Here is a 57,671-nt window from a genome sequence, read left to right as displayed (position 1 = left end):
TCTTTATTAACAAATTCACTCATAACTATTCCTCCATTTCCTCAAAGAAACCTCACTTCAAAAAGTGAGGTTTCTTCTCATACGATATGTCCATCTAACCAAGAAATCAAATCTTGAAATACTTCATCTCTATTTACTTCATGGAACATTTCATGTCTTCCATTTTCATATAAACGCAGCGTTACATCTGTCACGCCGCATTTTTTATAATTTTCATATACTTCTTTTACACCTTTCCCCATATCCCCAACAGGATCACGATCTCCTGAAAAAATATGTATCGGAAGGTTTTTCGGTGTTTTCTTAAACTCTTCTAGTTTATTTACTTCTAATACACCAGAAAATAATTCTCGATAAAAACTCGTCGTACAAATGAATCCACATAACGGATCCGCAATATATTTATCAACTTGATTATTATCTGAAGATAACCAATCAAATTTTGTACGATTTGGTTTAAAGTGTGAATTGAAGTTTCCGAAAGATAAAAAGTTTAGCATCGGACTTTTCGTTTTTGCCCCGCGTAATTTCATCTCAATTGTCGCTACTTTATGACCGATATTTCCTAATAGCCCTGGATTTCCACCCGTCCCTGAAATAAGGAATCCATCATATAATTCACCTTTCAGTTGTACAGCACGCCTAGATAAAAAAGAACCCATACTATGTCCAAGTAAAAACAACGGGCATGTCTGCTCTTTTCTTATCGTTTCTGATACAAAAATAACATCAGATACAGCCTCATTCCAACCTACATTTGGTTCAAAATGACCATAATCTTCTTCTCTTTTCACTGTTTTCCCATGACCTTTATGATCATGCGCATAAACACCATAGCCTGCTTCTAATAACGCAGCAATAAAGTCTGTATAAACACCTGCATGTTCTGTCATACCATGTGCAATTTGAATAATCCCTCGCGGATCTCTTTCTGGTAGCCACTTACGTAAATAAATTTCCGATCCATCCAATGCCGTAACGAAACTTTCCTGTACGTTCATTTCGTCAGCCCCCAACTCTATTATGTATATCAAAAAATGAATATCCATTCATTATTCTTATTATGTATTATATGCAATTGCCTTCATTATGACAAATGACTCACTTTTCCAACTAGCTCTTAAACTAATATATTGACGAATAGAAAATAAAATCATATAGTTACTTACATAAAGTAATCATTATATTTTTGGGAGGTTTCTATTATGATGCCATCATTATTTTTAGCACACGGATCACCGATGCTTGCTATTCAAGATACAGACTATACAAGGTTTTTAAAAACACTTGGAGAAACATATAAACCGAAAGCGATTGTTATTTTCACTGCTCACTGGGAAAGTGAAACATTAACGATTTCTTCATCAGATAACGAATATGAAACAATTTATGATTTTGGAGGTTTTCCTCCTGAGTTATACGAAATCAAATATCGTGCAAAAGGCTCTTCTAACATTGCATCTATGTTAGAAACAAAATTTAAAAACAAAGGTATTTTAGTCCATCATAATATGACGAGAGGTTTAGATCATGGCTCATGGACACTATTGCACCGTATGTATCCAGAAGCAAACATTCCTGTCGTCCAAATATCAGTCAATCCATTCCTTCCTGCAAAAGAGCAATTTAAGATTGGAGAAGCACTTAAAGGACTTGGACAAGAAGATATTTTAATAATCGGTAGCGGTGTTACTGTTCATAACTTACGAGCTTTGAAATGGAATCAAACGACACCCGAACAATGGGCAATTGAATTTGATGATTGGATTATTAAACATATGCAGACTACTGATAAAGATGCATTATTTAATTGGGAGAACAATGCCCCTCATGCACAATTAGCAGTACCAAGAGCAGAGCATTTTGTTCCTTTATTTATCGCTATGGGAAGTGGTGAAAATAGCGGTGAAGTCATTCACCGCAGTTACGAGCTTGGTACATTAAGCTATCTTTGTCTTCAATTTTAAAGAAAAAGGATGAAGCAATCGTTGCTTCATCCTTTTTCTTTTTCATTCACTTAGTTAACTAACTTCCAAATGTCGTTTCTCTGATACTTCTTCGTTCTTATTGTGAAAATAAACCCAAATGCACGCAATAAATAATAATGATGAAGTAGAGAGGAAAACATATTGGAAGCCCGCATGTGCTGCAATTTGTCCACCAAGTACTGGTCCAATCATATTTCCTAAAAACTGAAACGATTGATTATATCCAAATATTCGTCCCGTTACATGGGTTGGTGTATGTTGTTTTAGTAGAGTTTGTACAGAAGGTAATAGTCCTGCTTGTGCGATACCTAATAAAAATCGAAGAATTAATAGTTGCCAAGCTGAGGTTACAAATGCTTGCGGAATAAAAATAATTCCAGCAGCAAACAACGCCACAACTAACGTTTTTTGAGGACCGATTTGATCTGATAATCGTCCGAGTCTTGGTGCTGCCAAAATAACTGCTAATCCTGTCGCTGACATCACTGCACCCGCAATTGTTTCAATATGTGCAGTATGAGGACCTACTAAATTTTTCACGTACAATGTAACAATTGGCTGAACAGACATATTAGCAAGTTGAATAATAAATGTCGTTACAAATAAACTAATAATTAAATGCTTCGCTGGAACCATCGTCCATACTTTTTTCGGTTGTACTTTTTTTGCTTGAGCGGAGTGATTCTCTTCATGTAGGAAGAAAAAAACGATGAGGAAAGAAAGGAATAAAAAAGCTCCTGTAACAAGAAAAACATGGCGCATTCCAATTAACTCAGACAAATAGCCACCAAGTAATGGACCAAGTAAAGAACCGCTCACGCCACCAGTTGAAATTGTAGAAATTGCCCAACCTGAATGCTCTTTCGGAGTTTCTGCCGCAATGAATGTCATCGCTGTTGAAAGGAAACCAGATACTGCTCCCATTAAAAATCTTAGTGCGACTAGTTGATACACATCCGTTACAAATCCCATAAGCGTCATAATAATCGCCATACCAAGGCTCGCACGAATCAGCATCAATTTCCGTCCATGTATATCACCAAGTTTTCCCCATATTGGTGATACGATCGCACCCATTAAAAATGTTATACCAAATGCAAGTCCCGACCACTGTGCAATACTTGAAGTGCCAGTTACTCCTAATTCCTCAATATAAAAAGATAAAAAAGGAATTACTAAACTCATACCGGCTGCAGTGGTAAAACAACCTAGCCAACAAATCATTAAATTTCGTTTCCAGCTGGCCATTTTCACACCTTCTTTCTTTAGATACCCATTCTACACCCTTTCTTGTAAAAAGTTTAGTAATTTGCTTTATATGTAAGATTTATTACAAAACCCGCTATTTTCTAGTGAAAATCACTACATCTCTACATCTTTTTCATAAAAAAACCAACTCCCCTATATGGAGTTGGTTACTTATTCTCTATCGGTATTAAACGAGCATCACAATTTCTTTCATAAAACTCAACCGGACCTGCTTGTCCAATAATTGCGTATTCATATCCATCTTGCTTCATACTATGTAAACAACGATGTAACAATTCCTTCCCTACACCTTTCACACGATTTTGCTTCGCTGTGCCCATTGGACCAAACAACCCTTTCTTCCCTCTCACTACATCATAACAAGCAAAACCTACTATCATTTCTTCTTTTTCCGCTATATAAATAGGTAAATTTTCTTTATATGTACGAAATCCATATTCTATTGAACGTAACCAACGTTCACCAAATTCCTCATTAACAAAACTTGCTAATTTTTCAAAATCAGAAAGGTTAGCCTTTCTGACAGTACAAGTTAAATCATTATAAGTAGGAACAAAACATTTTAGATCAACCGCTAAATCTCTTGGCTCAGCTAGAATACGTAATATATCTTTTTGTATTTGTAGATTTTCGATAAAAGTATCCGCGCGAAATAGTGCATATATAACATGTCCTTCATTCATTATTACTTGTTGAAAACGCTCCATACGTTTCTTCGCTATTTGTAAAATTTCTAGCACCTTATAAGATACCTTATATTGTCCTATTTTTTTATACTCTTGATCTGGTAAATCGTATTGTTTTCGTATCGGAAGTTTTTCTAAAAAATCCATACCCAAGTTACGAAACAAATACATATACAACTCGCTGCAAACTCCAGTGCCTTCTTTACACGTGCCAACAAACAAGTGAACTGGTTGAATAATATTATTTTCCGCCTCTTCTACTGCAATCTGCAATATGTTATGAACACGTTTTGTAAATTGAAATTCCTCCATATGTACCTTCATCCCCTACTACTTTACTATTAAACCGTAACCGTAAATAAGTGAAACAATTACTCCAACTACCAATATACCTGGCAGTAAATTTGCCACTTTAATTTTAATAATACCAAGTAAGTTCAATCCAATAGCGGCTATCATAATACCACCTGTAGCTGTCATTTCCACTATAAATTGATTCATTAATTCTTTCGGGACCAAACTATTAATTTGTGTTGCAAAAACCGCAATACCTCCTTCGTATAAAATAACTGGAATCGCCGAAAATACTACGCCAATTCCTAAAGTTGTCGTTAATATAATAGAAATAAATCCATCGATAATCGCCTTTGTAAATAAAATATCATGATTGCCGCGAATGCCACTGTCTAGTGCACCAAGTATGCCCATCGCACCAATTGCAAAAATTAAAGTAGCTGTTACAAAACCTTCTGATATGCTCCCTTTCCCTTTCGATCCAACTTTATTTTCTAGCCAATCTCCTAACTGTTTTAACTTTCCCTCTAATTGTAGCCATTCCCCGATGACGGTACCAATTACTAAACTTAGTATGACAACAAGAAAGTTTTCACTTTTCAATGCCATTTGAAGTCCAAGCACAGTAACCGCTAAACCGATTGCATGCATAATTGTTCCCTTCATACTTTCTGGAATCCTACTAAATAATTTACCTAGTAAAGTACCAAATATAATACAAATCCCATTTACAACTGCACCTAATATAACCATTTCTCATTCTTCACCCTTCGAATTCTTTATTTCTATATTTTGGTTTATTCATTGATTTACAGGTTATCTATATGTTAACTTAATATTGAGAATATTAACAAATGTTTTTCACAACATAAACCGCAATTTTTTGTAGTTATACATAATGTAAAACTTTAATTAACGTGAGTTTTATTGCCCACAAATTGCGGTATAAATTCAAAAGGGACGGTATTTATGAAAACTTTACTAAAACGATTTCTGTTAATAGCCTTTTGCATTACACCAATTGTTTTATTAATTAACTACTCTTTTACTTCAAAAGCGAAAGACAAATCCGATTCGCAAAACAAATCTAGTAAAACCGTTTCAACAAGTGAAAAGAAAATAGAAGACCCGGAAATTACACTCACCTTCTCTGGTGATACTATGTTCGATTGGCAATTACGTCCTGTAATCGAAAAAAACGGGGCTGATTATCCATTCCAACATGTAAAAGAAGAAATAACAAAAGCTGATATTTCGTTCGTTAATTTAGAGTCAGCATTTACAACGAGAGAAAAGAAAGCTCCTGGACAACTGTTTTGGATTAAAAGCGATCCATCCACGCTTCAAGCCATAAAAAACACTGGATATGACATCGTAAATATTGGGAATAACCATACACTTGATTATGGGCAAGATGGATTATTAGACACGATTTCTCACGTAGAAAAATTAAAGTTCCCTTACATTGGAGCTGGAAAAAATGCAAAAGATGCATATACAGCACGAGAAATGACTGTAAAAGGAAAAAAGTTTAAATTTCTTTCCTTCGTTCGATTTATGCCTGATACGAATTGGGTAGCTGGTGACAATAAACCAGGTGTTGCGAACGGATATGATTTAAATCTCGTAACAAAAACAATTAAAGAGCAAAAGCAAGATGCAGACTATTTAATTGTCTATATGCATTGGGGCGTTGAAAAATCAAATCGTCCGGTAGAATACCAAAAACAATATGTACCTAAAATGGTTGAAGCAGGAGCTGACGCGATTGTCGGCAGTCATCCGCATTGGTTACAAGGATTTGAGTATTATAATAAAGTTCCTATCGCTTATTCATTAGGTAACTTTTTATTCCCAAGTTATGTGAGTGGGAAAAGCGCCGAAACTGGCGTATTAACTTTAACTTTTAAAGGAAAGGATGTCCAAATGTCATTCAATCCTTACATCATTCGTAACAACCAAGTTTCCCCTGTGAATGAGGAGGAAAAGAGAAAAGCTCTACAATATTTACAAACAATTTCAACTGATGTAGAAATTGATGATACAGGGAACATAAAAAACAAACGAAACTAAACAACGCAAGATCTATTTCTCTGTAATATACTTTACAGAATAGGTGATGAACATGCTGAAAGATTTATTAGAAAATGTAAGTTTGTTAGAAAACATTTATAAAATATCTATAGCCGTTCTACTTTTATGTTCATTTTTCTCTGTTAGACTTCTAAAAAAAATAAAACGCGAACGAAAACTTACTACCTTTGAATTTACTATGTATGTAATTATTCGCATTGCGATACTCTTTTGGTTAACTAGCTTTATCCTTCTTGAATATGGAAAGTATATTGTTTAATTATAAAAAGATAGATACAAGCAGCATTTCCACTGTTTGCATCTATCTTTTTTATTTCTAGTAAAACCGTATGCCCCCCTTTCCTTCTATTAAATAAGTAAATCAAACAAAACAGGGTTTTTATTAAGCTCCATAAATTGAATATTATTTTCTTTAAAACGAGTAATTAATTGCTCATAATCTTCTTTATGTTTCAACTCTACGCCGACTAACGCTGGACCATTTTCTTTATTATGTTTCTTAATGTATTCAAAGCGCGTAATATCATCTTCTGGTCCTAATCCTTTATCAAGAAATTCTCTTAGCGCACCTGAACGCTGCGGGAATTCAATGATGAAATAATGCTTTAATCCTTCGTAAATGAGAGAACGTTCTTTCATTTCTTGCATTCTATCAATATCGTTATTTCCACCACTTAGCGTACATACCACTGTTTTACCCTTTATTTCATCTCTATATAAATCAAGCGCTGCAATAGATAGTGCACCAGCCGGTTCAGCTACAATTGCATTTTTCTTATACAGTTCTAAAATCGTCGTACAAACCTTTCCCTCTGGTACTAAAACAATGTCATCAATTACATCTTTACACGTTTCAAATGTTAACTTTCCTACTTTTTTAACAGCTGCCCCATCAACAAAACTATCTATTTTCTCTAATGCGACATTATCATTTTGAAGAAAAGCCTCTTTCATAGATGCAGCTCCCATCGGCTCTACACCAATGACCTTTGTAGCAGGACTAACACCTTTTACATATGTACCAACACCTGATGCTAATCCACCACCGCCGATTGCTGTAAAGATATAATCAACTGTTTTCTCCATATCATGCATAATTTCAACTGCTACTGTTCCTTGACCAGCAACTACATACGGATCATCAAACGGATGAACGAAAGTCATTCTATTTTCTTCACAATAGCGCTGTGCTTCTTGGAAAGAGCTATCAAATGTATCACCAACTAATACAATTTCTGCAAAATCACCACCGAAAAATTGTACTTGTGATACTTTTTGTTTCGGTGTCGTTGTTGGCATGAAGATTTTTGACGGAATCTTCAACAAATTACACGTATAAGCAACTCCTTGCGCATGATTACCAGCACTTGCACAAACAACACCGTTTTGTAATTGTTCTTTCGATAAACTTTGAATTAAATTGTACGCACCACGAATTTTGAAAGAGCGAATCAATTGTAAGTCTTCTCGTTTTACATAAACGTCACAATCATATTTCTCAGATAAAACTGTATCACGTTGTAACGGTGTTTTAATAACGATATCTTTCATGCAATTATGAGCCATTAAGATATCTTCAATTTTCACTCTCTCCTCTACCTTCTGCACCATTATATATCATCCTTATCTCTTTTAAATTGGCTCAATCAAAATTCGGGATTTTTAGAACTGCACCTGTATTCGCCGATGTTACCATCTGTGCATAACGTCCAAGCCAGCCAGTTTTCACTTTCGCTTCTGGTCGTTTCCATTCTTTTTTACGCTTATCTAATTCTTCGTCACTAACCCTTACTTCTAACAACCTTTCCTCAACATCGATACAAACGATATCCCCTTGTTTAAGAAGTGCAATCGTCCCGCCCGCAGCTGCTTCTGGTGAAATATGTCCTACTGAAATACCACGTGAAGCTCCAGAGAAGCGTCCATCTGTTAATAGCGCAACATCTGCACCTAATCCCATACCGGCAATCGCTGACGTTGGTGCTAACATTTCCGGCATACCAGGGCCGCCTCTTGGTCCTTCATAACGAATAACAACTACATCGCCTTTCTTAACTTTCCCAAGCATAATGCCCGCAAGCGCCTCATCTTGTGAATTAAAAATAACGCAAGGTCCTTCAAATCGTTTTACTTCGGTCGCTCCGCTTTTGATCACTGCCCCATCTTTCGCAAGGTTTCCTTTTAATATACGTAATCCCCCTTCTTCACTATGAGGGTTTTCGAGAGAATGAATAACTTCCTTATCTTTAATCTCTGCATGAGCAATATTTTCTCTTAACGTCTGCCCAGTAGCCGTTATTCGGTCTAGATGAAGTACCCCTTCTTTTCGGCTCATCTCTTTCAAAATTGCACTAATCCCGCCTGCACGATCAATATCTTCCATATGCCAATTGGAAGCAGGGCTTACTTTACATAAATGTGGTACACGTCTTGAAACGGCATCAATACGGTTCATATCGTAATCTAATCCAGCCTCTTGCGCGAGCGCCAATGTGTGCAACACTGTATTTGTTGAACCGCCCATCGCCATATCAAGCGCGAACGCATCATCAATTGCTTCTTCCGTTACAATGTCTCTTGGCTTAATATCTTTTTCAATTAAAATCTTTAATTTCTCTGCTGCTTGTTTAATTAATTCTTCGCGTCTTGGATCGATGGCTAAAATACTCCCGTTACCCGGAAGAGCTAAACCTAACACTTCACATAAACAGTTCATAGAGTTCGCTGTAAACATACCGGAACAAGAACCACAAGATGGACAACCATGATCTTCAATATCCTTTAATTCTTCTTCTGAAATTTTACCAGATTGATAAGCTCCTACTCCTTCGAAAACAGAACTTAAATCGACAACCTCTCCTTTAGATGTTTTTCCAGCCGCCATCGGACCACCTGAAACAAATACAGTTGGAATGTTAATACGAAGTGCAGCCATCATCATACCGGGCGTTATTTTGTCACAGTTTGGAATACAAATCATGCCATCAAACCAATGTGCATTTACAACCGTTTCCACCGAATCTGCAATAATTTCACGACTCGGAAGCGAGTAACGCATACCGATATGCCCCATCGCAATACCGTCATCCACTCCAATTGTATTAAATTCAAATGGAACCATACCTGCTGCACGCACTGCTTCTTTAACAAGTTTCCCAAACTCATTTAAATGCTTATGACCTGGAATAATTTCAATAAAAGAATTACAGATAGCTATAAACGGTTTATCAAAATCTTCATCTTTCAAACCAGTTGCTTTTAATAAACTACGGTGCGGTGCTTTATCAAAACCTTTTTTAATCATGTCACTTCTCATCTTGTCAAATCCCCTCTTACATATTTTTCACTTACAAACTCTCACTCTATTTCTTTACTAATTCTTTCGGTGCATGAATCCAGCTCATCATTTCACGAAGCTCTGCTCCTACTTTTTCTAACTGATGATTTTGCTCTGCTTTTTTCATCGCATTATATGTTGGACGCCCAGCTTGGTTTTCTAAAATCCATTTCTTCGCGAATTCACCTTGTTGAATTTCTGTAAGCACTCGTTTCATCTCTTTTTTCGTTTCATCTGTAACAATTCTCGATCCTGTTACATAATCTCCGAACTCAGCCGTATCTGAAATAGAATGGCGCATGTTCGTTAAACCACCTTCGTACATTAAATTAACAATTAACTTTAATTCATGTAAACATTCAAAGTATGCAATTTCAGGTCGATATCCGCCTTCTGTTAATGTTTCAAAACCAGCTTTCACAAGTGCCGTTACACCGCCGCAAAGCACAGCTTGCTCACCGAATAAATCCGTCTCTGTTTCTTCTTGGAATGTCGTTTCAATTACACCTGCACGTGTACAACCTACTCCTTTTGCATACGCAAGTGCTACACTTAATGCTGTGCCTGTTGCATCTTGATGCACTGCGACTAATGCTGGAACACCATTTCCTTCTTGGAATACACGGCGAACGAGATGACCTGGACTTTTTGGTGCGACCATTGCTACATCTACGTAACTTGGCGGATTAATTTGTCCGAAGTGAATATTAAATCCATGTGAGAAAAGTAACATTTGCCCTTCACGGAGATTCTCTTCTACTTCTGCTTTATACACATGTGCCTGCTGTTCATCTGGCAATAACATTTGTACAACTTGCGCGGTTCGAACCGCTTCTGAAACAGACATTACTTCAAATCCATCTACTTTTGCTACTTCAAAAGACTTACCAGGTCGAACACCAACTACAACTTCTACACCAGAATCATGTAAATTTTGCGCCTGCGCATGACCTTGAGATCCATAACCAATTACCGCAATTGTTTTCCCTTGTAATAACTCTAAATTTGCATCTTTCTCATAATACGTTTTCATATTCCATACACTCCCTATAATTTATTTACTTGCAGTACATCAATTAATTTTTTCAACTGACCAACAAGTAATGTCGCTTCATTATCAGTACAAACTGCTGTTAGTTTCATTTCAGAAACACCACTAGTATCTCTCTCGTTTAAATGTAAAGAAGAAATATAATAACCACGCCGAGCAAAAATTCCACTTATACGTAATAAGACGCTTGGCTCGTTATGAATAACTAGTGAAAAAGTATGACTCATTCTTCCCACCTCTTCATAATCATTTCGTTATTCCCTTTGTTTGGCGGAACCATCGGAAATACGTTTTCACCTTCTTCTACACAAAAATCAACTACGACAGGACCTTCATGAGCAAATGCTTCTAATATCACTTGTTTCGCCTCTATTGAATTTGTCGCCCTTAACCCCTTCACTCCGTATGCTTCTGCCACTTTCACAAAATCTGGTGATCCAATTTTCGATTCTGACAAACGATTTTCATAAAACATTTCTTGCCATTGCCTTACCATCCCTAAAAATTTGTTATTTATAATAAACACTTTGACAGGGATGGTATTTTCAGCAATTGTTTGTAGTTCTTGAATGTTCATTTGAAAAGAAGCATCACCTGCAATACAAATGACAAGCTCTTCTTCTTTCGCAAGCTGAGCACCAATTGCCGCCGGGAAACCAAATCCCATCGTTCCAAGTCCACCAGATGTTAGAAAAGTCCTTGGGTTTTTCGCTTTATAAAAATGCGCAGCCCACATTTGATGCTGCCCTACTTCTGTCGTAACAATCGCTTCACCACTCGTTAATTCACTTACTAGGCTAATCACATGCTGTGGTTTTAACTCCCTTTCTTTTTGGTTGTAGGAAAGAGGGTATTCATCTTTCCACTTCTCAATTTTCGTAAGCCATTCTTTTGTTTGTGTATCAATTGGCATATGTAACAGCTTATGTAACGCTTTTTTCACATCACCAACAACTGGATATTCCACAGTTACATTTTTATGAAACTCTGAAGAATCTATATCAATATGTACCTTTTTCGAATGCGGAGAAAAGAGTTCTAATTTTCCTGTTACACGATCATCGAAGCGAACACCTAAAGCAAGTAGTAGATCACATTCTGTTACAGCCATATTTGCAGCATACGTTCCATGCATACCAAGCATTCCTAAAAACAACGAATCTCCCGGCGGATATGCACCCAGTCCCATTAAAGTGGAAACGACAGGAATACGATGCTCCCTCGCAAATTTGATGAGTTCATCAGATCCACCCGAATGAATGACACCTCCTCCAATATAAAGAAGTGGGCGTTTAGCTTTTGAAATTTCTTTAGCTACTTCTCTAAGCTTTATACTGTCTGGCATAGGCTCTATTTTGTATCCTGGAATCTCAATTACTTCATTATAAAAACTTGTTACATTTTCATTTTGAACATCTTTTGGAATATCAATTAATACTGGTCCTGGCCGCCCGCTTTCGGCGATGTAAAAAGCTTCTTGTACAATGCGTGACAAATGATTCACATCACGAACTTGATAATTATGCTTCGTAACAGGTACTGTAATCCCGACAACATCTGCTTCTTGAAATCCGTCTTTTCCGATGAGAGGTTTTGCAACTTGCCCTGTAATGACAACTAAAGGAATCGAATCCATATAAGCATCTGCTAAACCCGTAACTAAATTTGTCGCCCCTGGGCCAGAGGTAGCAAAGACTACCCCGACCTTTCCAGAAGCTCTCGCATATCCTTCTGCCGCATGAATGGCAGCTTGTTCATGACGAGTTAAAACGTGCTTCAATCCGCTTCCGTATAACGCATCGTATACTGGCAAAATCGCTCCGCCTGGATAACCGAAAACAGTCGTTACGCCTAATTTTTTCAAACATTGAATAACGTGTCCGGCACCTGTCACTTCTTCACACTGTAATTTCTCACGTGTTGTATACTGCTCCATTTCAATTAACTCCTCTCCCTACCTACATTAAGCTTTCCGCCAGTCCTGGAACACGTACTCCTCTTTCTCTCGTTAACTTTTTAAATTCCTCTGTTAATTGTTTCGTTACACTTCCTGGTTTCCCATCTCCAATTTCTCTTGAATCAACTTTTACAACTGGAATTAATTCTGCTGCCGTTCCTGTTAAAAACACTTCATCTGCTACATATACGTCATGGCGAGTAAAGGGTCTTTCCTCACACGGAATATGAAGTCGCTCACATAGCTCAATAACACTATTTCTCGTAATACCTTCTAACGCTCCTAAATACGAAGGAGGTGTTAACACCTTTCCATCTTTCACAACGAAAACATTATCTCCAGATCCTTCACAAACATATCCTTGTTGATTTAACATAAGGGCCTCTAGCACTCCAGCTTGTGCCGCTTCAATTTTTACAAGTACGTTATTTAAGTAATTCATTGACTTAATACGTGGGTCTAATGCATCTGGCGTGTTACGTCTTGATGCAACAGATACAACACTTAATCCATTATCGTAAAATTCCTGTGGGAATAACTTTAATTGTTCTGCAATGATAATAACGCTCGGTTTTACACAACTTCTCGGATCGAGGCCTAAGTCACCTTTTCCTCTTGAAACAATTAACCGAATGTAAGCATCTGCATACTCATTTTTTTGCAATGTTTGTAAAACTGCTTCTTCCATTTCTTCAACCGTCAGCGGGATTGTAAGTAAAATAGATTTTGCCGATTCATATAATCGTTTTACATGTTCTTTTAAACAAAATACATTTCCACCGTAACTACGAATCCCTTCAAATACACCATCTCCGTATAAAAAACCGTGATCATATACTGAAACAACTGCCTTTTCCTTTTCTACAAATTCCCCATTCATATAAATGTACTGGTTTCCCATCTCACATCGCTCCTCTTTTTTTCTCTCTATTTTTTGCAATCTATTTCTATATCGATTGCTGAGATGAGCATTTTTAACAGAATATTCAGTATATAATACTTAAAAATATACTCGTCTCAACAATCGATTACTTACATACTTGTAGCAATCCATTGCTGAGACGAGGGAATCGCGGTACCACTCAGCTTCCTTACACTTCTCACGAGATATAAGCTCTGCAAGTCCAATTAGACTTTTGTTTTTCTATCGGAAACAACTCCGCTACTTTTTACTAGTTTCAAAAGTAGTGCTCCGAGGTGATCTTCAATGATGAAATTGTTACCACCCTCACAGCTTCTAGGCGGCTCTCTGAAACAATTTTTATCACTTACTCTCCTCTTCTACGCATTCTCTTATTCGATTTTTTAAAATAAAAACTCTCGCCTCAGCAATCAACTACTACAATTTAGTAGCTTTGATTGCTGAGGCGAGAGTTTCGCGGTACCACTCAGCTTCCTTATACTTCTCGCGAAATATAAGCTTTGCAGGTCCAATTAGACCCCCGTCCTTTTACCGGAGACGATGCCGTCGCCCTCTACTCAGTTTCCCTTTCGCAAGCGATGCTCCGAGGTGATCTTCAATGATTCGATTGTTACTACTCTCACAGCCTAGGAGCAGCTCTCTGAAACGATCATAACCATCTACTTTCCTCTTCTTTGCATATGCAACATATAAAGTTAGAAAATTCTTAATTCGCTTTTATTTGTTAAACGTATTATAGGACGTTGTTCTTTTCATTGTCAACATGTTTTTTCAAAAAAAAATAAAATTCAATCAATTTAAGAGAAGTCTATTTATTTTTTCTCAAAACAAAATCGGAATGAATTTCTTACACATACTCATATATTACTTAAGTATGTTCGCATTACTACATAAAGAAAAATAACTTAATAACATATAAAATTTTATGGGGAGATGAAAAAACTATGTTAAAAGGAAAAGTGGCATTAGTTACAGGAGCGAGCCGAGGAATTGGACGTGCTATTGCAAAACGTTTAGCAAACGACGGTGCATTAGTTGCTATCCATTACGGAAATCGAAAAGAAGATGCTGAAGAAACTGTTTATGAAATTCAATCAAATGGCGGATCTGCTTTTTCTATCTGTGCAAATCTTGAATCTTTACATGGTGTAGAAACCCTTTATAGTTCTTTAGATAGCGAATTACAAAAAAGAACTGGTAGTACTAAATTTGATATTTTAATAAACAACGCTGGAATTGGTCCTGGTGCTTTTATTGAAGAAACGACTGAACAATTTTTTGATAGAATGGTTTCAGTTAATGCAAAAGCACCATTCTTTATCATCCAACAAGCTCTATCTCGTTTACGTGACAATAGCCGAATTATTAATATTTCATCCGCTGCCACTCGCATTTCCTTACCTGATTTCGTTGCCTATAGTATGACGAAAGGTGCTATTAATACAATGACTTTCACGCTAGCAAAACAGCTCGGAGCACGAGGAATAACAGTGAATGCAATACTTCCTGGATTTATTAAAACAGATATGAATGCGGAACTCTTGAGCGATCCAATGATGAAACAGTACGCTACTACCATCTCCGCTTTTAATCGCTTAGGTGAAGTAGAAGATATTGCCGATACCGCGGCATTTCTCGCTTCTCCAGACAGCCGTTGGGTTACTGGACAATTAATTGATGTTAGCGGAGGATCTTGTTTGTAATTTCTTAATCTACTTACGCAAAAAAAGCCAGCGTTTTTGCTGGCCTTTTTTACTGTGTAAAACGATATCCTACTCCCCAAATTGTTTCGATGTATGATTTATCGAATGGATCGAGTTCAATTTTTTGACGAATATTTTTCACATGTACAGCAACCGTTGCTGCATCACCAATTACATCCATGCCCCATACAGTTTCAAAGAGACGATCTTTACTAAATACTTGATTTGGATGTTCTGCCATACAAGTTAATAAATCAAATTCTTTTCCTGTTAACATGACCTCATTTCCATTTACAAATACACGTCGGGCCGATTTATCAATAAGCAATCCTCGAATACGAATTTCATCTTTTATTTGTTCTCGTTTTCCTGTTAAACGATCATAACGAGCTAGATGAGCATTTACACGTGCCACCATTTCACTCGGGCTAAACGGTTTTATAATATAATCATCTGCTCCAAAACCTAACCCTTTGATTTTATCGATTTCCTCTTGTTTTGCGGATACCATAAGTATTGGTATGTCCTTTTTCAATCGAACTTGTTTACAAATTTCATATCCATCTATTCCCGGTAACATTATGTCTAAAATTAATAAGTCATAATCCTCCAGAAGAACTCTTCGTAAACCTGTTTCGCCAGAGTAATCAATATCTACTGTATACCCGGCGACCTCTAAGTAATCCTTTTCTAACTCTGCTATAATTGCTTCATCTTCAATAATTAAAATTCTTTTCAAGATGCTCTCCTTTTTCTAATTGATTTTTTGTAATGTAAATGCCAGCGTCGTTCCTTTATCTTTTTTGCTTTCTACCCAAATATCACCACCATGTTGTGTGATAATCTGATGTGCAATTGACAAACCAAGTCCGCTTCCACCCGTTTTAGAATTTCTAGAATGATCTGTACGATAAAACCTTTCAAATATATGAGGCAACGCCTTCTCTTCTATTCCTATCCCATTATCTTTTATGTAAATCGTTACATAATCAATAGATTCAGTCATGCGAATTCCTATATAGCCCTCTTCTTTATCCATATACTTCACACTATTCCAAATGATATTTGTAATAACACGACGTAATTTTTCACGATCACCTTTTACCAAAATAGAAGCATCTTTTTGAGCATCCCATCTCACTGCAATTCCCTTATCTTGTAATTCAAGCTGTAGTTCTTCTATACAATCAGATAAGTATTGATTAATTTCAACCTCTTCAAATTGAAACGGTTCCTCTTTTAAATCAAGTTTTGAAAAGAGAAAAAGCTCGTCAATTAATTGATCCATATCAAACACTTTATGATAAATAATCGTTAAATATTTATCTAATTGTTCTGGAGTTCGAGCGATACCTTCTTTAATTCCTTGTACATAACCTTTAATAGCCGTAATTGGCGTCCGTAAATCATGAGAAATATTTGAAAGCAACTCTTTACGATTTTTTTCATATTGCATTTGCAACTCGACCGATTCCTTCAACCTGCCACGCATCTCTTCAAACGATAAACTTAATTCACCTATTTCATCTTTCGCAAGTGGCTTTACTTGAAATTCTAAATCACCCTTTTGAATTCTTTCCGTTGCCTGCTTTAATGAATGCAATGGTTTAATAATACTCCGTGATATAAAATATGTTAATATTCCATTCGTAATAATTAACCCCAGTATTAAAGAGCATACGAAATACGGGAAAAATTCTCTAATCATTTCTTCTAAAGGGTTTACATACTCAAATACAAAAATACTAACCTTATCCTTCTCTGCATCGTAGTAATCAAATTGCTTATAGTAAAAAGAATTACCCTCTATTTTCACATCCATTCCTTTTCTTTGTCCTTCCGTTTCAAATGCGGGTAGGTATTTATCAAACGAAGAGATTTTAAAATATGGGGATGAATATGTAAGCTCATCATTTTTTCGAATTAGTAATCCTGCTTGATTATCGTTTAATTCTTCATCAGTTTCCTTTAAAAAATTTATATCCTCCAATTTATCTGGAGCATACGATGAAAGAATTTTCAACCTACTAAAAATATCATCTTCATCTTCTTTTGTACGAATATCACCCTCCTGCTCTTTATCAATGAGAGAATGACTATTTTGATTAAGACCAATGATTGCTTTTGCAATACGAATATCACCAAATAAAGTAACACTAATTAACATAACTGCTATACCGCAAAAAACGATTGGAATAATTACCATCGCAACATACGACAACAGCAATCTAATACGGATTGACATTACAGAACTCCTATGAATATTATAATTTTAGCTTGTTACAGAATTCACCGGAAACGAAACTTGACTCATCCAAATACCAGCTAATAATACGAGTATAGCTAGAACAATTTCTAAGAGCAATAAACGGCGATTAACTGTTCCAATATCGTTACCCCATGTTTTCGTTTGTCTCCATGCTACAATTGTAATTATACATACAGTAAGAATCTTTATATTTAAAAGGTTCGCCCATATTGAATTAAAATTAAAAAGCACCCAATTCCTTGTCTGTAAAAACACAATTAATTCCCCAGAAAGAAATGCTAGAATAAATGAAATACCAGCAATAATACTAAAATGTTTACGGAAACGCTTTTGATCAAATGTAATTTTGTATAATGTTGTCCACGCTATAACAAGAACTAAATAAATAAGTGCTCCTAGCCACACTGCAATACTCATAACGTGGACCATTCTAATTATAACTGCTGCCCAATTTGGATTAGTAATCCATACATGACCTGTGAAAGAAAAACTCGCAACAAGAAATCCCCAAACTAGCGCATACCATTCGTTCCCCATATGTTGCAAAGACATAAGAACTAATAATAGCAGTTGAATCATAATAATAACTGAAAATGGCGAATGAATAAGTAAACTTCCTTTCGGAATAATTGACTTATATACTATTAATTCGGCTATTAATCCTACTACAAGTATAGAGAAGAAAATCTTTTTCATATTCTTCATTCTTTGCAATATGGAAGGTAATCTATAACATTTTACAAACATATCGAGCCATTTTACCCCAGCTCCAATTAAAATCAATCCTTCTACAATATAGCGGAGGGTTACCATCATAACTTCTGAAAGTACTGAGCTTCTCACACTCGCATTCCCCTTTACCACAGTATTTGTTTGTACTTCTTCTCCAATTGAAAAGGTATAGCCTCCTTCACTCGGATGTCCGTCTGCAGATACCATAGACCACCTTACTGTGTATGTACCATTGTTTAATTTTGGTATTTCCACTTTTATTTTTGTTGGTTCATCTAATATGCCAACCTTTGATACTTGCACTCTCTTTGCACTTTGATCTAGCAGTTCAATATTGACTACATTTCCTTTAACTGGTTCACTAAATTCAAGAATAATCTGTTCCGGTTGTACTGTAAGAACCTCCCCCTCTTTAGGGGTGGTTCCTACAACACTTGTATGAGCAAATACACTACTATAAGAAAATAAAAATATACTTACACTTGTTAAAATAAATACTATCATTCTATAAAGCATGAAAACCTCCGTATTATTATTCTGGATGATTACCTGAGTGATCTCCGGTAGAAAATGGAGTAGTTACCCCCTCATAATTCATCATCGTATGCATCCCTTTTTCCGCATGAACGAGATGATGACAATGAACCATCCATAGTCCACTATTATTTGCCTCTAAAGCAATTTCATATTCTTCTCCTGGAAAAACATTAACTGTATCTAAATAAATCGGACTTCCCTCCATTGGTTTACCATTTTTAGAAATAACCTGGAATGTATGTCCATGCAAATGCATTGGATGAATTTCTTCCCCTTTATTTTTAAAGCGAATCTTAACTTTATCTCCTTTCTCTACTTTAATGGGTGGAATATCAGGTGATGTCTTTCCATTAATCGTATACACCCATTTTTCTTGTCCATTTACATCTTTCACGCCTTCTGCCAAATCCATATCATAGACCTTTGTAAACTTTGAATCTATCGTAAACTTTCCAACTTCTTTTTCTCCATATTTCGTAAAGTCAAACCATGGATAACTCTTTATATCAATAGGTTTTTCCGGCAAAAAACCGTTCCCAATAGTCGTCGTTAACATTCGATTCATTTTCTTAGATGGATCCACATTAATAAGTTTTACACTCGTTGTTTCTGGCATTTTAAAAACAAGGTCATAACGTTGTGCAGCTCCCATCGGAAGAATTGCTTTATCTAGCTCGTCCCCACCTTTTATATCACGACCATCTAATGCAATAATTTGAAATGGCGCCCCAACTAATGTCATTAAATGCGTATTATTCCCAGCATTAATTAAGCGAAGGCGTACTGTTTCACCTGGTTTTGCATCCAATCGTAGTCCCTCACTTGTATCGTTTAATGTAAATACATCGTAATCATCTCCATCAGATAAATCTTTGAGTTGATCATTACTTGGCATCATTAACGGTCCTTCTAAAGTTTGCGCCTTTTCATTTCGAATATGATTGCTAGGATAGCTATCCCAATCTTTATCTTGTTCGCCATTATGCTTACCGGTTTTTATGGCTCCTGTTTTCCATTCATGGATTGCCACTGTATAATCCTTTTCATATTTTACAACTGCTTTATTCGGTTCAATAACAATGGTTCCAAATAGTCCCCGCTCCGTTTGTTTCGCACTCTTTTGATGTGAATGATACCAATATGTCCCCACCTGATCAGCATTAAATGCGTATGTATATGTTTCACCTGGTTTTATAGCATTTTGCGTAACACCTGGAACACCGTCTACCGCCGCTGGAACATCTAATCCATGCCAATGGATTGTAACCGGTTCTGGCAATTCATTTTTCAAATTTACAACAATACGTTCACCTTGTTTAACTCGAATTTGAGTACCCGGTGATGTTCCATCAAAGGTCCATGCATCTACCTTTTTCCCATTTCCTAAATCTACACTTGCTACTTTCGCCGTAATATTAAAAGTTTTTGTAACCCTTTTTTTGGCATCTGAATTAGCAATAGATGTAATTGATTCTGAAGTAGATGTTGCATCTGTTAACTTCTTTTTTTCATTTGTACCTGGGTAATTATTTATTAAAAAATATCCAAAAATAACTAACCCTAATAGTAAACATGCCGCAATCAATATATTTCTTAAATCGCTTTGTATAAATTCTTTTTTCATATTAGTCTCTCTTTCATTTTTTGTTGTAATCTATTAATTTTCATACGTGGATTCATTGCCTATCACCTCACATATTCACTTCGATTTACATCATAACACTCAGAAAAAAAGAAACTTTGAAGGAATTTTAAAGACTTTATAAAGAAATATATTTAAATTTTTTTTACTTCTAAATCTTTTTTATTGCGCAACAAAACAATTTGTATAATACTATATAAAACATATATATTTAGGAGGATTACAGCAATGTCCGAAAAAACATACGAACTCGCAACCTTTGCAGGCGGTTGCTTTTGGTGCATGGTAAAGCCATTTGATGAACTTCCTGGTATTCATAAAGTACTTTCTGGTTATGCAGGTGGTCATGTAGAAAACCCAACATATGAACAAGTAAAAGCTGGTACATCTGGTCATTTAGAAGTTGTACAAATTACATTCGATCCTTCTATTTTTCCATATGAAAAATTACTAGATTTATATTGGCCACAAATCGATCCAACTGATGATGGCGGACAATTCTTTGACCGCGGTCCCTCTTATCGCACTGCTATTTTTTATCATAACGAAACGCAAAAAGAGCTTGCTGAACAATCAAAACAAGCTCTTGCAGAAAGCGGTATGTTTAAAGAGCCAATCGTAACTGAAATTCGCCTGGCTGCACCTTTTTATGAGGCTGAAGAATACCATCAACATTTCTATAAAAAGAACCCAGAGAAATATGCTACTGAGCAAAAAGAATCTGGCCGTGAAGACTTTATAAAAGAAAATTGGCAAGAAAAATAATAAAAATGCATCGTACCTTTTAAGTACGATGCATTTTTATCTTTGAAAAAAGTACCATGCAATAATGAGAACAACCGCTGTCAATGTCCAAAGTATGATTTCATTTTTCACTCTACTCTTTTTCTTATTCATTTCCTCTCCTTCTAATAGCTATCAATATATTCAAGATGTCCTCTGTTTAATGGTCCACCTTATATACGTGAATACATCCGTACAAATTCTTATAACAAGACCACCAATAATTCCGATTGCAATTAAAATTACTAACATCTGTCCAAAACTAAAAGTAGTTGTGTATGTTATGTAGAGAACAACGCATACAAGTAAAACATCCGGTAAAGAAAGCAAAAACTTTTTAAGCATTTCTTCAGCTCTCCTATGCTTTATTTATCTCTTCTACTGTAGCTTTGAAATAAAGCTTGTTTAAAACTTCTATTTAGACACTCATTTTACGGAAAAAGAATAAGAACCCCTTTTGAAAAGAGATTCTTATGTATATGTTCTATTCCATAATTACTCCTAAAATAGAATATAATATTACTAATGATTTGTTGTACATTAACTATTTGCCAGGCAATCGTATGTTACGCCACCTACCTACATCGCATTGACCGTATGTATTATCACCTACTGCTACCACGGTGCCATCTAATTTAAGACCGACCGTATGCACACAACCTGCCGCTATCGCTACAATATCGCGCCAATCACTTACATTACATTGACCATACTCATTCCAGCCGACTGCCACCACGGTACCGTCTGATTTCAGGCCGATTGTATGATTCGTACCAGCTGCTATTGCCATAATATCTTTCCAGCTGCCTACATCGCATTGACCAAGTTTATTATTACCCACTGCCATCACTTTTCCATCCGATTTCAAACCAACAGTATGAAGATAACCTGCCGCCAACTCCACCATACCACGCCATCCACTTACATCGCATTGGCCATATCGATTATTCCCCACAGTGGTCACTGTGCCGTCCATTTTAAGACCGACTGTATGCCAGTCACCCGCCGTGACCGCCACAATATCTCTCCAGCTGCTTACATTGCATTCTCCTTCTTTATTTCGCCCCACCACTATTACATTACCATCCGGTTTAAGGCCAAGGATACGACGCCACCCTGCCGCAACCGCTACAACATCATGCCAATCGTTTACATCACATTGTTCATGCTTATTCCAACCCACAGCTACCACCGTACTGTCACATGCAAGACCGATTGTATGTGCATTCCCCGTGTTCGTCGCCATATGAACATTTCCCGCTACGACTGCTTCCATATCACACCAGCCGCTTACATCGCATTCTCCTTCTTTATTTCGCCCTACTGCTACTACCGTGCCATCCGATTTAAGAGCAACTGTATGACCACGACCTGCCGCTATCGTAGCTTTTGGCCACCGTTTCACTTTTAATATCTCTTCTTTCGGTGAAATGTAATTCATGTTTTACCTCCTTCAAAATAAGCAACTGTTTCGAAATATATATCTTTTATCAAACTTTATTTCATTATCAAGACCTAAATCGTAAAAAGTCATAAATAATAAAGAGTGATACATATTAGTCATGGATAATATGTATCACTTTTCACTACTTTTCCCGTAATCTCGCCCTTTAATGGAATAATAGATTACTTATAACTGGTTTGTTGAAATATTATAACCAAAAATATTTTTGTTGACTCTGACACTGGTGTCATACTTTAGAATTAAGTTTGAACATCTGAAAGGAGGCATTTTCATTGAAGAAAAATGACCAAAGTGAGAAAGAACAAAATATCAGTCAAGTATCAGATACAGATGTATCAGTGACAGAGAACCCGAACCGTTCACCTGTTACAGTTATCGGCTTGGGTCCGATGGGCCAGGCGCTGGCTGGTGCATTCCTAATGAACGGCCACCCTACGACATTATGGAACCGCACCGCCGAAAAAGCCGATTACCTTATTTCTCAGGGGGCGACCCTTTCAAATTCAGTCACCGGCGCGGTCTCTGCAAGCCCCCTAGTGATCATTTGTGTTCTGGACTATAATGTCGTCCATGAAGTCCTTGGTCCCGTAGGAGATTCCCTAAAGGGACGGACACTGGTGAACCTCACTGCCGACTCACCCAAACGTGCCCGTGAAATGGCCACATGGGCTGCCCAGCACGGAGTCGATTACCTCGATGGGGCGATTATGACCCCTACTCCGACCATCGGGACGCCTGCGGCTTCCGTCCTGTATAGTGGACCAGAATCCATCTTTAAGGTCCATCAACCGACCTTGGCAAGCTTGGGTGGCACTACTTCCTATCTTGGGGCGGATCCTGGCCGGGCGGCGGCATATGATGTAGCCCTGCTCGATCTCTTTTGGACATCCATGAGCGGTTATGCTCACGCTCTCGCCCTTGCCACTGCCGAAAATATTCCAGCAAAGGAGTTCGCCGTCTATGCCCAGGGCATCATAGACATCTTGCCCGACATCATGGCTTATTTGGCAAGTGAAGTAGACTCGGGTCACTACCCTGGTGACAAGTCCAATATCATCTCAGCCTCGGCAGGAATGGAACACATCATCCATGCTGCTCAACACCACGGCCTCGACGTCAGCGTTCTGAGTGCTGCAATGGCCGTAACCCAGCAGGCCATCAACGAGGGCTATGGAACCGACGGATTCTCGCGCTTAACCGAACTGCTAAAAAAACCGTTCGCATAACATCATAGTCGTATGTAGAGATCCCGGATCCCGCCATGATCGCGGACTGGGATCTTCAATTATTCCGTTGTTTCAACTAAGGGAATTTCCATTTCTCATTCTTCTTTTATCCGTCATTTGCATGATTTGTTTTTCCAACCGATGCTTTACAACGTCCAATACACTAATTTGCCTGTTGATTTGATCCAGCTTTACTTGATAAGTTTCCAGCATTTCTTCACAAAATTCATAGTCTTCCGGACCATTAACCTCACATTTCAATATTTCCTCAATTTGTTCCGTTACCAGACCCAAACCTAAATAAAGTTGAATAATTCGAATACGTTTGATGGCAGATTCATCGAACTCGCGATAACCATTCTCAAGGCGTACAGCGGTAATTAGATTTTTTTTCTCATAATGCCTTATGGATCGGATACTTGCACCTGTCTTTTTAGACAGCTCACTGATTTTCAATAGAAACGCCTCCCTATTAAATATTCGAAAACCTTATCTTATAATATGACATTAGTGTTACGGAAAATAATAACATATAGGTTTTTGTTTCATTGAAGTTGTGATATAAGTGATTCAGTTTTTCAAATAATCGTTCTAAAACTGATTGGGAGATATGGTCATAAGGTTTATTTTTTGATTTCCGTTTATCTATTGAACTAATTATCCTTTAATAATCATAGTACAGTTAAATTTTTAATCTACTTCTTCAAAAAATAAAAACCTCCAGTTTAAGTACTAGAGGTCTTCCATTTTATTTCTTTAATCGCTCAATAAAATCCTGTAATTTATCAAGTGATTTCATATTCTGATTACAAGCTACACCATCTTTGCAAATATAGTTTCCCTTTTTCACGAAAGTTCCTTGTACATCACCTTTAATTTCAACTAAAAACATCCCAACTTCTTCATGTCCATGACATAATGAACAAATGCTTTTTTTATTTAAGCTTTGGAACGTTCCTTGCAGACCAACAAACTTATTTTTATCATTTTTCGCTATTATAAATTTCCTGCTTGACCCTTTATCAATCCAGCTTAAATAAGATAATTCTTTCATGTCCAGTTCTTCCATATCAGGAAGTTTTAATTTTTTTGCTTTAGGAAATAATTTTTTTAATGTTTGCGCTGTAACTTCCTGAAACGGAATGACATACGGATTTATTTTCGTTAAAAATGATTCTGCATCTTCTCTATTTTGAACTGTTAATACCGTATCAATTAACTCTTTCTGTTCATCCGTTAAATCCTCAAATACATGTATTATTTTTTCAATCGCTAATGATTTTAATGCTTGAATGACACCTCTATCATTTGCCGTTGCGTGCCCATTTGCTAAAATATAAGCTTGTGATTTTATAAAATTATATTGATCACTTCTAATAAAAGCTTTCATCTTTATCACTCCATACAAATTGTTGATCTAGTTTTATTGTATACAAAGATTCAGCTTTTTGATATGTAAAAGATAACTTAGAAACGAATATTACATACATCGATTATGTTCTACCGCTTCATTTCCTGACAAAAGAAGCCATCATCTGTTTTCCATTCTGCATATAATACATCTTCAAATTTAGTAATCCCTTTTTGCTTTATTTGCTTATATAGCCATCCTTCATCAAAACCAGCTTCCCTTAAATTATCTTTCACTACTTTTCCATCACTAATTAATGAAATTGGTAAGTATACAGGCTTATGTTTTAAACTTAAATCATTTATAGTTGGTGATTCATATTTGCTCTTTTTCAGAACGCTTATGTTTCCGTTAGGTTCCAATATCATATATTCAACTTCTCGAATTGAAAAAATATCTTTTTGTTGCCTAAGCATTTGTTGTAATTGGTTAATATCCAAATGATTCGATTTTAATTGCTCTCTGTCAATATGCCCATTACGAATGATAATAGAAGGGTATCCTTCAAAAAACTTTCTTGTCCTTCTAAATTTTTGTGTTATTACTTCTATTGCGTAAATTAAAAGTACCCATACAAAAACAGCGTATAAAATAGACCATACTCTCACCTCAGGATCATATACAGTGTTTCCAACTAGTTCTCCGATTACAATGGCAGAAATAAAATCAAAAGGTGTTAGCTGCGATATTTGTGTTTTCCCTAATATTTTAGTAGCAATCAATAAAACAAAAAAACCAACAAAAAGTTCTATCGTTATTTGCCCAAGATGATTCATAATCGTTCACCTTTCTGTAATATGTAATATAACGTTTTTATTTCTATTCACACTTCTATACGATACAATTGTGATTCATTTTTTCTATTATCATGCCCATTCACACCCCATATATCCAATACGGGTAAAGCAAAAAGAGTCTAGTTCAAAATAATATTTGAACTAGACTCTTTTATCTTCATTTAGAGTACACAATTTTTTTAATCGTTTCTCCGGAAAGAAAATACTCCTCTGCAAGTTGATGAATGGAAATCCCGCTTCTAAACGCATCTTTAATCGCTTTGTTTCTTTCATCTAGTTGTTTTCTTCCTCCAGATCGTGTACCCCATTTATAATGTTTTGTTTCTTGTTTTGGAATGTAAATTGTTTCACCTTGTATATACTTTTGAATTTCAGTAATTAAACTCTCTGGTAAAACCGTCGCAGCTTTAACGTATTTCATTTCTGCTCGCCCCTTATTTTTTGTGTTTCATTTCAATAAGGTGCAAAGCCAAATATAAAAAATGATACGAGCTCATTTAGGCGATTGTATATTACTTGTCTACCTCACGCAAAGTATCGCCATTTCCATACTTAGCTTTGCATGAGACGTTGCAGTGTCCGGCAATTGAATTGTAATCGCCATATAAACACCTCCTAATATACCTTTTGCATTTTATTATATGATAAATTCCTTCCCCTTGCATCCACATCCTTTTTAAAGCATGAAATTACTTAGTTTGATATAATACTTTTTAGTCCAATCCAAAAATATAGTGAGGTTACTTTATGAAAAAGAAAATAATCATTACAATCGTTACATTATTCATTATTACTGTAGCATTATTTGGAACATACAAATTGATGAACGCAAGAGGCTTTCAATTTTTTGGAGATTTAACAAACCGAGTAGAAATAAATGAAAAAGTGGTTGCTTTAACTTTTGATGATGGTCCTACGAACAATGTAAAACAAATATTACCGCTACTAGATACATACAATGCAAAAGCTACTTTCTTTTTAATCGGAAATGAACTAGAGAAAAACCTATCGTTAGGAGAAGCTATTGTACAATCTGGACACCAAGTTGGAAACCATACATATTCTCATAACAGAATGGTTTTAAAAACACCTTCTTATATTAAAGAAGAAATAGAAAAAACAAATGCATTAATCCGCCAAACGGGATTTACAGACGAAATTGATTTTAGACCACCTAACGGGAAAAAGCTAATTGGTCTGCCCTATTATTTAAATAAAAACAATATCGAAACAATTACATGGGACCTTGAACCTGATACTTTTTATAAATCTGCTGCTGATAAAATTGAATATGTTAATAAAAATGTAAAACCAGGTTCTATCATTTTACTGCACTCTATGTATGGTGAGTCTAATGAAAATTTACAGACCATTGAAGGTATTTTAGACTCTTTATCTAAGAAGGGATATCAGTTCGTAACAGTAAACGAACTACAAAAAAGAACAAAATAAAAAGGTAGCGTATCATAAAACGATACGCTACCTTTTTATTTAAATAATGCCAAGTACATTTAAGAATACGATAATAATCGCAATTGGTGCGATAAAGCGAAGTAAGAATAACCATAATACGAATAATTTATATCCCTTATTTTTACTTACACCCAGCTCTTTCATTAATACATCTTTCTTCATTTTTAAAGGAACAAAGATAGAAACTAATAAAACACCAAGTGGCATTAGTACGTTACTAACTGCGTAATCCGCTAAATCAAAGACAGTCTTTCCGAAAATCTTCAGATCACTTAATATACCAAATGACAATGCTGATGGTACTCCAACAACGAAGATTAATAACCCTACGATTAAAGCCATTTTTTCACGTTTCCCTTTACCTTTTGCAGTTAAAGATGCAACACTAATTTCTAACATCGAAATTGCTGATGTAATAGTAGCAAAGAAGAATAGTAATAAGAAAACGATGAAGAATAATTTTCCGAATGCCATTTTACTGAAAATAGCTGGCAGTACGATAAATAATAGCCCCGGTCCTTGAGATGGCTCCATTCCAAATGCGAACACTACTGGGAAAATTGCAAGCCCTGCAAGTAATGTAATTACAAGCGTTAAAGCTACGATAGAAAATGCTGAACGCGGTAAACTTTCTTCCTTCGGTAAGTATGAACTATATGTTACCATTACTGCTACACCGACCGATAATGAGAAGAACGATTGACCCATCGCATATAAAATAACTTCTGATGTTACATGTGAGAAATCAGGTTGTAAGAAGAAACGAACTCCTTCTCCCGCGCCGTCTAATGTAAGAGCACGAACAATTAATACAAAGAATAAAACGAATAGCGCTGGCATGAAATATTTATTTACTTTTTCAACACCATTTTGTACACCTTTACTTACGATGAAAATAGTAATAAGGATGAATAATAGCTGTGATCCAACTGCTAAATATGGATTGGAAATGATTTCACCAAACGTAGCTTCGTATGCTCCATTTCCTTCCCAAAGTCTACCTGTAATTGCATTCCATAAGTATAATAAAATCCAGCCTCCTACAACACTGTAGAAAGAAAGTAGTATGAAACAAGTTACAATCCCTAATTTCCCTAACCATGGCCATAGTGTTTTTGGTGCGATTTCTCTATATGCATCAACGGCCTCTTTTTGTGTACTTCTTCCGATAACGAATTCAGCTAATAATAGCGGTAAACCAATTAATAATGTGAAACCGATGAAAATAAGGAAGAACGCCCCGCCTCCTCCGATGCCGGCCATATACGGGAATTTCCAAATCGCCCCTAGACCAATTGCTGAACCTGCTGCAGCTAATACGAAACCTAATTTTGATGTCCATTGCTGTGAATTCATCTGTTAATCTCCCCTCTTTATCTTTTTCTGTTTTACAATTCAGTATTTATATTGTTCTATCCACACTATTTTCTAATACGTTCACTTCCTTCCTACTAATAAAAAAACGCCCCTACGTAAATACGTAGGGACGACAAAAATATCGCGGTACCACCCTAGTTATGAAGATACAACAAAAGTAAGACCTAAATAAAAAACGTCCCTACGCAAATACGTAGGGACGATAAAATATCGCGGTACCACCCTAGTTATGAAGCCACAACAAAGTAAGACCTAAATAAAAAACGTCCCTACGTAAATACGTAGGGACGATAAATATCGCGGTACCACCCTAGTTGTGAAACAATCTTCACCACTTTATTTGATAACGGTATAAACTACCGTCTTTCATTTCCTCAAAATATGAGATTTATGAAAGATGCTCCAGGACGAACTTCATGAATAATCTATATACTGATTCACACCAACCATCAGCTCTCTGAAATAGGGAGATATTCACTACTATACCCTTTCATTGCCCAAATATTATTTTCCGAATTGATTACTATCATTTTTATCACACATTAAAAATAGTGTCAACTTATATTTTGAATTTTTATGTATTACTTTCTTTTTTAAATTCGAAATATGACTTTTAAATGAATAGTATTAGAACATTTATGGTTTATACTGTATTAACTTCGCTAACGGGTTTATAGTAGTATACGATGAATGCAAGACAGCACGAGTAGGAGGATAGAATTTTGTCTACTTCAAAAGTTTTAAAAGGTACTGCTTTATTAAGCGGTGCAACAATGATTTCACGTATATTAGGTTTTATATACTTCTTCCCTTTTCAATTACTAGTCGGAACACAAGGGGTCGCTTTATATGGATATGCATACTCTTGGTACGGTATTTTATTAAGCTTCTCAACAGCTGGTATTCCTATTGCCGTTTCCAAATTTGTTGCAAAACATAATGCGCTTGGTGATTATAGTACAAGCAAAAAACTATACAACTCTAGCGTAAAATTAATGTTGTTTATGGGCTTTTTAGGATTTTTAATTTTATTTATTGGGGCACCGTACATATCACAATTTATTATTCGCTCGAAAACGCCAGATCCACAATTTATAGCCGACGTAACACTTACGATGCGAGCATTAAGTTTCGCACTTATTATCGTACCAGCTATGAGTGTTACACGCGGTTATTTCCAAGGTTTTCAACATATGAAACCAAGTGCTGTTTCTCAAGTCGTAGAACAAATTGCGCGCGTTGTTTTCATTTTAGTTGGTAGCTTTATCGTCTCAAAACTATTAGGAGGTTCCGTAGCCTCTTCTGTTGCAGTTGCTACGTTTGGCGCTGTTATCGGGGCACTTGCCAGCGTTTCGATTTTAATGTTGTACTGGAAAAAATATAATAGATTAAAGCCTCCCGAAGGAGAATTAAAGTCAAGAGCATCGAATATCCCATTAAAAAATATTTATATGGAATTACTTCGATATGCGATTCCAATTGTATTTGTCGGCATTGCAATTCCGCTCTATACGTTAGTAGATCAATATACTGTAGCTGATGTCCTTAGAGCGATGGGAGAGCCTTTAGAAACAGCGAATGCAGTGTTCGCTTATATAACGAACTATGCCCAAAAGTTAATTATGATTCCAGCTTCACTTGCTACTGGATTCTCATTAACAATCATTCCGGCTATAACGAAATCTTATACAAGTGGGAAACTAGAAGAATTACAAGAACAAATTGCAAAGATATTTCAAGTCTTATTATTCTTCACTATCCCAGCTGCATTCGGTCTTGCTAGTATCGCTTACGATGCATTCCGTATGGTTTATGTGAATCCTGAAATTGCACTTGGTGGATCACAATATTTAATTTCATTTGCACCTTCTGCTATATTAAGTGCGATTTTCACAGTTTCAGCAGCTATTTTACAAGGAATCGATTATCAAAGAAAAACGATGATTGCTTTCTCAGTCGGTATTCTCGTTAAAGTTTTAGTAAATACACCGCTCTTACATTTATTTGGTGGACACGGTGCTGTACTCGGAACAATTCTTGGATACCTCGTTTCCAATGTTATTATGTTGTACTGCATCATTAAGTTTGCGAAATTTAAAATTGGTGAAACAGCAAAAACAGTACTTCTTATTACGATTTACTCCGCAGCAATGTCTGCTGTTGTAATAGCATTAAAAGCAATTTTAAAATGGTTAATTCCTGGACAATCTTATATCGAATCACTGCTTATTGTATGTATTTGTGGCGTCGCAGGAGGACTTGTTTACCTTTTATTCGTATTAACAAGCGGACTTGCTTCACATATTCTCGGTGATAGGATTCAACGATTACCCGTACTAGGTAAATTAGTCAAATAAAAAGAAGGGATGTAACGAATTGTTACATCCCTTCTTTTCTACTTCGCATATTGAATATGTTTTTGTTGTTCAGCAATATGTAATTCTGGAGCATGTTGTTCTACTAAATGTAATAGCTCTTCGATTAACACTCCTAACTCCTGTACACTATACTCCGGTTTCCCTATTAACGTATTAGCCATACGCTCATATAAATTTTCAGGCTTAATACTCATTCGTTCCACATTATTCAGCATCCATTTAAATGCAGGATGATGCACATACATTCGGTTTAGACCAAATAAGACCCCAAATATATTTCTTTGCACTTCACAAATAACATCATAAAGCATAAGCCAATCTTTTCGTTTTAAAAGAGCCTCGCGATTATGCCAGCGATTGCTTAACCAAAGATTTTCTAAAATCATCCGTTTCGCTAGGTGTTCTGGATATGATACCACTTTATCTTTTAATTCATGTACTTTCTCTTCTCCATACAAACTAACACCATCATGAACGGATGAGACAATACATTGTTTTTCATAACTTATATCATATTGATCCACCACATCTAAAATCACTTTCTCTACTGTTTCAGTTAAAAAGTTACTAATCTCTAATTTAATGCCCTCTTTTGTCAAATATGTTTCCGACCATTCTTCTTCCTCGTAAGGATGATATGACAATATTGTTCCACCAATATGATTAATAGGCCCTTTACGATCCTCATCCTCTGGTGGCGCTGACCATAAAATATGTAATTCTATATCTGAATGTTCATCTTCTAACTTTCTAGCTACTGAACCCGCTAAAATAATAGCTTCAATCTTCGGATTTCTCCTATAAATCTCCGACATTTCTATTGCTTTCTCTTTTAATCCCACTTCATTTCCCCCTAAAATTGCAGTACACTCTTACTCTTACTTTTTCATTTATCTATTTCGATATTACGCATTATTTTTCCTTTTCAATGTTCCACTAAATCATATTTCTACCCAATAACGCTGAACAATTTCCCCAGTATGAGAAGAAACTACTTCATTTTCTAATACACCGCCAACCTTTTGAATCGTTTTAGCCGAAGCAATATTAGCTTTATCACAAGTTATTAACACTTTCTGCAACCCTAACTTTTGTGCTTCACCTAATGCAAGTTGTAGTTGTTTTGTAGCGTAACCTTGGCGACGTTTATTCGGATGAACACTATATCCAATATGACCACTTTCCCGCAATAATTCTTCGTTTAATCGTTGTCTAATATTCACAAAACCTATAAGTTCCCCTTTTTCAATACTTAAAAATTGACTAGATGGTACTCGATTACCTTGTACGTTTTCTCCCAGTTCCTGTTTACTCACTTTTTCAAACCATTCATCAAGCGAATCAAAATTTTGTAAAGAACTACTGCCATGTGGTTGCTCATCCGCATGTAAAAATGCCTCTCGATACTCCATAATTTTTCCGCTATATTCATTTGTTGGTTTTAATAGTTCCATTGTGCTTCTCCTCTCATAATAACCTATAACAAACCCCTTAATAGCGCTATTTCACCATTAAGGGGTTTCTATCATTTTTATTCAAATAAACCCATACTCAAATACCGTTCTCCCGTATCAGGTGCAATACATAAAACTTTTTTACCAGCGCCTAATCGTTTTGCTATCATAATCGCTGCGTAAACAGAAGCTCCAGAAGATGGCCCAACTAATAACCCCTCTTGTCTAGCTAAGTTTCTCATCGTCGTTAAAGCCTCTTCGTCTGCAATTTGAATAATCTCGTTATACACTTCTGTATTTAAGTTTTCCGGGATAAATCCTGGACTTGTTCCTACTAATTTATGAGGACCTGGAACTCCGCCTGATAAAACGGGAGATCCTTTCGGTTCTACTACTGCAATATATAAGTTTGGTAGTTTCTCTTTTAGCGTTTCCCCAGTCCCTGTAATAGTTCCACCAGTTCCAGCTGTTGCTACGAATGCATCAAGCTCGCCATCCATTTGTTCATAAATTTCAAGGGCCGTCGTATAACGATGAATATTTGGGTTTGCTGGATTTTCAAATTGTTGCGGAATAAAACTATTTGGAATTTGCTTTTGCAGTTCTAACGCCTTCGCAATTGCTCCTGGCATTCTTTGTTCTGCCGGTGTTAAAACTACTTCCGCTCCGTATGCTTTCAATAAATTTATACGCTCTTTTGACATATTGTCTGGCATAATTAAAATCGCTTTATACCCTTTCGCAGCTGCATTCATCGCTAAGCCTATTCCTGTATTACCACTTGTTGGCTCAATAATTGTATCTCCTGGTTTGATAAGACCATTCTCTTCTGCAACGTGCAGTAAATTATAGGCAGCACGGTCTTTCACACTACGTGACGGATTAAACATTTCTAGTTTTACATACACATCTGCTGCGTCTTCTGGAATAAATTTAGATAATCGGACGACAGGTGTATCTCCTATTAATTCAGTAACATTTTTACATAATTTCATAGTGCATCCCCTATTCTATCGTTTTCTTATCACTTGGTAAAAACCATGAAGTAAGTCCAATTAATGGTAGACAACTACATAGTAACATAATGAATTGTAGACTATATATGTCAGCCAATTTCCCAAGAACTACAGAACCTAAAGCGCCGAGTCCAAACGCAAGCCCTACAATTAATCCAGATACCATCCCTACTTTTCCAGGAACAAGCTCTTGCGCATAAACAACAATTACACTAAAACTACTTGAACTAATAAAACCGATACATAAAAATAGCGGTACGACCCACACGAGCGAAACGTGAGGTAATAAAAGGGCAAGTGGCGCCGAACCTAGCATTGAAAATACAATAATTGTTTTCTTTCCAAATCGATCTGCTAACGGTCCACCGAAGAAAGTTCCTAATACACCGGCAATCATAAATGCGAATACGAAATACTGTGCATTTTTTATAGATAAACCGTAATGCTCAATTAAGTAAAATTGATAAAAATTCCCGATACCAGCACCGTACCAAGAACGTACAAAAGTAAGAAAAACAAGAAGTATAATAACAAATTTAATATGTGTACTTACAATCGCACTTTCCGCCTCAAGCGCAGCCCTCTTTTTTCTCCTCACAGCGCCAGTTGCTAATTCATTCCTATACCAATTTGATACGAAAATTAATAATACAATTCCTACCGCTGCAAAGGCTGTAAAACCTAAAGAGCCAATTTGGCCGAGCGGAACGAAAATTAACGCTGTAAAAATAGGAGCTAGGGAGTTACCTGTATTTCCTCCAACTTGATAAATTGCTTGCGCTAAACCTCGTTTTGCCCCTGCCGCCATATAAGCAACTCGGGCACCTTCTGGATGAAAAACTGCGGACCCTAATCCGATAAATAAAACAGAAATAATAACAATAATAAAGTTCGGTGCAAAAGCCAGTCCAATCATCCCAAGCATACTCGAAAACATACCGAGCGGTAATAAAAATGGTGACGGCTTCTTATCAGAATACATACCAAAAACCGGCTGCATAATCGATGACGTCATATTTAACGCAAACGCAATCCACCCTACTTGCATATAGGATAAATTCATCGTTTTTTCCAAAATAGGAAACAGTGCCGGCACAACTGCTTGCATCGAGTCATTTAAAAAGTGACCGAAACTAATCGCAAATAGTATTCGATATATCGTTGGTGTTTCTATTGTATTTTTTTTCGAGACTGCCTGCATATATGAATCTCTCCTTCCTGTACAAAATATATATTTATTACAGCAGGTGTAATAAAGTAAAACTTTAACCTCAATAAATTCTGACTTTTGAAACATTTCTATTCTATACTGGTTTCATTTCTTTTTCCAGAAATATCACTTCTTACATAATATATTTTTTCTATACGTTTTATCGGATTTATTTATAGAAATTTTCTATATTTTCTTTTATACTAAGGCAGAGATGAAGGAAAGGATGACAACTATGAAGAAAAAAACAAAAGGAATCGTTGCGCTCTCAATCACATTATCTATGTTTTTAACAGCATGTGGTCAAAAACAAGAGGCAACAATTACAGGGGAAAAGAAAAAAGAATCTTCAAAACAAGTATTAAATATTGTAGAAGCTGGGGAAATTTCTACACTTGATTCGTCTATCGCAACCGATGGGTTTTCTTACGCTGCTTTAAACAACGTAATGGAAGGATTATATATGCCTGGTCCTGACAATAAACCTGTTCCTGCGGCAGCTGAATCATACAAACTGAGCGAAGACGGAAAAACATATACATTTACATTACACGATTCAAAATGGTCAAATGGTGATCCAGTAACTGCTCATGATTTTGAATATGCATGGAAACGTGCCGTAAATCCAGAAACTGCTTCTGAATACGCACATATTATGTTCGATATTAAAAACGCAGAAAAAATAAATAAAAAAGAATTACCAATTGATTCATTTGGTGTAAAGGCGATTGATAATAAAACGCTTGAAGTACAGTTAGAACACCCTGTTCCATACTTTTTAGGTTTAATGGGATTTGCAACATTTTATCCTCAAAACAAAAAGGTTGTAGAAGCGCAAGGGAAAAATTACGGACTTGAAGCTGCAAATGTAGTGTATAACGGGCCGTTCCAATTAAGTGAATGGAAACATGATACAAGTTATAAAATGACAAAAAATCCGAACTACTGGGATAATAAAAATGTGAAGCTAAATGAAATCAATGTAAATATCGTAAAAGATACTTCAACAGCCGTTAATTTATTTGAAAGTAAACAAGTGGACCGAATTACGATTAATTCAGAGTTTGTTGATAAATATCAAAAAGATCCGAGCTTAAAGAAAATGGAACGTCCTTCTATGACATTTTTCCGGTTTAGCCAAAAGAATCCTTTATTAGCAAACAAAAACGCTCGAAAAGCTATTTCGCTTGCTTTTGATAAACAAGGAATCGCTACAACGATTTTAAATAATGGTTCTATACCTGCGAATGCATTCGTTCCGAAAGGATTCGTAAAAGGACCTGATAATAAAGATTTTCGCAGTACAAGTAATGTAAAAGTAGAAACAAATGTGAAAGAAGCTAAAACACTATGGGAAACTGCGAAAAAAGAAACAAATTTACAAAACGCTTCTCTTTCAATCATAACAACTGATGAATCTAACGATAAAAAAATTAGTGAGTTTTTAAAAGGTGAACTGGAAAAAAACTTACCTGGATTAAAAATCACATTACAGCCTCTTCCAGTAAAAGCGTTTTTAGATCGTGAAGGAAATGGTGACTACGAAATCTCACTTTCTACATGGGGGCCAGATTATCCTGATCCTACAACATTCTTAAATATGTTTGTCACTGACGGACCGTTTAATAAGATGAGTTATTCAAACAAACAATACGACGAATTAATTGAGAAAACGAGCTCTACTTTAGCAACTGATTTACCAGCACGTTGGAAAGCGTTCCAAGATGCAGAAAAAATATTACTCGAAGATGATGCAGCTATCGCTCCAATCTTCCAATCAGGACTTGTATATTTAGAACGTCCAACAGTAAAAGGTGTTGTTATTCGTCCATTTGCAGGAATTTATTCTTATAAGTGGGCTTCTATTACAGAATAAGAAAAAGGCGATCCTAACATATATTAGGATCGCCTTTTTTATTAAATTGCAAAACGCTTATACTTTTCGTAATCACTCGTTTTACATTCTACTTCTAGTTTCGTACCTTCGTTTTCATAACTCGTAGATAAAACGTGCGCATGATTATTGAAATAAGAAACTACCTGTCCTTGATCATACGGAATTAACATTTCACACTTCGTATACTCTTTATAGATGTGTGAACGAATCATTTCGACAAGCTCTTCTATCCCAACATGTTTCTTCGCTGATAAATAAACGCGGTCTTCTTGTACTTTCGGAATTTCAACATCTACCATATCTGATTTATTATAAGCATAAATGGTTGGAATATTTTCTACTCCAATTTTCTTTAACGTTTCATTTGTAATATCAATTAATTGTTCATAATTTGGATTCGCGTAATCTACAACGTGAATAAGTAGGTCTGCTTCCGCTACTTCTTCTAACGTTGAACGGAACGCTTTCACAAGGTGATGTGGTAGTTTGCTTACAAATCCAACTGTATCCGTTAATAAAAATGATTTGTTATCTGGCAGATCAATATTTCGTACAGATGTTTCTAACGTCGCGAATAACATATCTTTTTCAAATACTTGTTTTTCTTCTGTACCATTGTAAATCTCAAGCATAGCATTCATCGTCGTTGACTTTCCTGCGTTCGTATATCCTACTAACGCTACAACAGGAACTTCATTTTTCTTACGCTGCTTTCGCTGCGTTTGACGCTGGGCAACAAGTGCTTCTAGGTCTTTATTTAAAACTGAAATCTGTTCTTCAATTTTACGACGATCTAACTCTAATTTCTTTTCACCGACACCTTTATTTTTCGTACCAACTCCGCCGCTCTGTCTTCCTAATGATTCACGAAGCCCGATTAAACGAGGCATCATATACTGAAGATGCGCTACCTCTACTTGCAACTGCGCTTCTTTCGTTTTCGCACGTTGCGCAAAAATATCTAAAATTAATATGGTACGGTCAATTACTTTACAATCTAAATCCGCTTCTAAATTTCGAATTTGCGAAGGGGATAATTCGTCATTAAAGATTACCATATTCGCATTTACTTCATTTACATAGGCTGCTACTTCTTCAATCTTTCCTTTTCCAATATAATGTGATGGATTTACTCGTTGTAAATTTTGCGTCACTTGCCCAATTACCTCTACATCACAAGCTTCTGCAAGATTTGTTAACTCTTCCATCGAATATGCAAAATCATCTTCATTACCTAAATTTACTCCAACTAAAACTGCTCTTTGTAATAATTCTTCCATATATTTATTCCTCCATTTCGATTACGTAAAATAAAAAACACAGGTTACTGCCTGTGTTTTCGTAAACGGATAAGGGTTCACCAAAGAAATAGAAGAAAGTTATACTTTCGTCCTATCTCATAGTCAAAAAGTCCCAAAATCATATACGCATCCACAATAAGTGCTCACCTATACGATCCCATTCTATTTATAAAGGCAAAACAAAAAGAGGGCGTATTCGTCCCTCCCTCTTTTTCACATATAAGCTTAATAAAGGGTTCCTTTAAAATAGGCAGACCAATCCCGTTCACTCTGTACACAGACAGAGCCTTTGAGCGCTATTCAATTATTGGCACAAAGTATTGAGACGTAATCTGATTAAGATCAAAGGAAGCCCCTCCGTTCATTTTAAGTTACATAAAGTGTAGCATAAGTAATTCGCTTTCACAAGATTAAACCACCTATAGAAACAGAAAGAAAATCCTTATATATTTACTTTAATCGTCATTTTTTGCGCGTTCTCCTTACACTAAAAATCACAAGAACTACTATCAGTAACAGACCTACGGAAAGATTAACAACTTGCCACCAGCTTAAACCGTTCAACATGCCACCTTTTAAATCGACTTTCTTCGTCGGAACAGATTCTTTTGCAATTTGACTTAAAGCTACTTTGTCCGCCCCTGCCTCATCTAATCTCTTTGTTCCACTACAACTATGTGTGTGTAATTGTTTTTCAGATCCTCTTTGAGAAGAATATACTAAGTACTCTCCTCCCTCTACAAAGTGAAACACACAATCCCCACCATTTGTATACACAATAATTTGCGAAGAAGTTGTCCCTTTCCAAATTCCCTTCACTTCAAATAATACTTCAATCCCAACCCCTTCTTTCCTTCCAACCTCAATTACCTTCCCCTCAAATACTACATCGTTTTTTTGAAATGCATCTTCTGCTGATACGTTCATACAATCACAAGCATAAGATTTCTCTGGAAAAATAATAAGAATAAAACTATAAATAATGACAACAGGCAATATATACAAAATTCTTTTCAAAGAGCCCAACCCTCTTCATAATCAATTTTAAAAACTTATCGTATGTTATTTTTACACCACTCGCCAAATTCCTTCATAGTAAGTTAAGCTTTATCGTTTCAATACAATAAAAGTCTTTATTGACATATTTATAACCTGGTATTAGTATCAAGTTATAAAAATAAGTTAGGAGATGTCCCTATGCATTCTAAATCTCGAATTACTGCAATCGGTACTTATGTTCCAGATCAAATATTATCTAATAATGATTTAGAAAAGATGATTGATACGAATGATGAATGGATTGTACAAAGAACAGGAATGAAGGAAAGAAGAATTACTTGCGAAGACGAATACTCCTCACACTTAGCCATTAAAGCAATTGAAAATTTATGTACAACTTTTAAAAAGAACTTAGAAGATATAGACTGTATCATCGTCGCTACAACAACCGCTGACTATGTTTTTCCGAGTGTCGCGTGTCAAATACAACAACACTTCAGCATACCTCATACAATAGCATTTGATTTAAATGCAACTTGCGCTGGTTTCACATATGGTCTGCACGTGGGTAATAGCTTAATCACTTCTGGATCACACGAAAAAGTACTTGTCGTAGCGACAGAGACATTATCTAAAGTTACTGATTACACCGATAGAACGACTTGTATTTTATTTGGCGATGGTGCTGGCGCTATTTTACTAGAAAGAGATGAAAACAAACCGAGTTTTATTGCTGCTCATATGGGAACGAATGGGCACGGTGGCATTCATCTATACAGAACAAACTTATCTACTACTATGAATGGCACACAACTGCAAACAAATGAAAAAATCGTGCAAAATGGGAGAGAAGTATATAAATGGGCAACTCGTACAGTGCCAGCAGGTATAAAAGAACTATTACATACTGCAAATATGCAAATAGATGATATAGACTGGTTCATACCACACAGTGTTAACTTACGAATGATTGAATCTATTTGTGAGAAAACCGAAATTTCAATTGAAAAAACTTTAACGAGTGTAAAATACATGGGGAATACATCTTCAGCTTCCATTCCACTCGCTCTAGATTTAGCTAGAAAAGAAGGGAAATTAAATAATGGAGAGACACTTTTACTATACGGATTTGGTGGTGGTCTTACGCATTTAGGGCTTATTGTGGAGTGGGATTTAAACTAAAATCTTTCTGTTATACAACTCACTACAAAAAAGCAGCATTCAAAGATTGGTTATCCCACTTTGAACGCTGCTTCTTCTTAATTTTATTTACCTGTCCGAGCCCATATCACAACAGGAATAAGCATGATAGCTAAAACCCCTCCAGCTAATGACAATGCCGCATAACTTGAATTTGCCACTACTATACCTGACATCGCTCCGCCTGAAGCTCCAGCTAGCGCAATAAACACATCTATTTTCCCTTGTGTTTTTGCACGTGTGGAAGGTATAGTGGCATCAACAATTTGAGCCGTACCACTTATTAAACCGAGGTTCCATCCTAATCCAAGTAAAGACAAAGCAACAATTAATAGTATTAAAGAATCACTCGGCGCTACCGCAGCTATGACACCTGCAGCTAGTAAAATTAATCCGCCAGCTATACTCATCGTAGTTCTTCCAATTTTATCAATTAGCATTCCCGTAACGAGAGAGGGAAGATACATTGCACCTACATGAAAACCAATCACAAGCCCTACTTCACTTAATCCATGACCGTGATGCCCCATATGAACTGGTGTCATCGTCATAATTGCAACCATCACAATTTGAGTAAGTATCATTACGATAGCTCCAACAGTAATACCTCTTTTGTTTTCTATCGCTTCTTCTGTTACTGCTTGCCCTTTATATGTATGCTCTTGTTTATATGTTTCTATCATATTTGCAATAAGTAACGGATCTGGACGAAGCATAACAAATAGAACAAGACCCGCAAGTATAAATGCAGCTGCCGATAATATGAACGGACCAGCAAGTTCAGGAATTCCAATTGAATGAGCAAACCTCCCCATTACACCTACTAAATTCGGACCTGCGACTGCACCAAAAGTCGTCATTACCATCGTAATACTAATAGCGGTTGCTCTTTGCTTCTTATTCGCTAAATCCGTTCCAGCATAACGCGCTTGTAAATTCGTAGCTGTGCCCGCACCATATATAAGTAATGAAACGAGTAAAAGAATAATACTATTTGTTAAAGCTGCCCCCACAACTCCAATAGCCCCTAACCCGCCTACTATAAAACCTCCTGCAAGCCCTATGCGGCGACCATACTTTTGCGATAACTTTCCAACAAAGAAAGCCGCTACTGCAGATCCCATTGTAAACATAGCTGCCGGTAATCCTGCATACGCATCTGTCCCAAGCATTTGCTGCGCAAGAAGTGCACCTACTGTAATCCCAGCAGCTAACCCTGCTCCGCCGAACATTTGTGAAATACTTACGATTAGTAATGTTCGTTTATATAATTTTTGTTGTTCTTCTTCTGTATATATATGATTACTTATTGAAGCATCTGCTGTATCTATCATTTTCTCACCCTTTCTATAAAACTAATACCTCTTGTTAATGTACTATAGAACAACAAAATCCCCAAATTTAAAATACTAAAATTTATTTATACATGTAAAGAACCCCCACGGTTTATATTTTCCCATTACCGAGGGGTTCCAAAAATTACAGGGTAACTCTACTTTATATTTCATATGTAAACTCTGTACTATTTTACAACTGCATCTTCATTAGCTGCAAAACCCTTTGTCTTTCCCTCTTTTATTTCATAATAATAAGAAGGTAATTCTATATTATGTTCTAAAAAGTAATCCTCAATTAATGAAATAATCACTTTCAACGTTTTCAAACGAGCGTATAATTTATCGTTACTCGCAATAATTTGCCATTTCGCATTTAGCCTATTTGTTTTTTCAAACATTTCTTCCATCGCTTCAACATACTCGTCCCATTTTTCACGATTACGCCAATCTTCATCTGTAATTTTCCATCTTTTTAAAGGATTGTTCTCTCTATCTTTAAACCTCTTTAATTGCTCATCTTTACTAATATGATAGAAAAACTTTCCGACTATATAATGATCATCTGTTAATAGTTTTTCAAAATCATTAATCTCATCATACGCTCTCGTCCACTCTTCCTTTGTAGCAAAACCTTCAACACGCTCAACTAACACACGGCCGTACCATGAGCGATCAAAAATAGTAATTTGCCCATACTGAGGTAGTTTCCGCCAGAAACGTTGCAAATAATGGTACCGTTTTTCATGAGGTGCTGGTGCTCCAATTGGATTTACTTGAAACCCACGCGGATCAAGGTGTTCCGTCACTCGCTTAATTGCTCCCCCTTTTCCAGCCGCATCCCAGCCTTCCATAACGAGCATAACTGCGATTTTTTCTTCTTTTACTATTTGCTGCAATGCTAATAAGCGCCTTTGATATTTTTCAAGTTTCTTATTGTACTTAGATTTCGATTCAATTCTTTTCGTTACATCTACTTTAGCAAGATGTCCATTTTCCATAAAACACCCCCCCTTGTTGTATGATAATGTTATTTTAACATATTTTTGGAAATTTTTTTCGCATTAGAAAAAACTGTGTAGAAAAATCTCTACACAGCTTTCATAAAGAATACAGTAGTTAATATTCGCATTTAAAATGTAAATTACATTCATGAGGTTCATAAATATCGCCTTACATTATATGGTATATACTCACATAAAGAGAGGATAATAACAAATAAAGTGAAACTATAATCAGTGGGGGTTTTGTCCATCCCCTACTGATTATTAGTTAAACCAATCGGACGTTTACGGGCAGTTGATCTCCCACCTAAACTTCTTTGCTCCAGCCGAATTTTGAGGTGGGATTTTTACTGCCCGTTAATGTCGGATAAATCCGTTACAGAATGGGGGCTCTTTAAAAATGAAAAGAAAAATATTTTCTCTCTTTGCACTAACCTGTTTAGCACTACCAATACAAGCTAGTGCATACACATTCCAATCACTACCAATTGAATCAAAGTCAAAACAGTGGTATATCGAAATTGATAAATCCCATAACGCAAACAAGCAAGCAGCGCAGCCAAAACAAGGTGTATACGATACATATCGCTTACTCGTAAAAAACATCGGCAATGATGTGTCAAACGTAGCTGTAGAAATATTTGATAACACCCCTACCTCTAAAGCTACTTTTAATCCTACTTTGCTAAATAGCAACGTTTCAAAAAATCAGACGAGCTTTGACTACATCGTATTCCCTTTAGATTTTAACAGCCACAATTTCAAAGTCGTCATCACTTGGGAAGAAAATAATTTCTCTTACAACGGGCATCCGGTAAATGAAGGGAAACAAATGAAACAAACATTTGTGTTTAATGAAGAATAAGCCCTAATTTGATTAGGGCTTACTCTTCATTTACAAAACCAGATTGAATTGCTTCTGTCACTTCTTTTGTGATATCCAGTTTTGTTGCATCGGTGCTAATTTTCTTATGCCAAATATGTACGGAAGGCTTTTCGTTACAAAGATGTTTTATCAATTTAGCCAAGAAGACTCCTTCCTCAAGGAGCGTGAAGTACGTAGTCCAGCGAGTAGATGGGAGATGAATTGGCTTCGAACAAGAGATAACAGGAAGTCATCTTAATTGTTCGACATATGTAAAGTGTTACCGGACAATTTGTCATAATCACTTCACTATCAACCGAATGTACGTTTGGTATATAATAGACATATATCGAAATGGAGGTGAAACGAAGGATGATCAATAAAGCGTATAAATTTCGTATCTATCCAAATAAAGCACAAGCGATCCTGATCAATAAAACAATTGGTTGTTCTCGTTTTGTATTCAATCACTTCCTATCTCTATGGGATAATGCTTACAAAGAAACAGGAAAAGGTTTGAAATATGGTACATGCTCTGCCAAACTTCCTGCCATGAAGAAAGAGTTTGTTTGGCTAAAAGAAGTGGATAGTATTGCTATTCACTCGTCTGTTCGCGACCTTGCGGATGCTTACACACGCTTTTTTTAAAAACAAAACAAGTGCCCCGCGTTTCAAATCTAAAAAGAACAACGTACAATCTTATACCACAAAACAAACAAATGAAAACATTGCTGTTGTGGGAAACAAAATAAAATTGCCGAAACTAGGTCTTGTTCGATTTGCCAAAAGTCGTGAAGTAAAGGGACGTATTTTAAATGCTACGGTTAGACGGAACCCTTCTGGCAGATACTTTGTGTCATTGTTAGTTGAAACAGAAGTGCAAGAACTTCCGAAAACACATTCTTATATTGGAATGGATGTAGGATTAAAAGATTTCGCCATTTTGTCAGATGGAATAACCTATAAAAACCCTAAATTTTTTCGCTCATTGGAAGAGAAGTTGGCAAAAGCACAGCGTGTTCTTTCTAGAAGAATGAAAGGATCTTCTCGCTGGAATAAACAACGAGTAAGGATAGCTAGAATTCATGAATACATAGCTAATGCTAGAAAAGATTACTTGGACAAAATTTCAACTGAAATCATCAAAAACCACGATGTGATCGGTATAGAAGATTTGCAGGTATCGAATATGTTAAAAAATCATAAGTTAGCAAAAGCGATTAGTGAAGTATCTTGGTCACAATTTAGAACGTTGCTAGAATACAAGGCAAAATGGTATGGAAAACAAGTCATTCCGGTATCCAAAACATTTGCTTCAAGCCAATTATGTTCTTGTTGTAGGTATCAAAATAAAGACGTTAAGAATCTAAATCTTCGTGAATGGGATTGTCCTGAGTGCAATAGTCATCACGACAGAGATATTAACGCAAGTATCAATCTTAAAAATGAAGCTTTAAGGCTTCTAACCGTAGGAACTACGGTGATAGCCTAATGAATTAGAAGCCACTAGGCTTCTGTACTTAGGAATCTCCCACTTCAAACAGTCCGTAAGGACGTTAAGTGGTGAGTAGTTCAATAATACTAGTTGGTTATTTGCAAGCTTATTTTCTCTATGGGTAGCAATATAGACTGTGAAATTTTTTGCTTCAAAGTTCTTTTCCTGCGAATTGTATTGGCTGTCCAATTCCTTTTCTACTATATCGTTCAATGTTTCTATAATCATATAAGTTATTCTCCTTTCCCTTATATCATCAATCAAATCGTCGAATACTTGGTACACATAATGCTACTCCAATTGTTACAAGCACTAATATAGCTAGTGTTATAATCGTTATTTCGCCACCTATGACAGTAGCTAACCATCCTACAACCACATAACCTAGTGGCAATAAAGCAAATGAACCTAGCATATCAAGGCTTGCCACCCTTCCAAATGCTTCTTCTGGCACAAGCTCTTGTAAACTTGTTTCCCAAATGAGTCCAAATATCATCATACCGAACCCTTCAATTGCCATTAATCCAATTAATGCAGGTGCCCAAGAAATAAACGGCATTATTAAAAGCGCACAACCACTTATTAAAACACCACCATAGGCAAGTAATCCCCGCTTATGCCACCATTCTCTCCCGCCAAATATTAACGCGGCAGTTACAGCTCCAACACCAGAAGATGCCATTCCTAACCCATACACGTATGCTTCAAAATGATGATGAACATTAAATAACCATGGAATTAATACAACGATAATTCCTGCATAACAAATATTGATGAAAGAAAAAACTAAAATTGTAATCCATAGCCACGGATGACTTTTTAAAATGAAAACACCTTCCATAAACTCCTGTTTATAATCGATTTGTCTCTTTTCAATGGGTTTTACTTTTTTAAACTTTATTTCTCTTAAAAATATTAAACATAAAAATGATAGCAAATACGTTACTGCATCCAGTCCAAATCCTATTCCAGCAGATGCAACTGAAACAATCAATCCTCCAAGAGCCGGTCCAATTAGTCGTATACCTTGATTACTCATTTGCGTTAATGCATTAGCTGCATTTCGAATTTCCGGTACAAATACTTTCGCCCTTACAGCCGCATATGCTGGCTGAAATATCCCTTCCATAAGCCCATATAACGCTACGAGTACGTATAGAAGTGGAATTGTTAAAACGTCCACAAATATAAGTGTTGCAAGTAATAGCATTAATATGCAACGAATTATATCTGTAAATAACATTAATTTCACCCGATCAATTCGATCTACTACTAATCCAGCAAACGGTAAAGCAAGAATATTAGGAAGCATGTACATTGCCATAGTCATTCCCATTACAACTGTTGAACCAGTCAATGAATACACAACGATTGGCAAAATAACCATCGTTATCGAACTACCTAAAGTCGAAAGTAATTGCCCAATCCACAAAAATTTAAAATGTGGTGACACTTTAACTGGCAATAACAATTTACCGACATAACTTACATTTTTCTCTGTTCGTATTTCTCCTTGCATACCTCTCTCCTCTTTTCAAATTAAGTTAACACTGAATATAAAACAGAAAATTCAATCTTCCATACTATTAATTATATATGAAACTGTTAAATTATTGGTAAAAACAAAATAGAAACTCCTAATAAATCTACCAATATTTCATGTTAAATATAAATAAAAAAGGTGTTTTCATAAATGAAAACACCTTTTTCGTCTATAATTTTAAGTTATTCTTTAATGTCCAATATTTTTCTTGAGCATTTTCAAATGAAAATTCTACCCAACCGTTTGGATCTTCACGATATACATTTACTTTCTTACCATTTTCTAATTTTCCAACTTCATTTTGTGTAACATTTGGTACACTCTTAATTGTATAGCCAAATGGATATGGCACTTGATAGTAAGAGCCTACTAATTGAACAGTAGCTGTTGCATCTTTTGCATAATCTTTATATGGAATATCTTTTCCTAATGCCTCTACATTTAATGTATTAGGATTTTTCGGTAATCGTTTTACATTTTCATAATCTTTCTTGTTAAACGGTTTAATTCGCTCCATAATATTAGCGATTTTGCCAGCCCATTCTTTATCTGTTGCATACTTTTCATTCATAGCAGGTAATGTGTAACCATTAAAATGATCAGCACCTTTTTCTAAGTAGTTCTTTCTTACATAATCAGCATTGTAAGAAATACTTTCCTTGTATGACGGTAAATATTTTGCATATGCAAATGGGTCACGATCGTATGCTCTTAAGCCAAATAAATTATGTTTACGATATGCAATTTCTGATTTACCGTAGGCAGATTCTAAGATTGCATGTGCAGCTAAATATAGTGCGCTCACACCATACTCATTTTGTGCTTGAATAAAATCTTTACCAGTTCCAATAAGTGGACTATCCGAATGAGATTTTTTAATAAAATTATCAATCTCTTGTGCCGTTACGTTAGATGGCAATGTCACATCTAGATTAATATATGAAGGCTGTTCAGCAGGAACATCCTTTTTAATTTGCATCGCTCTATATAATAATTGGGCATAGCTTTCACGAGTTAACACACCTGATGGATCAAATCCTCCAAGTCCATTTCCCACTGATACACCATTAGATTGCAATGCACTAATTGATTCTTTTGCCCACCAATATGTTGCATCTATATCATTAAATGAATGTGGTGCTTTTACTTCTAATTTAAATGCTCTTTGCAAAATAACAGACATCTCAGCACGAGTTAATGATTCTTTCGGTCTAAACGTCCCTTTATCATCACCTACGAAAATCCCCATATCTGTTAATGCTAAAATTTCTTTTGGGAACATCGTCGTTCCTGCACTAATATCAGAGTATGGATTTTTATAATCGCTTTTTGCTTCTGGTTTTAATGCGCGATACATTAATGCTGCTACTTGCTCACGAGTTACAACATCTCCAAATCCAAATTTACCATTATCGTAACCTACAATAACCCCTTTTGACGTTAAATCAGTAATCGCTTCAAGTGCCCAATGATCTTTCGGAACGTCTGGAAATTCTTTTGTAGATGCAAACGAAGTTGCTGGAGCCATCACTACTTGAAGTGCGACTGTCACTGCTAACACATTAGAAATAACTTTTTTCATAAATTGTTTAACACGTTTTCTATATGCTTGTCCCGTGTTAACTTGCCTCCCTTTATTGTATAATTTTCCCTATTAAATTAACAAACTCTTAATTAGTCAACAATAAAAGTATACGTGATAAAAATAAACTAATCTACCATTATTTTATTCATAATCAGCATAATACGATATATCTTTTTATTTCGATACAAAATTATATAAACTCATATAAAAAGTCCATCATCCCTATATAGATGATGGACCTAACGATTAATGTTTTTTATTTAGCTAAACGATATTTTGAAACATCGAAACCTTTCCACTCATAATAATCCAAAATCCCAGCATAAACTGCCTCAGCAGCAATTTGTCTTCCTGATTCATTAGCTAATTTACCATTATCTATATTATTATCAATAAAGGCAAGCTCTGTTAAAACTGCTGGTACTGTATTATTATTTACTACATAAAGTGAATGATCGTCTTTTATATTTCTATCTCTTGTATGTAGTGCTTCTACTACTCGTTTTTGAATTTTCTTCGCTAATACTTCGCTATCCTTTTCAATCTGTGTCTCTTCTCCATGCTTGGATTTTTTATAATAATATGTTTCCGTTCCATGACCATCATGCTTTTCAGAAGAATTTGCATGAATGCTTACAAATATATCTCCATTGTTCTCTTGTCCAAATTTCACTCGGTTCGCAAGAGATTCATTTTTGTTACTTCCTGGATTTCCGTTCTCTTCACGTGTTAACAAAGCTTTTAAAGGTGTATTTTTTTCTAACAACTTCTGTAATCTTAAAGAAGTATCAAATACAATTCTACTTTCCTCTACACCTTGTCCCGGATTACCTGGATCAAATCCTCCATGACCAGGATCAATAATAACTACCTTTTCTTCTAAAGGATTACCTACTTTAAGTGAGTCAGCTTTTGCAATAAACTGTGCTGCTTCTGCTTTCGTTACAGTTTTATTAGGTAACCATTCTGTTTTATTTACACCTTGTGAAATATTTAATTCTACTAAAATGTTGGCCTTATCTTTCCCCCAACTATCATTCAAATCTGCAAATTTTGTTTGTAACGGTTGCTTTACTTTTGCATCTAATTTGTATGCTTCAACAAGCATAGATGCCATTGAAACTCGGTCAATTTTCCCAGTTGGATCGAATACGCCTGGGCCTTTCCCTTTAACAACGCCAGCTTTTTCTACAGCTGCGATGAATGGAGTATACCATTCTTTTTGAGAATCACCGAAAGATGGTTTAGCATTTTGATCAATTGGTAAGTTTAAAATTTTAGCCATCATTGTAGCTGCTTCTGCACGAGTGATTTCTTTTTCAGGTTCGAACATTCCTTTATCGTTACCTGTAACTGCACCTTTATCTACTAAATAGTAAATAGAATCTTCTCCCCAATGTTTAGCTGGGACATCTGGAAATTTTTTTGTTTGTGCGAAACTACTAGATGAATAAGATAATATACTAGCTGCAATTAATCCTGCTGCGATTATTCTATTTTTCATAGAATATATTCCCCTCTCAAGTACAATGTATTTATGTAACAGACTAATTATAGTTCTGAAAATTAGTAATAGTCAATTGTAATTTGTATAATTTTGTATTATTATTGTATTTTTTGTCATATATAACTATAGTTAAAAACTATAAGGTTTTAAAAGGGAGAGATTCGTATGAGCAACAATTGGAAAGATATAGAACACCGTATTTACACGATGTGTATGATTCAGCGGAATAACGAAGTATTGCTAATACAGCGCCCCGATCATCTAGGCTTCCCTGGCTACATCGCTCCTGGCGGAAAAGTAGATTTCCCAGAAAGTATCGTTCAAGCTGCTAAACGAGAAGTAAAAGAAGAAACTGGATTACTTGTTTCAAATTTAACTTTTAAGGGATTAGATGAATACGTAAATCCGAAAGAAAATGTTCGATATATGGTATTTAATTATTGGACAGACTCATTTGAAGGCGAACTTCTTATGAATCCTCCAGAGGGCGAATTATTATGGGTACCAATCGATACAGCATTAAATCTTCCTATGCAAAATTGGTTTAAAGAGAGATTCCCATTATTTTTTGAAAAAGGTACGTTTGAAATTCAACGTGTTTGGGACCGCGACTTAGATAAACAAGTTGCTATGACAATTACGCATACGTAAAAAAGCTTGGCATCTCTCCAAGCTTTTCTTACTTCTCCTCTTTTTTCTTAATCTTATAATCAATTTCTAAAAACTTAACTCCAAATATCCACATTCTATGATTAGCTTCTAATATGTGATCCGTGTTCTCTTTAATAATAAAAGTCTCTGCTAACGGTAAACGTATTGTAAAGAAACGAGTATGTAAATAAATCCCCTCATCTCCCTTCCCATTTCTTCTCAGCTTACTAGTAATGATTAAATCATTACTCTTATTACATACTTTCAAAACTCCCGTCATATTCGAATATGGCAAAGGTAATGCAATATTCATATACGTCTCGTCCTCATATGTATGTTTTGAGTAAAGAGCTACAAAAATAGATTCTTCTGCTTCATTTTTTCTTAGCCAAGCCCTTACATTCTCTCTCCCATCCTTCTCATCTATTACCCCAATGATAGAGGCATGCATCATTTCCCACTTGCCGCCCATTCCTAAATGTATTTGCCCTATACGTTTACTCATTTTCTCATAGCAAAATGCTACCGGACGGAACCAGCGAGTCCATTTAATATGTGATTGTAACTCATACTCTTTTGTATTTTCATAAAAGCGAATAACACTTAAAGGAATCTTCGTCACGTCAAATGCCTCACTATGAAAATCATTCATATTATCAACTAAACCTTTGTATTCTTTACTATCTATTAAATTTCTGTTATGCAAAAATGCTTCACCAACTGTCGCATTTCCTCTTAACCCGCTCATTGGCTTCCCGTAATATTTATAATTTGGAGCACTATTTTCAATCATCCAGCCGACAAATGCTGGTAACGCTACTCCAATTCCATTAACAACACCGTGAATCCAAACCATTTGAGCAATTGTAATCGTCATTACATGTTTCAAATTCCCATACGAATATATAAGTGAAAACATAATTGTTACCATGAGTGTGCTAGACGATATGATCAGGAGAATCTTTGCACTAATAGCATTAAATTTCGTGCGCCAAACATAAATACCATACACATAAATCGCACATAAATATAGGAACACAGCAAAAAATTCAAATACCCTTGAGTATGTAATCCCGATCGCAACTGACATAGGTGAAATGACGATGACAAACATAATGGCATCATATACTTTACTTCTCTTTTCTCTTTTTCTCCCAATTAAACCAGCTGATAACGGCAATAGAAATGCCGAATAATGAAAGTGTGCAGCTGTGAGTAAAACAATGTCAGAACTAAAGTGCATAATGGAGAGTTTTGATACAGAAGCAAAAAACCAAAAACCACCTAAAAACAAATATATAAACGCACTATCGATAGCTGTCTCTTCTAACGGTTTCCATCCTCTTTCTAGTAATCTACTCACACCAAATAATGCAACAATCCCTGTATATACAAACCAAAGTAACGCAAAAAAATAGTGGTTTGTTACGAAAGCTAACATTGCACTAATTGCTGCAATTGGATATAAAAACGATACTAGTTTATAAAAGGATACATATGATCCATTTCTTGTTTTCTTATCAATGATGCAAAATGACATTGGTATAAATAACAAAATAGATAATAAAATAATTGCTTCAACTGGGTTTACACTTGACCACTCACATATTAGAAAAATAATATAACAAGCAAGTCCAACCATTATATTTTTCATATTATTTATTTCCTTTCCACAAATGTCCCCTTATATGAAAATAATGAACCAATTAACGGATTGCATACTTGTACATGAATTCGAAAGCATTGTAGTGTTTCATCATAACTTTCTACAATGTTGGCCTCTCCATATAAGAATCTAGGCAACGGGACTTTTCTTCCAAACATGTAAAACCATTGTTTCTTGGAAGAAATATGCATTGCCCCCACTTCATCAATATGAAAATTTAGAGTAGAAACAAGTATGTGTGGTTCACCAAAATAATCTACAATTTCATTATTCTCTTCATCACACTGCATAACAGCGTTAAAATATCTTTTCTTATTTTGAAAATAAAAAGTACGATTCCATCGTACAAATTCATTTCCATTTTCATCTCGTTCAGCGGTATTATGTATTGTAAATGGTACTTCCTTCCCCCGCTCAGAGAAAAACATTCTAAACTTCGATGCAATTTTTAATATCAATTTTACGAAAAAAGAACCTCCGTAAATTTCATCCATATTTCCTTCTCCAGTAAAGCTATTTTCTTCCGTAATTTCATAGCGTTTCTGTAATTTCGGATGAAGTTTTGTATAAGATTCCCCTAATAGTCTTTCATACATATTAGCCATACATTATTCCTTTCTTTTCCCCTTGCAATTTTTTGCACTTGGCAAATTCGCACTATTTATATAACCGACAATTGATAACCCCATTAGTAGAACGTTTAATGTAATTGGATTAAACGGCTCTGTAAAGCTTGCGACATTCGTAAATCCTGCCGCTATCGTTAAAGCTATTAACATAAAAATATGTACGATAAATACTTTTCGTTTTTGAAATGGCAACAGCCATAGGACACCAAAAATAATTTCTAGTAATCCAATTATTTTAACTAGAAAAATACTATGCGCAGTTGAACCAATTATCACAGACAACATTTTTACTTCTTCTGAATGAGTAAACACTAGTTTCGGCACTATCCCTTGATACATCCATACAAAAGCAATAAAAAAACATACGAGCCAATATGTCATTGTTCTTCTAATTAGTAACCTTGGATGGAGTCCCTTTTCTAACCATAACTTTAAAGCATCAAAACTCCAAGCAGTCGCCCAGCCTAATAACGGCCGAAACATATAGAAATCTATTACATTCCCTATACGACCAAACCTCGTATTATAATCATATTGCGTCTCAAAATGAATGTGTTCTTTACGCGGTGTATACTTCCAATAACCACGCCCTGTTTGAATAAGAGATAATCTATTATCCGTCCAAAATTTTAAAGAAGAAATACGTTCTCCCGTTTCTTTTCTTATTTCACCTATCGATTCTCCTTCACCAGCTATTTCAAGTCCAAATCCGATTTTTGTTTTATATAAAAACTTCTGTGGTTCTCCTTCTTTTTTCTCTAAATACGAAATTTCAGTAAAGCGGGCATCCCATTCTGTATGTATACGTGGTTCTTGCGTGTATTCCCATAATTTCTCCATTGTTGTGTTCATTTCTACCGAAACATAAATAGGCTTTTTCCCCTTCATTCTTCCACCTCCAATGCACTATAATTTTAATGTACATGCAATGAATTTATTTTGCTACATTTTTCACAAGCTTCCTTTTAGAAAAGAAAGAATTTTTAAAATTTATATAAAACACTTGATTCCTCGAAAAATTTAAATTATTATAAAACAAATGTTACCCACAACTTCATAAATCAAACACTCTCGCCTAAAACGTGAGATAGAGGTTGCGATACTTATGAGTATTCTAATGGAGACACAGAGATGTCTATGAAATTAGATGAAAGGAAGTATTGCCGAAATCGATAATTTTCTCTGCATTTATCGATTGGGGCTGTTTTCGAATAGAAACAGAACTGTCATATGTACAGACGTGTACGTATGAAGAGCTATCTACAAAAAAGAGATATCATTTTTATGATATTCCTTTTTTGGCGGTTTTTTTATTAGCTCCGTTTTCTGTTTCCCTTTTCCTGTAACAGCACCATCCTCACTTATTTGAGATGGTGTTTTTTGCTTTTCTCTGGTAACTACAGGAATATTGGGATTAATATATGTCCTGATCTATTCTTAAAAATGGATGAAAGAAGGAATTCGTAATGGAAACGATTGTACAAAAATTTGGTGGCACTTCTGTTGGAAGTGTTGAGCGTATTCAACATGTAGCAAATTTAATTATTGAAGAATATGAACGAGGACATAGTATCGTCTCTGTCGTTTCAGCAATGGGAAAAAGTACAGATGAACTTGTCGCACTTGCTAACGCTATTACAGAAAATCCAAGTAAACGCGAAATGGATATGCTTCTATCAACAGGAGAGCAAGTGACTATTTCATTATTAACGATGGCACTACAAGCAAAAGGTTATAACGCAATTTCATTAACAGGATGGCAAGCTGGTATTACGACAGAATCTGTACATAGTAGTGCACGGATTACTGACATTCATACAGATCGAATTCAATCTTATCTTACTGAAGGTACGATCGTTATTGTAGCTGGCTTCCAAGGAGTTAGTGAAAACCATGAAATTACAACGCTTGGCCGCGGTGGTTCTGATACAACTGCTGTTGCATTAGCTGCTGCACTGAAAGCAAAAAAATGTGATATTTACACAGATGTGACCGGCGTCTATACGACAGACCCACGAGTTGTAAAAGATGCTTATAAATTAGATGAAATCTCTTATGACGAAATGTTAGAACTTGCAAACCTCGGTGCTGGTGTATTACACCCTCGTGCTGTTGAGTTTGCTAAAAATCATAATGTCATTTTAGAAGTTCGCTCAAGTATGGAACAAGAAAACGGAACAATTGTAAAAGGAGAATGTAACATGGAACAACAATCAATCGTTAAAGGTATTGCATTTGAAGATAATATTACACGCGTCACAATGAAAGGATTAGAACAAGGTGCACTTTCAACAGTTTTCGCTACATTAGCAGCGGCACATATTAATGTAGATATCATCATTCAAAGTATTACAAATGAAGGAACTGTTCACCTCTCCTTCTCAATCCATTCTAATGATTTAAAAGAAACATTAGAGGTATTAGAACAAAATCAAGAAACACTTCACTATGAATCTGTAGAATATGAAAATCATTTAGCAAAAGTATCAATTGTAGGATCTGGTATGGTCTCTAATCCAGGTGTTGCTGCGAATATGTTCACTACTTTAAAAGAAGAAGATATTCATATTAAAATGGTAAGTACATCAGAAATTAAAGTGTCTGTCGTTATTGACCGCCTTCATTTAGTAACAGGTGTTGAGGCGCTGCACCAATCATTTATGGCGAAAATTGAGCCTTTAGTGCAGATGAGTTAACTTCCACTAGTAAAACTTAAAGCAAATTATATGAATCTATTTCCTTCCTATATAAATAGAAATAGGGTGGAAATATTTTTTGGGGAAGTCGAAGTTATTCTGTCGAATAGCAATTACTGTATCAAATCCCGGAAACCACTTGAACATAATAGAGCATTCACGAAATAAAGTTCATGCGTACCTCAGTAGTAGAAGGTTTACGAAGTGTTGTTCCCTATCAAAATGTTTATTCTATACCCGAAAACAGCTTGTCACACTTTTCTACACTGTGACAAGCTGTTTTTTGTTTAGAAGGAATTTCAGTATAATTACGAGAAGAATTAAATAATAAACTTATACAAATAAGGAGATAAAGACTATGGCAAACAACAGATTACTAAGAATGGACAATGTCAGCATCGTTGTAGAATCCCTTGATAACGCAATCTCTTTCTTCGAGGAGATTGGCTTAAATCTCGAAGGGCGAGCCACTGTCGAAGGTGAATGGACTGGTCGCGTAACCGGTCTCGGTTCTCAGTGCGTGGAGATTGCTATGATGGTGACCCCAGATGGCCATAGCCGAATTGAACTTTCTCGATTTCTCACACCACCTACTATTGCAGATCACCGGACAGCTCCTGTAAATGCCCTCGGTTATTTACGCGTCATGTTCACCGTTGAGGATATTGACGAAATGGTATCCAGACTGACTAAGTATGGTGCTCAGCTTGTTGGCGAAGTAGTTCAGTACGAGGACTCGTATCGACTCTGCTATATTCGTGGAACTGAAGGAATTTTAATCGGTTTAGCGGAAGAACTCGTTAATAAATAAGTAATGTTTTACTGAAGTAAAAATATTTGAAAGAACTTTACGCTTAATAAAACTTTGATTTTGAACCCCGTCCTAACTTTAGAACGGGGTTATGCTTGTTTGGACTTTTTAACATACTATTAATATCTTAAAATTATTATAAAACAATTCAATTACTCGTTATACTCTTTCCTAGGAAATATAACTGACTCTTCTCACTTCTTATCCTATATATCTTTTCTTTTGAAAAATGATCTGAACTCATTCAAAATAACTTTCTTCACGTCAGAGTAAAAAACCATCATGAATAGTGCAATTCCTAATAAAATCTCTTGCATTCCTTCATAATCAACGAAAGCACTCACAATTAGCAAACCAAACCCAATATAAAAACCAAACTCGTTCTCTTTCTCAAAATCCGTATCTTCATCAATATGTATTTTCTCTTTTAAATTTCGGTTCCCTTTTATTAATTCATCGAGCGTAACATTATACATTTCACTCAATAAAATCAAATTTTCAATATCAGGGCAACTTTTATCATTTTCCCACTTATACACTGCTTGCCTCGTTATACCAACCTTTTTAGCAACATCTTCCTGCGAAAACCCTTTTGACTCTCGTAATCTTTTAAGTTGTTGTCCTAAGCTCATGACGTCCCTCCTTTAACAAATTATTACATAATAGGAGATAAAAAAGAAAGAAACTATTGGTAACATCCACTGTAAACCATTCGTTTACACAATAAAAAAAAGAGAGAATAACTCCTTGAGTTACTCTCTCTCTTCTATTAAAACAGATGAATGTTTTCTTTCTTACAAGCTTCACGTAAATCGTCAGGCCATACAGAAGATTGAACTTCACCGATATGTGCTTTACGTAAGAAGTACATGCACATTCTTGATTGTCCAATACCACCGCCAATTGTTAATGGTAGTACGTCCTCTAAAATACCTTTATGGAAATCATACTCACGCTTGAAGTCTTCACCAGTTTTCGTTAACTGCTCATCAAGTGATTTACTATCAACACGAATTCCCATTGATGATAATTCAAATGAAGATTGTAGTACTGGGTGCCAGAATAAGATGTCACCGTTTAATTTCCAATCATCATAATCAGCTGCACGTCCGTCATGCTTTTCACCTGAACGAAGCGCATCACCAATTCCAATAATGAAGACTGCACCGTGCTCTTTTGCAATTGCGTGTTCACGATCTTTCGGTGTTAATTCTGGATATTTATCTTCTAGTTCTTGGGAAGTGATGAAAACAATTTCTTCTGGTAAATACTTTCCTAGGAACGGATATTTTTCAAATAAGTGGTCTTCTAAATCTTTGAATATTCCATAAATTGTTTGTACTGTTTTTTGTAAGTAGTCTACCGTACGCCATTCTTTTTGAACGATTTTTTCCCAATCCCATTGGTCAACGTAAAT

At 35.7% G+C, this 57,671-nt stretch carries 54 protein-coding genes, 1 pseudogene, 1 riboswitch and 3 other annotated features (2 of these 59 only partly in view); of the genes and pseudogenes, 15 read left to right on the top strand and 40 right to left on the bottom strand.

The genetic code is table 11. The annotated features are described in order from the left end of the window. Together FS742_RS01785 and FS742_RS01780 are read right to left on the bottom strand one after the other, a co-directional pair. Positions 1 to 23 carry the beginning of a pentapeptide repeat-containing protein gene (locus FS742_RS01785; RefSeq protein WP_144610954.1) on the bottom strand. It extends 583 nt beyond the left edge of the window, so 23 of the gene's 606 nt are visible here — the first part of the coding sequence; its start codon is at positions 21 to 23; its stop codon lies beyond the left edge, outside the window. Between the two features lie 54 nt (positions 24 to 77). Continuing rightward, positions 78 to 1,001 (bottom strand): alpha/beta hydrolase, encoded by a 924-nt coding sequence (locus FS742_RS01780; RefSeq protein ID WP_001102602.1) that lies wholly within the window; start codon positions 999 to 1,001, stop codon positions 78 to 80. 204 nt (positions 1,002 to 1,205) lie between these two features. On the opposite strand from FS742_RS01780, the gene FS742_RS01775 reads away from it, so the two are divergent. Continuing rightward, positions 1,206 to 1,967 (top strand): DODA-type extradiol aromatic ring-opening family dioxygenase, encoded by a 762-nt coding sequence (locus tag FS742_RS01775; protein WP_144610953.1) that lies wholly within the window; start codon positions 1,206 to 1,208, stop codon positions 1,965 to 1,967. A 54-nt stretch (positions 1,968 to 2,021) separates the two neighbouring features. Here the strand turns inward: FS742_RS01775 and FS742_RS01770 are convergent, their stop codons facing one another. The 3 genes from FS742_RS01770 to FS742_RS01760 form a co-directional block, all read right to left on the bottom strand. Then, positions 2,022 to 3,236: a multidrug efflux MFS transporter gene (locus FS742_RS01770; RefSeq protein WP_144610952.1), complete on the bottom strand. Its 1,215-nt coding sequence runs from the start codon at positions 3,234 to 3,236 to the stop codon at positions 2,022 to 2,024. Positions 3,237 to 3,403: 167 nt separating this feature from the next. After that, complete coding sequence (locus FS742_RS01765; protein WP_144610951.1) at positions 3,404 to 4,255, bottom strand: GNAT family N-acetyltransferase; 852 nt, start codon at positions 4,253 to 4,255, stop codon at positions 3,404 to 3,406. An 18-nt stretch (positions 4,256 to 4,273) separates the two neighbouring features. After that, the gene (locus tag FS742_RS01760; RefSeq protein ID WP_144610950.1) at positions 4,274 to 4,990 is read right to left on the bottom strand and encodes a DUF554 domain-containing protein; all 717 of its coding nucleotides are present in this window, start codon (positions 4,988 to 4,990) and stop codon (positions 4,274 to 4,276) included. A gap of 216 nt (positions 4,991 to 5,206) precedes the next feature. Between FS742_RS01760 and FS742_RS01755 the strand changes: the two genes are divergently transcribed. Continuing rightward, on the top strand, positions 5,207 to 6,310 hold the full coding sequence (locus FS742_RS01755; RefSeq protein WP_144610949.1) for a CapA family protein: 1,104 nt from the start codon (positions 5,207 to 5,209) through the stop codon (positions 6,308 to 6,310). A gap of 52 nt (positions 6,311 to 6,362) precedes the next feature. Then, positions 6,363 to 6,590 carry a hypothetical protein gene (locus FS742_RS01750; RefSeq protein WP_000910223.1) on the top strand — a complete coding sequence of 76 codons (228 nt, stop codon included), beginning with the start codon at positions 6,363 to 6,365 and terminating at the stop codon, positions 6,588 to 6,590. A gap of 89 nt (positions 6,591 to 6,679) precedes the next feature. Here FS742_RS01750 and ilvA read toward each other — a convergent pair whose 3' ends face one another. The 6 genes from ilvA to ilvE are packed head-to-tail and all read right to left on the bottom strand — an operon-like array spanning position 6,680 to position 13,577. Further along, on the bottom strand, positions 6,680 to 7,942 hold the full coding sequence (ilvA, locus tag FS742_RS01745) for a threonine ammonia-lyase IlvA (protein ID WP_144610948.1): 1,263 nt from the start codon (positions 7,940 to 7,942) through the stop codon (positions 6,680 to 6,682). Positions 7,943 to 7,973: 31 nt separating this feature from the next. Then, complete coding sequence (ilvD, locus tag FS742_RS01740; RefSeq protein ID WP_144610947.1) at positions 7,974 to 9,647, bottom strand: dihydroxy-acid dehydratase; 1,674 nt, start codon at positions 9,645 to 9,647, stop codon at positions 7,974 to 7,976. A 46-nt stretch (positions 9,648 to 9,693) separates the two neighbouring features. Beyond that, a complete protein-coding gene (ilvC, locus tag FS742_RS01735) occupies positions 9,694 to 10,701 on the bottom strand; it encodes a ketol-acid reductoisomerase (protein ID WP_144610946.1) in 1,008 nt (335 codons plus the stop codon). 14 nt (positions 10,702 to 10,715) lie between these two features. Further along, positions 10,716 to 10,946: an ACT domain-containing protein gene (locus FS742_RS01730; protein ID WP_144610945.1), complete on the bottom strand. Its 231-nt coding sequence runs from the start codon at positions 10,944 to 10,946 to the stop codon at positions 10,716 to 10,718. Next, the gene (gene ilvB / locus FS742_RS01725) at positions 10,943 to 12,655 is read right to left on the bottom strand and encodes an acetolactate synthase large subunit (RefSeq protein ID WP_144610944.1); all 1,713 of its coding nucleotides are present in this window, start codon (positions 12,653 to 12,655) and stop codon (positions 10,943 to 10,945) included. Before ilvB ends, FS742_RS01730 begins: the two co-directional genes overlap by 4 nt. A 22-nt stretch (positions 12,656 to 12,677) precedes the next feature. Further along, the gene (ilvE, locus tag FS742_RS01720; protein ID WP_000528138.1) at positions 12,678 to 13,577 is read right to left on the bottom strand and encodes a branched-chain-amino-acid transaminase; all 900 of its coding nucleotides are present in this window, start codon (positions 13,575 to 13,577) and stop codon (positions 12,678 to 12,680) included. 153 nt (positions 13,578 to 13,730) lie between these two features. Next, positions 13,731 to 13,969: a binding site (T-box leader), on the bottom strand. A 67-nt stretch (positions 13,970 to 14,036) separates the two neighbouring features. Continuing rightward, positions 14,037 to 14,282: a binding site (T-box leader), on the bottom strand. A gap of 260 nt (positions 14,283 to 14,542) precedes the next feature. Between ilvE and FS742_RS01715 the strand changes: the two genes are divergently transcribed. Further along, positions 14,543 to 15,301, top strand: coding sequence for an SDR family oxidoreductase (locus tag FS742_RS01715; protein ID WP_144610943.1), 759 nt, complete (start codon positions 14,543 to 14,545; stop codon positions 15,299 to 15,301). 49 nt (positions 15,302 to 15,350) lie between these two features. On the opposite strand, the gene FS742_RS01710 is transcribed toward FS742_RS01715, so the two are convergent. The 4 genes from FS742_RS01710 to FS742_RS01695 are packed head-to-tail and all read right to left on the bottom strand — an operon-like array spanning position 15,351 to position 20,463. Continuing rightward, the gene (locus FS742_RS01710; RefSeq protein WP_144610942.1) at positions 15,351 to 16,040 is read right to left on the bottom strand and encodes a response regulator transcription factor; all 690 of its coding nucleotides are present in this window, start codon (positions 16,038 to 16,040) and stop codon (positions 15,351 to 15,353) included. A 15-nt stretch (positions 16,041 to 16,055) separates the two neighbouring features. After that, complete coding sequence (locus tag FS742_RS01705; protein ID WP_144610941.1) at positions 16,056 to 17,546, bottom strand: sensor histidine kinase; 1,491 nt, start codon at positions 17,544 to 17,546, stop codon at positions 16,056 to 16,058. 27 nt (positions 17,547 to 17,573) lie between these two features. Beyond that, a complete protein-coding gene (locus tag FS742_RS01700) occupies positions 17,574 to 18,818 on the bottom strand; it encodes a copper resistance CopC/CopD family protein (RefSeq protein ID WP_144610940.1) in 1,245 nt (414 codons plus the stop codon). A gap of 16 nt (positions 18,819 to 18,834) precedes the next feature. After that, positions 18,835 to 20,463 (bottom strand): multicopper oxidase family protein, encoded by a 1,629-nt coding sequence (locus FS742_RS01695; protein WP_144610939.1) that lies wholly within the window; start codon positions 20,461 to 20,463, stop codon positions 18,835 to 18,837. Between the two features lie 246 nt (positions 20,464 to 20,709). Here FS742_RS01695 and msrA point away from each other — a divergent pair, with 246 nt between their 5' ends. After that, the gene (gene msrA, locus FS742_RS01690; RefSeq protein ID WP_078420553.1) at positions 20,710 to 21,246 is read left to right on the top strand and encodes a peptide-methionine (S)-S-oxide reductase MsrA; all 537 of its coding nucleotides are present in this window, start codon (positions 20,710 to 20,712) and stop codon (positions 21,244 to 21,246) included. Positions 21,247 to 21,408: 162 nt separating this feature from the next. On the opposite strand, the gene FS742_RS01685 is transcribed toward msrA, so the two are convergent. Both FS742_RS01685 and FS742_RS01680 read right to left on the bottom strand, forming a co-directional pair. Continuing rightward, positions 21,409 to 21,609, bottom strand: a complete 201-nt coding sequence (locus tag FS742_RS01685; RefSeq protein ID WP_144610938.1) for a hypothetical protein — start codon at positions 21,607 to 21,609, stop codon at positions 21,409 to 21,411. A gap of 199 nt (positions 21,610 to 21,808) precedes the next feature. Next, positions 21,809 to 22,705, bottom strand: coding sequence for an RCC1 domain-containing protein (locus tag FS742_RS01680; protein ID WP_144610937.1), 897 nt, complete (start codon positions 22,703 to 22,705; stop codon positions 21,809 to 21,811). Between the two features lie 362 nt (positions 22,706 to 23,067). Between FS742_RS01680 and FS742_RS01675 the strand changes: the two genes are divergently transcribed. Next, positions 23,068 to 23,955, top strand: coding sequence for an NAD(P)-dependent oxidoreductase (locus FS742_RS01675; protein ID WP_313956667.1), 888 nt, complete (start codon positions 23,068 to 23,070; stop codon positions 23,953 to 23,955). A gap of 72 nt (positions 23,956 to 24,027) precedes the next feature. Here the strand turns inward: FS742_RS01675 and FS742_RS01670 are convergent, their stop codons facing one another. The 4 genes from FS742_RS01670 to FS742_RS01655 all read right to left on the bottom strand — a co-directional run bounded on the left by FS742_RS01670 (position 24,028) and on the right by FS742_RS01655 (position 26,584). Further along, positions 24,028 to 24,411, bottom strand: a complete 384-nt coding sequence (locus tag FS742_RS01670; protein WP_098520280.1) for a MerR family transcriptional regulator — start codon at positions 24,409 to 24,411, stop codon at positions 24,028 to 24,030. Positions 24,412 to 24,703: 292 nt separating this feature from the next. Next, on the bottom strand, positions 24,704 to 25,345 hold the full coding sequence (locus tag FS742_RS01665; RefSeq protein WP_144610935.1) for a FusB/FusC family EF-G-binding protein: 642 nt from the start codon (positions 25,343 to 25,345) through the stop codon (positions 24,704 to 24,706). A 110-nt stretch (positions 25,346 to 25,455) separates the two neighbouring features. Continuing rightward, the gene (locus tag FS742_RS01660) at positions 25,456 to 26,142 is read right to left on the bottom strand and encodes a DUF421 domain-containing protein (RefSeq protein WP_144610934.1); all 687 of its coding nucleotides are present in this window, start codon (positions 26,140 to 26,142) and stop codon (positions 25,456 to 25,458) included. A 178-nt stretch (positions 26,143 to 26,320) separates the two neighbouring features. After that, the gene (locus tag FS742_RS01655; RefSeq protein WP_144610933.1) at positions 26,321 to 26,584 is read right to left on the bottom strand and encodes a CD3324 family protein; all 264 of its coding nucleotides are present in this window, start codon (positions 26,582 to 26,584) and stop codon (positions 26,321 to 26,323) included. 326 nt (positions 26,585 to 26,910) lie between these two features. Here FS742_RS01655 and FS742_RS01650 point away from each other — a divergent pair, with 326 nt between their 5' ends. Continuing rightward, complete coding sequence (locus tag FS742_RS01650; protein WP_144610932.1) at positions 26,911 to 27,615, top strand: polysaccharide deacetylase family protein; 705 nt, start codon at positions 26,911 to 26,913, stop codon at positions 27,613 to 27,615. Positions 27,616 to 27,654: 39 nt separating this feature from the next. Here FS742_RS01650 and FS742_RS01645 read toward each other — a convergent pair whose 3' ends face one another. Continuing rightward, positions 27,655 to 28,992, bottom strand: coding sequence for a sodium-dependent transporter (locus tag FS742_RS01645; protein WP_001088183.1), 1,338 nt, complete (start codon positions 28,990 to 28,992; stop codon positions 27,655 to 27,657). 301 nt (positions 28,993 to 29,293) lie between these two features. Further along, positions 29,294 to 29,516: a binding site (T-box leader), on the bottom strand. Between the two features lie 219 nt (positions 29,517 to 29,735). On the opposite strand from FS742_RS01645, the gene FS742_RS01640 reads away from it, so the two are divergent. After that, positions 29,736 to 31,370, top strand: coding sequence for a putative polysaccharide biosynthesis protein (locus tag FS742_RS01640; protein WP_144610931.1), 1,635 nt, complete (start codon positions 29,736 to 29,738; stop codon positions 31,368 to 31,370). A gap of 38 nt (positions 31,371 to 31,408) precedes the next feature. Here FS742_RS01640 and FS742_RS01635 read toward each other — a convergent pair whose 3' ends face one another. The 4 genes from FS742_RS01635 to FS742_RS01620 form a co-directional block, all read right to left on the bottom strand. Further along, positions 31,409 to 32,233 (bottom strand): DUF4037 domain-containing protein, encoded by an 825-nt coding sequence (locus FS742_RS01635; RefSeq protein WP_144610930.1) that lies wholly within the window; start codon positions 32,231 to 32,233, stop codon positions 31,409 to 31,411. Between the two features lie 99 nt (positions 32,234 to 32,332). After that, positions 32,333 to 32,845, bottom strand: a complete 513-nt coding sequence (locus FS742_RS01630) for a GNAT family N-acetyltransferase (RefSeq protein WP_144610929.1) — start codon at positions 32,843 to 32,845, stop codon at positions 32,333 to 32,335. Positions 32,846 to 32,922: 77 nt separating this feature from the next. Beyond that, the gene (cysK, locus tag FS742_RS01625) at positions 32,923 to 33,840 is read right to left on the bottom strand and encodes a cysteine synthase A (protein WP_144610928.1); all 918 of its coding nucleotides are present in this window, start codon (positions 33,838 to 33,840) and stop codon (positions 32,923 to 32,925) included. A gap of 10 nt (positions 33,841 to 33,850) precedes the next feature. Beyond that, positions 33,851 to 35,062 carry an MFS transporter gene (locus FS742_RS01620; protein ID WP_144610927.1) on the bottom strand — a complete coding sequence of 404 codons (1,212 nt, stop codon included), beginning with the start codon at positions 35,060 to 35,062 and terminating at the stop codon, positions 33,851 to 33,853. A gap of 244 nt (positions 35,063 to 35,306) precedes the next feature. Between FS742_RS01620 and FS742_RS01615 the strand changes: the two genes are divergently transcribed. Continuing rightward, positions 35,307 to 36,947, top strand: coding sequence for a peptide ABC transporter substrate-binding protein (locus tag FS742_RS01615; RefSeq protein ID WP_144610926.1), 1,641 nt, complete (start codon positions 35,307 to 35,309; stop codon positions 36,945 to 36,947). A 41-nt stretch (positions 36,948 to 36,988) separates the two neighbouring features. Here the strand turns inward: FS742_RS01615 and hflX are convergent, their stop codons facing one another. Both hflX and FS742_RS01605 read right to left on the bottom strand, forming a co-directional pair. Further along, entirely contained in the window at positions 36,989 to 38,248 is a 1,260-nt protein-coding gene (hflX, locus tag FS742_RS01610; protein WP_000391888.1) for a GTPase HflX, read from the bottom strand. A gap of 483 nt (positions 38,249 to 38,731) precedes the next feature. Continuing rightward, a complete protein-coding gene (locus FS742_RS01605; protein ID WP_144610925.1) occupies positions 38,732 to 39,286 on the bottom strand; it encodes a cobalamin biosynthesis protein CbiN in 555 nt (184 codons plus the stop codon). A gap of 180 nt (positions 39,287 to 39,466) precedes the next feature. Here FS742_RS01605 and FS742_RS01600 point away from each other — a divergent pair, with 180 nt between their 5' ends. Continuing rightward, complete coding sequence (locus FS742_RS01600; RefSeq protein ID WP_144610924.1) at positions 39,467 to 40,450, top strand: ketoacyl-ACP synthase III; 984 nt, start codon at positions 39,467 to 39,469, stop codon at positions 40,448 to 40,450. Positions 40,451 to 40,533: 83 nt separating this feature from the next. On the opposite strand, the gene FS742_RS01595 is transcribed toward FS742_RS01600, so the two are convergent. Both FS742_RS01595 and FS742_RS01590 read right to left on the bottom strand, forming a co-directional pair. Then, positions 40,534 to 41,802 (bottom strand): MFS transporter, encoded by a 1,269-nt coding sequence (locus FS742_RS01595; RefSeq protein WP_144610923.1) that lies wholly within the window; start codon positions 41,800 to 41,802, stop codon positions 40,534 to 40,536. Between the two features lie 188 nt (positions 41,803 to 41,990). Next, on the bottom strand, positions 41,991 to 42,803 hold the full coding sequence (locus tag FS742_RS01590; protein ID WP_144610922.1) for a polyphosphate kinase 2 family protein: 813 nt from the start codon (positions 42,801 to 42,803) through the stop codon (positions 41,991 to 41,993). A gap of 403 nt (positions 42,804 to 43,206) precedes the next feature. Here FS742_RS01590 and FS742_RS01585 point away from each other — a divergent pair, with 403 nt between their 5' ends. Beyond that, on the top strand, positions 43,207 to 43,671 hold the full coding sequence (locus FS742_RS01585) for a hypothetical protein (RefSeq protein ID WP_144610921.1): 465 nt from the start codon (positions 43,207 to 43,209) through the stop codon (positions 43,669 to 43,671). Positions 43,672 to 43,690: 19 nt separating this feature from the next. Here FS742_RS01585 and FS742_RS28240 read toward each other — a convergent pair whose 3' ends face one another. Further along, positions 43,691 to 43,834 carry a hypothetical protein gene (locus FS742_RS28240; RefSeq protein WP_395940393.1) on the bottom strand — a complete coding sequence of 48 codons (144 nt, stop codon included), beginning with the start codon at positions 43,832 to 43,834 and terminating at the stop codon, positions 43,691 to 43,693. 209 nt (positions 43,835 to 44,043) lie between these two features. Here FS742_RS28240 and tnpB point away from each other — a divergent pair. Continuing rightward, positions 44,044 to 45,163: pseudogene (gene tnpB, locus FS742_RS01575) on the top strand (IS200/IS605 family element RNA-guided endonuclease TnpB). Here the strand turns inward: tnpB and FS742_RS27845 are convergent. From FS742_RS27845 to FS742_RS01555, 4 genes are all read right to left on the bottom strand, one after another. Continuing rightward, entirely contained in the window at positions 45,134 to 45,394 is a 261-nt protein-coding gene (locus FS742_RS27845) for a hypothetical protein (protein WP_144610919.1), read from the bottom strand. The pseudogene tnpB and the gene FS742_RS27845 sit on opposite strands and share 30 nt — an antisense overlap. 28 nt (positions 45,395 to 45,422) lie before the next feature. Continuing rightward, entirely contained in the window at positions 45,423 to 46,685 is a 1,263-nt protein-coding gene (locus tag FS742_RS01565) for an MFS transporter (protein ID WP_144610918.1), read from the bottom strand. 193 nt (positions 46,686 to 46,878) lie between these two features. After that, a complete protein-coding gene (locus FS742_RS01560; RefSeq protein ID WP_144610917.1) occupies positions 46,879 to 48,291 on the bottom strand; it encodes an S-layer homology domain-containing protein in 1,413 nt (470 codons plus the stop codon). Positions 48,292 to 48,550: 259 nt separating this feature from the next. After that, entirely contained in the window at positions 48,551 to 49,798 is a 1,248-nt protein-coding gene (locus FS742_RS01555) for an N-acetylmuramoyl-L-alanine amidase (RefSeq protein ID WP_144610916.1), read from the bottom strand. Between the two features lie 168 nt (positions 49,799 to 49,966). On the opposite strand from FS742_RS01555, the gene FS742_RS01550 reads away from it, so the two are divergent. After that, positions 49,967 to 50,452, top strand: a complete 486-nt coding sequence (locus FS742_RS01550; RefSeq protein ID WP_144610915.1) for an 8-oxo-dGTP diphosphatase — start codon at positions 49,967 to 49,969, stop codon at positions 50,450 to 50,452. A 28-nt stretch (positions 50,453 to 50,480) separates the two neighbouring features. Here the strand turns inward: FS742_RS01550 and FS742_RS01545 are convergent, their stop codons facing one another. From FS742_RS01545 to FS742_RS01535, 3 genes are read right to left on the bottom strand one after another with little or no spacing between them, the layout of a single operon-like run. Further along, a complete protein-coding gene (locus FS742_RS01545) occupies positions 50,481 to 52,106 on the bottom strand; it encodes a YndJ family protein (RefSeq protein WP_144610914.1) in 1,626 nt (541 codons plus the stop codon). Between the two features lie 5 nt (positions 52,107 to 52,111). After that, positions 52,112 to 52,723 (bottom strand): DUF4166 domain-containing protein, encoded by a 612-nt coding sequence (locus FS742_RS01540; RefSeq protein WP_144610913.1) that lies wholly within the window; start codon positions 52,721 to 52,723, stop codon positions 52,112 to 52,114. Positions 52,724 to 52,726: 3 nt separating this feature from the next. Beyond that, the gene (locus tag FS742_RS01535; RefSeq protein WP_144610912.1) at positions 52,727 to 53,635 is read right to left on the bottom strand and encodes a DoxX-like family protein; all 909 of its coding nucleotides are present in this window, start codon (positions 53,633 to 53,635) and stop codon (positions 52,727 to 52,729) included. Between the two features lie 192 nt (positions 53,636 to 53,827). Next, positions 53,828 to 54,014: riboswitch (Lysine riboswitch) on the top strand. 199 nt (positions 54,015 to 54,213) lie between these two features. On the opposite strand from FS742_RS01535, the gene FS742_RS01525 reads away from it, so the two are divergent. Both FS742_RS01525 and FS742_RS01520 read left to right on the top strand, forming a co-directional pair. After that, on the top strand, positions 54,214 to 55,443 hold the full coding sequence (locus FS742_RS01525; RefSeq protein WP_144610911.1) for an aspartate kinase: 1,230 nt from the start codon (positions 54,214 to 54,216) through the stop codon (positions 55,441 to 55,443). Between the two features lie 358 nt (positions 55,444 to 55,801). Continuing rightward, positions 55,802 to 56,254: a VOC family protein gene (locus tag FS742_RS01520; RefSeq protein ID WP_144610910.1), complete on the top strand. Its 453-nt coding sequence runs from the start codon at positions 55,802 to 55,804 to the stop codon at positions 56,252 to 56,254. A 206-nt stretch (positions 56,255 to 56,460) separates the two neighbouring features. On the opposite strand, the gene FS742_RS01515 is transcribed toward FS742_RS01520, so the two are convergent. Further along, entirely contained in the window at positions 56,461 to 56,886 is a 426-nt protein-coding gene (locus tag FS742_RS01515; RefSeq protein ID WP_144610909.1) for a helix-turn-helix domain-containing protein, read from the bottom strand. A gap of 137 nt (positions 56,887 to 57,023) precedes the next feature. Next, positions 57,024 to 57,671 carry the 3' portion of an aspartate--ammonia ligase gene (gene asnA, locus FS742_RS01510; RefSeq protein ID WP_061676615.1) on the bottom strand. The gene runs 336 nt beyond the window's last position, so 648 of the gene's 984 nt are visible here — the last part of the coding sequence; the start codon falls outside the window, past its right edge — the gene reads right to left on this strand; the stop codon is at positions 57,024 to 57,026.

Source organism: Bacillus cereus, from assembly GCF_007678085.1.
Classification (GTDB): Bacteria; Bacillota; Bacilli; order Bacillales; family Bacillaceae_G; genus Bacillus_A; species Bacillus_A cereus_BE.
This window is presented reverse-complemented; position numbering and strand designations above follow the sequence as displayed.

What these genes read in the sequence shown, in the direction of transcription:
- FS742_RS01760 (WP_144610950.1), bottom strand. Translation starts at nt 4,990, where the DNA reads ATGGTTATATTAGGTGCAGTTGTAAATGGGATTTGTATTATATTTGGT.
- FS742_RS01775 (WP_144610953.1), top strand. Translation starts at nt 1,206, where the DNA reads ATGATGCCATCATTATTTTTAGCACACGGATCACCGATGCTTGCTATT.
- FS742_RS01620 (WP_144610927.1), bottom strand. Translation starts at nt 35,062, where the DNA reads ATGCAGGCAGTCTCGAAAAAAAATACAATAGAAACACCAACGATATAT.
- FS742_RS01700 (WP_144610940.1), bottom strand. Translation starts at nt 18,818, where the DNA reads ATGCTTTATAGAATGATAGTATTTATTTTAACAAGTGTAAGTATATTT.
- FS742_RS27845 (WP_144610919.1), bottom strand. Translation starts at nt 45,394, where the DNA reads ATGATTATAGAAACATTGAACGATATAGTAGAAAAGGAATTGGACAGC.
- FS742_RS01550 (WP_144610915.1), top strand. Translation starts at nt 49,967, where the DNA reads ATGAGCAACAATTGGAAAGATATAGAACACCGTATTTACACGATGTGT.
- FS742_RS01645 (WP_001088183.1), bottom strand. Translation starts at nt 28,992, where the DNA reads ATGAATTCACAGCAATGGACATCAAAATTAGGTTTCGTATTAGCTGCA.
- FS742_RS01770 (WP_144610952.1), bottom strand. Translation starts at nt 3,236, where the DNA reads ATGGCCAGCTGGAAACGAAATTTAATGATTTGTTGGCTAGGTTGTTTT.
- hflX (WP_000391888.1), bottom strand. Translation starts at nt 38,248, where the DNA reads ATGGAAGAATTATTACAAAGAGCAGTTTTAGTTGGAGTAAATTTAGGT.
- FS742_RS01545 (WP_144610914.1), bottom strand. Translation starts at nt 52,106, where the DNA reads ATGAAAAATATAATGGTTGGACTTGCTTGTTATATTATTTTTCTAATA.
- FS742_RS01660 (WP_144610934.1), bottom strand. Translation starts at nt 26,142, where the DNA reads ATGAATCATCTTGGGCAAATAACGATAGAACTTTTTGTTGGTTTTTTT.
- FS742_RS01705 (WP_144610941.1), bottom strand. Translation starts at nt 17,546, where the DNA reads ATGTCAATCCGTATTAGATTGCTGTTGTCGTATGTTGCGATGGTAATT.
- FS742_RS01525 (WP_144610911.1), top strand. Translation starts at nt 54,214, where the DNA reads ATGGAAACGATTGTACAAAAATTTGGTGGCACTTCTGTTGGAAGTGTT.
- msrA (WP_078420553.1), top strand. Translation starts at nt 20,710, where the DNA reads ATGTCCGAAAAAACATACGAACTCGCAACCTTTGCAGGCGGTTGCTTT.
- FS742_RS01595 (WP_144610923.1), bottom strand. Translation starts at nt 41,802, where the DNA reads ATGATAGATACAGCAGATGCTTCAATAAGTAATCATATATATACAGAA.
- ilvE (WP_000528138.1), bottom strand. Translation starts at nt 13,577, where the DNA reads ATGGGAAACCAGTACATTTATATGAATGGGGAATTTGTAGAAAAGGAA.
- FS742_RS01515 (WP_144610909.1), bottom strand. Translation starts at nt 56,886, where the DNA reads ATGAGCTTAGGACAACAACTTAAAAGATTACGAGAGTCAAAAGGGTTT.
- FS742_RS01685 (WP_144610938.1), bottom strand. Translation starts at nt 21,609, where the DNA reads ATGCTTAAAAAGTTTTTGCTTTCTTTACCGGATGTTTTACTTGTATGC.
- FS742_RS01755 (WP_144610949.1), top strand. Translation starts at nt 5,207, where the DNA reads ATGAAAACTTTACTAAAACGATTTCTGTTAATAGCCTTTTGCATTACA.
- FS742_RS01615 (WP_144610926.1), top strand. Translation starts at nt 35,307, where the DNA reads ATGAAGAAAAAAACAAAAGGAATCGTTGCGCTCTCAATCACATTATCT.
- FS742_RS01590 (WP_144610922.1), bottom strand. Translation starts at nt 42,803, where the DNA reads ATGGAAAATGGACATCTTGCTAAAGTAGATGTAACGAAAAGAATTGAA.
- FS742_RS01555 (WP_144610916.1), bottom strand. Translation starts at nt 49,798, where the DNA reads ATGAAAAATAGAATAATCGCAGCAGGATTAATTGCAGCTAGTATATTA.
- FS742_RS01630 (WP_144610929.1), bottom strand. Translation starts at nt 32,845, where the DNA reads ATGGAACTATTAAAACCAACAAATGAATATAGCGGAAAAATTATGGAG.
- FS742_RS01600 (WP_144610924.1), top strand. Translation starts at nt 39,467, where the DNA reads ATGCATTCTAAATCTCGAATTACTGCAATCGGTACTTATGTTCCAGAT.
- FS742_RS01520 (WP_144610910.1), top strand. Translation starts at nt 55,802, where the DNA reads ATGGCAAACAACAGATTACTAAGAATGGACAATGTCAGCATCGTTGTA.
- FS742_RS01730 (WP_144610945.1), bottom strand. Translation starts at nt 10,946, where the DNA reads ATGAGTCATACTTTTTCACTAGTTATTCATAACGAGCCAAGCGTCTTA.
- ilvB (WP_144610944.1), bottom strand. Translation starts at nt 12,655, where the DNA reads ATGGAGCAGTATACAACACGTGAGAAATTACAGTGTGAAGAAGTGACA.
- FS742_RS01780 (WP_001102602.1), bottom strand. Translation starts at nt 1,001, where the DNA reads ATGAACGTACAGGAAAGTTTCGTTACGGCATTGGATGGATCGGAAATT.
- FS742_RS01695 (WP_144610939.1), bottom strand. Translation starts at nt 20,463, where the DNA reads ATGAAAAAAGAATTTATACAAAGCGATTTAAGAAATATATTGATTGCG.
- FS742_RS01655 (WP_144610933.1), bottom strand. Translation starts at nt 26,584, where the DNA reads ATGAAATACGTTAAAGCTGCGACGGTTTTACCAGAGAGTTTAATTACT.
- ilvA (WP_144610948.1), bottom strand. Translation starts at nt 7,942, where the DNA reads ATGGTGCAGAAGGTAGAGGAGAGAGTGAAAATTGAAGATATCTTAATG.
- FS742_RS01585 (WP_144610921.1), top strand. Translation starts at nt 43,207, where the DNA reads ATGAAAAGAAAAATATTTTCTCTCTTTGCACTAACCTGTTTAGCACTA.
- ilvD (WP_144610947.1), bottom strand. Translation starts at nt 9,647, where the DNA reads ATGAGAAGTGACATGATTAAAAAAGGTTTTGATAAAGCACCGCACCGT.
- FS742_RS01665 (WP_144610935.1), bottom strand. Translation starts at nt 25,345, where the DNA reads ATGAAAGCTTTTATTAGAAGTGATCAATATAATTTTATAAAATCACAA.
- FS742_RS01715 (WP_144610943.1), top strand. Translation starts at nt 14,543, where the DNA reads ATGTTAAAAGGAAAAGTGGCATTAGTTACAGGAGCGAGCCGAGGAATT.
- FS742_RS01535 (WP_144610912.1), bottom strand. Translation starts at nt 53,635, where the DNA reads ATGAAGGGGAAAAAGCCTATTTATGTTTCGGTAGAAATGAACACAACA.
- FS742_RS01540 (WP_144610913.1), bottom strand. Translation starts at nt 52,723, where the DNA reads ATGGCTAATATGTATGAAAGACTATTAGGGGAATCTTATACAAAACTT.
- cysK (WP_144610928.1), bottom strand. Translation starts at nt 33,840, where the DNA reads ATGAAATTATGTAAAAATGTTACTGAATTAATAGGAGATACACCTGTC.
- FS742_RS01680 (WP_144610937.1), bottom strand. Translation starts at nt 22,705, where the DNA reads ATGAATTACATTTCACCGAAAGAAGAGATATTAAAAGTGAAACGGTGG.
- FS742_RS01560 (WP_144610917.1), bottom strand. Translation starts at nt 48,291, where the DNA reads ATGAAAAAAGTTATTTCTAATGTGTTAGCAGTGACAGTCGCACTTCAA.
- ilvC (WP_144610946.1), bottom strand. Translation starts at nt 10,701, where the DNA reads ATGAAAACGTATTATGAGAAAGATGCAAATTTAGAGTTATTACAAGGG.
- FS742_RS01565 (WP_144610918.1), bottom strand. Translation starts at nt 46,685, where the DNA reads ATGCAAGGAGAAATACGAACAGAGAAAAATGTAAGTTATGTCGGTAAA.
- FS742_RS01765 (WP_144610951.1), bottom strand. Translation starts at nt 4,255, where the DNA reads ATGGAGGAATTTCAATTTACAAAACGTGTTCATAACATATTGCAGATT.
- FS742_RS01750 (WP_000910223.1), top strand. Translation starts at nt 6,363, where the DNA reads ATGCTGAAAGATTTATTAGAAAATGTAAGTTTGTTAGAAAACATTTAT.
- FS742_RS01650 (WP_144610932.1), top strand. Translation starts at nt 26,911, where the DNA reads ATGAAAAAGAAAATAATCATTACAATCGTTACATTATTCATTATTACT.